Genomic DNA, 57,061 nt, shown 5'->3' on the forward strand with positions numbered 1-57,061 from the left:
AAAGGGAGCGCGGATGCCAAGAAGCAGCGCGCCGCCGTATTCGGCAGGGTCCAGACGTTTTTTCAGCTTGCGCAGCGCGGGCTTAATCAAAAGTCCGCCGATTTTAGCCAGCAGCCCGCCGCTTAAAATAGCTTCCTTGACCAGCGTCATAATAGCGCCCGCCAGGCCTTCGCCAAACTTCAACACGACGTTGCCCACAAAGCCGTCGCAGACCACTACGTCCACCGTGCCCTTATTGATATCGCGGCCCTCTACGTTGCCGATAAATTTTATCGTTTTGGCTTCCTTCAGCAAAGGGTAGGTTGCCAAAGCTTGTTCGTTACCTTTAGTTTCTTCTTCACCGATGTTCAAAAGTCCTACCCGCGGCGCAGAAATTTTTAAGATTTTTTCTGCATAAACCGTGCCCATGATGGCGCTCTGCACCATATGCTCCGGTTTGGCGTCCACCTTGGCGCCGCTGTCCAGCACTACGGTAGTACCGGTCAGGCTGGGAATCGGCGTAGCGATGGACGGACGTTCCACGCCCTTAATGCGACCCACGCCGAACAGCGCTGCGGCGACCGCCGCGCCCGTACTGCCTGAGGACACCAGCGCGTCGCATTCCTTATTGCGCAGCAGCTTAGCTGCCACCACAATAGAAGCGTCCTTTTTCGATTTAACCGCGATAGCAGGATGCTCGTCCATAGCGATCACTTCGCCGGCATGGCGAACAGTTATCTTCGGCTCGTTGGCCGCATGATACTGCTCCAGCAGCTCGCGAATGATCTTCTCATCGCCTACCAGCACCGTTTCACAGCCGTAGGCCTTAACCGCGTTGACTGCGCCTAAAACAAGCTCCTTGGGACCGTAATCGGTACCCATAACGTCTACTGCGATTTTCATGCTTCCTGCTCCCTTTCATGTTTATCCCGGTTGTCCAACGAAACAATAATAAATTTAGCACGAAAAACTTCTTCGTTATTGCTTTTTATGGATACAAAAATATAATACTTATCCAGGCGGCGGTGAGTCACAACGGCCTTCGCCACCAAAGTAGCTCCCGCGTTGACAGGAACCTTGTACTTGACGTTGCCGACGGCTGTCAGCGCCAGCTCTGCGTCCACCACGGCCAAAGCCAGGGTATTGGCCATAGCGAACATATAATAGCCCCGCGCCACGCCGGTCTTGTCCAGTACCATATCGGCTGATATCTTCAGCGTAGAAATGCCCGCCTTATTAAGCTCCAGATCCAGCAGCTCGCCCACAATATCCTTTTTATCGATAGCGCGAACCTTGGTCTGGGCCTCCTCGGCCATAGTACGGGTGCGGGCGCGCAGCTCCGGTATGCCCAGCGCCACGCGGTCCAAACGGATGGTCTGCACGCTGACGTTCAAAAGCTGCGCCAGCTGCTCGTCCGTGCTGAAGGGATTCTCCCGCAGCAGCTTCTTTAAGCTTTTATGACGTATTAACTTTTTTGAAGAGTTCATTACCTCACCCGCTTTTTAGTACCAGCTCATAATATCTGTTTTTATTATAAAAGCATCCGCAGTATTTGGCAACCCCTTTTTGTAACAGAACTATGAAAAAGCTTCGATTTTTTTACTTAGTCAATTAAAGCTCCTACGCAAAAAAACTGCGGGAAAAGTAAAAAGCCTCCGGATTTCTCCAGAGGCTTAAAGGTCTTGCTTATTCAGCGACAGCAATGACTTGCTTGCCGTTGTAGTAACCGCATTCAGGGCAAACGCGATGCGGCATTTTCAATTCATGACATTGCGGGCATTCAACCATGCCGGGAACGCTCAATTTCCAGTTAGCACGACGTCTATCGCGGCGGGCTTTGGACATTTTTCTCTTAGGTACTGCCATTTCTCAATACACCTCCTCAGTGCTATGAAGTGAAATTTAATTTTTGATGAATTGCTTTAATGCCGCCAGCCTGGGATCAACCGTCAGCCTGTCGCAGCCGCAGTCGCCTTCGTTAAGGTCGGCGCCGCACACCGGACAAAGTCCCCGGCAATCAGGCTTACACAGAGCCTGCATGGGCTCTGCAAGCAGCAGCCCTTCACGAAGCGGTTCCGTTATTTCAATAACGTCCGAATCGTAGACAAAAGCATCATTTTCAATATTTTCAGCACCGGCCGGATAAAATTTTTCCACCACCTCTGCCTCAGCGGCAGCCGTAAATTCCTTCAGGCAGCGTCCGCAAGTACGCTTAACCTGTCCCGACAGCCGCGCTTTCAGCAGCAGCACGTCGCCTACGTTGCTTATCGTTCCTTCCAGCCTCACGCTGCCCATAAGCGCCATTTCCTCAGGCGTTATTTCCAGCTCGGCAGGCTCCAGCTCGAAAGCAAGGTTCTTGGCTCCAACCAGTCTTTTCTTGATTTCTGCGACATTTATCTTTATCATATTTCACCAATCGTTACAATTATAGCGGTCTTAAAGCTCTTTGTCAAGGAAAACCTCTGGACAAAAGCTAAAAATCAGCGTTCAAATTTTGCCTACAGCTTAATGATGCGGCGGCAAATATTATAAGTATCGCGGGCGATTACCAGTTCCTCGTTAGTCGGAACCACAAAAATTTTCACGCGGGCGCGGCGCACGCTGATCTCCCGCTCCTTGCCGCGGATTTTATTCAGCTCCGGGTCCACGCGGGTGCCCAAATATTCCAAGCCGTTGCAAATTTTATCGCGCATAAAGGGAGAATTTTCGCCCAGGCCGGCCGTAAAAACGATAGCGTCCACGCCGCCCATAGCGGCCACGTACCCGCCGATATATTTCTTAACCTTGTACGCAAAAACGTCGATAGCCAGCTGGCTGCGGTCGTCGCCGCGGTTGGCCGCGCTTTCCAAATCGCGGAAATCGCTGGACAAGCCGCTGATGCCCAAAATGCCGCTGCGCCGGTTCAGATAATCGTCGATCTGCTGCGCCGTCATATTTTCCTTTTCCATCAAAAAGGGAATGATGGCCGGGTCAATCTCACCGCTGCGCGTCCCCATAATCAGGCCCTCCAAAGGAGTGTAGCCCATGCTGGTGTCGATGGATTTGCCGTATTTGATGGCCGTAATGCTGGCGCCGTTGCCCAAATGGCAGGTGATGATGCGCAAATCGTTCATATGCTCGCCCATCATTTCCGCCGCCCGCTGAGCCACATATTTATGGGAGGTGCCGTGGAAGCCGTACCGGCGCAGGCCGTACTTAACATACATTTCGTAGGGCAGGCCGTACAGATAGGCTACCTTGGGCATGGTCTGATGGAACGCCGTATCGAACACCGCTACCTGGGGCACGCCCTTCATAATCTCCATGCAGGCGTTAATGCCGTACAAATTAGGCGGATTATGCAGGGGAGCAATCTCGCTGCAAGCTTCGATGCCGGCCAGCACGTCCGAAGTAATCAGCACGCTGTCGGTAAAGCGCTCGCCGCCGTGTACTACGCGGTGGCCTACGGCGTCGATCTCCGACATATCGCCGATAACGCCGTAATCCTTATCGGTCAGCGCCCGCAAAGCGATTTTAATGCCCACAACATGATCGGGAATTTCCTCTTTAATATCGATAGTATATTTTCCTGACGGCGTGTGCTTGAGAGTGGAGCCTTCCATGCCGATGCGCTCGATCAGGCCCTTGGCCATTACCTTTTCGCCTTCCATATTTATCAGCTGATATTTAATGGAAGAGCTGCCGCAGTTTACTACAAAAACAATCATGATATGCCTCCCGGAAGGTCAGAAAATAAACGTAACGTCAAAGCTTCCTGTTAAGGCAAGCTGCTTCGCTTTAACCATAATATTAGTATACACTATTTCGGGCAAATTGAATAGTGAATATTTTGTGTATACATGCTATAATACCCTTAATCATGCTGTGAAAGGAGCGCACAGAAATATGCAGCCGCAGAACTTGCAAGCCACAGGCATAGTCGCCGAATACAATCCTTTTCATAACGGCCATTTATACCACGCGCAAAAAGCCAAAGAGCTTACCGGTCAGCCCGTCATCGCCGTCATGAGCGGCAGCTTTATGCAGCGCGGCGAGCCGGCCTGCTTAAATAAATGGCAGCGCGCCGCGCTGGCCTGCGCCAACGGCGTCGATTTAGTGCTGGAGCTGCCATGCGCCTTTTCCCTGCGCAGCGCCCAATATTTCGCTCAGGGCGCAGTGCAGGCGCTCAAAGCCACAGGCTGCGTAAGCGCGCTGGCCTGCGGCGCAGAAACGGCGTCCCGCGATTTTGCAGCCTTAGCCAGGCGTCTGAGCAGCAGCGATACGCAAAGCCAAATCAAGCGGCTCATCCAAAAAGGCAGCGGCTACGCGGCCGCCTGCTCCCAAGCCTTAGGCGATATCAGCCAGCCCAACGATATTCTGGCGCTGGAATACTGCAAGGCTTTGCAGGGCACGGATATCGTCCCATTATTTCTGCAAAGGCTGGACGCGGGCTACAACAGTACGGAAATAAGCGGCAGCATGGCCAGTGCCACCGCCATCCGCCGCTCCTTAAGCCAAGGCGACGGCTCCTGGCGGCAGGCTGTGCCCGAAAATGTCCGCGCCGCGCTTGCGTCAGCGCGTCCAGGCTATGACCGCCGGCTTTTCTGGCAGCTGCTAAGCTATCGCCTGCGCCTGCTCGCTCCCAGCCAAATAGCGGAACGCTGCCAGTGTGGCGAAGGGCTGGAAAATTTGCTCAAGCAGGCCGCCGATTGCTCTTCCTTAGACGACGCCCTGCGCCGCTGCGTCAACAAGCGCTACAGCGCCAGCCGTATCCGCCGTTTGTTTTGCCAGCTGCTGCTGGATAAACCCCGCAGCTTTTGGGAACAGCCGCAGCCGGCCTACCTGCGCGTGCTGGCCTTTAACGATACCGGCCGCCTTTTGCTGAAAACCATGAAGCAAACGGCGCTGCTGCCCCTCATCACCAAATTGGGACACGCTCCCACGCAAAACCGCAGCGAAGCCTTCGTCCGACAGCTTGAACTGGACCTAGCCGCCACCGACCTGTGGTCCCTTGTGCAATACGACGACAGTCTGAACAGAACGGGAAACGATTTTCTGCTGTCGCCGCGTTATGTAAAAATTTAATCCAACTTTCCCTTTTCCATCTGCTTTTGCCCCTCGTATCATAAACGCCGAAGGCAGAAAACTATACTGTACCGCAGCGAATTAAAGCGAACATGCTTTTCCCATCGCGTTTTGCGAGAGGAAACATAAATATCAAAAAAGGTAAAGAAAAAAGCAAGCGCCAAACGGCACCTGCCTTTTATTTTTGCAATTTGCTGTTTACTTTTATTCTTCTTCCTCAGGTTCTTCAGGCTGCGGCTCTGCAGCCTGCCCATTCAGCACGTTGCGCATCTCGTTGCTGATGTTTTCGCGGTTATCGGCCATGCCCTGCAAAGCGCTCTGTAAATTTTCGCCCAAATAGGCCAGCATATCGTCGGCATATTGCAGGGAATCGTGCTTCACCCGCAGCGCGTAATCGTCGGCGGCAGCCTTGGTTTCCTCCTGATAGCGCAGCGCGTTGTTTTTGATTTCCTCAGCCACAGCGTTAGCCTGCTTAACGATTTCCTCCTGCTGAATCTTCGCGTCGGCTTCGGCCTGAGCTGCGGCCACAATCCGCGCAGCCTCGTCCTTAGCCTGCTGCACGATACGGTCGGCGTCGGCGTAAGCCTTGTTGACAATGCTTTTCTGCTCCTCTAAAACCTGGGTAGCGCTCTTTATCTCGCGGGGAATCGCCTCTTTTAAATCCTCGATAAGATTAGCCAAGTCGCTTTCATCCAGCAGAATTTTTTCCGTAAACGGCACGTTCTTAGCTTCGGCAATCATATTATACAGTTCTTCAAAGAGTCTGTCCAAAGCTACGTTAGTATTATTGCGTTCAATCATTTCCGTCATCTCCGCACATCATTCAAACTTTTCACAAACATGCTTGCGCACGCGTTCTTCAATACATTCGGGCACCAAATCCTTCAGCTGTCCGCCAAAGGTTGCCAGCTCGCGCACACCGGAGGAGCTGACGAAGGAATACTTGGCGTTGGTCATAATAAACACCGTTTCCAAGCGGCAGTCTATTTTTTTCAGCAGCAGCGCCCGCTGAAATTCATATTCAAAATCAGTAAAAGCCCGCAGGCCCCTGACGATGAAATGAGCCTCCTCCTTGCGGCAAAACTCGTTCAGCAGCCCGGAAAAGCAGGTCACGCGCACATTGGGAATATGCTTGGTGGCCTCCTCCAGCATTTCCACGCGCTCCTGCATGGAAAACATGGCCTTATCCTTACCGGGATTATGAAAGACGCTGATAATCAGCTCGTCAAACATAGCGCTCGCTCTTTCAAAAATATCTATATGACCTTTAGTTACAGGGTCAAAGCTACCTGGACAAACTGCTCTGCGCATAAGCCAGACCTCCTACATTATCTCTGGCTCTTGCCCAAGGCTAAAAGCCACCTAATTTGTCTCTTATCTATTCGACACAAAACGCTAATATCCTTTTTTATTTTAACAAATTATCAAGCTATTCGGCAAATATCTTCCGAAAAGTTATCAGCCCCGCCATAAAATAAAATCCACCGCCGTTTCGCCGTAACGGCTGCCGCGCACCAGCTCGCATGTGGGCGGCAGCGGCGGCAAGGGGTCGTGAGCGGAACGCTCCACTATTAAATAACCGCCCGCGGCCAAAAAAGGACTTCGCTCCAGCACAGCCACAATCTGCTGCACCCAACCCTTGTTATAGGGCGGGTCGCAAAAGGCAAAGTCGAAGCGCTGCCCCTGCGCCGCCAGCCGTTCCGCAATCATCGGCGCGCTGCCCTTGATAACCGTGCAGTCCGCCTCGGCGCGGCATTTGGCAATATTGCTTTTTACCAGGCGCAGCGATTCCTTGCTTTCGTCGATAAAGGTAATGGCCGCTGCGCCGCGGCTCCAGCTTTCCAAGCCTAAATTGCCCGTTCCGGCGAACAAATCCAGCACCTTCGCGCCGATTATTTTGCTGCCGATAATATTAAAAAGCGATTCCTTAACGCGGTCCGCCGTGGGCCGCACATCATAGGTTTTGGGCACGGTCAGCGACAGCCCCCGCGCCCGGCCGGTAATAATCCGCATACTTCCTCCCGTAAATAAATCTATAATTTTACATAACCGATTTTTTCTATAATTTTCTGACCCTGCCAGCTTTGCAATTTTGCAAAACCAAAGCGGCTTCGCTCCGCGCCGCTGAAATTACAAACGCATTTGCCAAAGCAAGCGCGCGCTGCAAAAAATAAAATAATTTTACACAGCGATTCGCAAGCCAAAAGCGAAGCGAGAGCTGATGTACAACATATACCTGACACCCGGCGATTGGCGAGCTGAAAGCGACGACAGAGCCGCGGTAGAAATGGTATAATGTAAGCGATATAATTTGCGAAAGGAGCGCTACCATGAACAAGCTGAAATATATTTTGCTATTCTTCTCGCTCTGCGCGCTCGCTTGTTATTTTGCTTTTTGCAGCCTGCCCTCCGCCCGGCCTCTGGCTGTGCCAAAAACGCAGCCGAACGACCGCGTGCTGCTGCTGCCCCTGGACAGCCGCCCCGTGTGCGGCGCCATGGTGCAAAAGCTGGGACGCTTAGCCGCTATAGATGTAATTGTACCGCCAAAAGCTCTGCTTGACAACTACCAACAGCCTGCGGCTAAAGAAAAACTTTTAGTCTGGCTGGAAGCTAACGCTCCCGCCTACCCCTACGGCATTGTTTCCGCCGACCTTTTGCTCCACGGCGGCCTGCTGCAATCGCGGCAGCGCACCGCAAGCTTCCAGGAGCAAACGCGGCTGGCCGACGCTTTGCAGCAGCTCTGGCGCCGCAGCCAAAGCCCGCAGACAATTTTCAGCGTTATCCCCCGCCTGCTGGTCAGCGACGAGCTGCTGCCCGACCGCTGGTACCAGTACCATCTCATGCGTTATTCCCAGCTGCTGGACATGACGGAAATCAATAACGACCCTTACTTTACGCGCCGGCTTTTAGATTATCAACAGCGAATACCGTCCCCTGTTTTAGAAAAATATCTGAAGCTTTACGAGCAAAGCCAAAGCTTTAACAGCCTGCTGCTGGCTAAGCTCTGCGGCGCGGCTCCGTCAAACGGACTGCCCGCCGTCGTTATCGGCCAGGACGACGCTTCACCCTTAGGTCTGCCCCACCGCAACGCCCTGCGTTTAGAAAATCTCATCGAGCGGCACGGCTGGCAAAACCAAGCCCGGCTTACCTATGGCGCGGACGAAATCGCCGCGCTGCTTTTGGCGCGACGCTATTTGCAAACCGGCAACTGGCAGCCCAAAATCAATTTGCAGTACGCCGACCCGTCTTCGGAATTTAAATACATGCCCTACATGGCCGTCAGCGTCAACGCCGCTTTGCGCAGTCAGGCGCAGCTGCTCGGCGCGCAGCTGGTCGATGATTTACAGGACGCCGATATAATTTGCTACATTAACTGCGGCGACGATAACAGCCGTCCCGGCGCAGCGCAAGTGGAGAATTTGCAAAAGCTGCTGCGCAGCGGCAAGCCTGTGGCCTTAATCGACGCCAGCGCTAATTTTGCCGAAGAAGAACTGCTGCTGCCCCAGCTTCTGGCCCACGACGCGCCGCTGAACCGTTTGGCAGCCTACGCCGGGTGGAACACCTTCAGCAATTCCTCCGGCACGGCGCTGGCCCAGGCCGTAATTTTCAGCGGCCGCCTGCGCCAGCTGCGCAGCGCCCACGCCAGCGAACGGCAGCTGCTCGCCCTATACGCCGCAAACCTGCGCTTCAGCGCCGAACGCATTGTGGAAGATTATTTTTACCAAAAGCGGCTGCACCCATGGCTACGCCCTTATTTGGAAAGCTTCGGCGTTACGCCGACGGCCCTGACTTTAGAAAATAAACCGCAGGTGGAAGCGCGTATCCAAACGCGGCTCAGCCTGGACGCCTGGCTGCTGCTGCACCGTAATTTAGGACGCACGCCCTTTTTCCAAACCGGCAGCGCCGCCTATTATCTGCGCGATTTGACCGTAGGCGCACGCCTGCCCTGGAACCGCATTTTTGAAGTGGATTTAAACGTCGGCGTGCAAATAGGCAAAGGAGTTTCAACTTCTTAAAGAAAGAAAAATATTCCTATCACGTAACGCGATAGGAAGCAAAAGGGCTGCTTCCGCCGGAAAACGGAAGCAGCCGTAATAAGATGTCAGAAAAAATTAAACGCTATTTTTATTTTTTGCTTGAAGTAAGGCGCGCAAAAAGCCTTCGCAGCTTAGTGATGGAACAGGCGCAGGCCCGTAAAGGCCATAGCGATGCCGTATTTATCGCAGGTTTCGATAACATTATCGTCGCGGATAGAGCCGCCTGCCTGCGCGATATATTTTACGCCGCTGCGATGCGCGCGCTCGATATTATCGCCGAATGGGAAGAAGGCGTCGCTGCCCAAAGCCACGTCCTGCAGCTGAGCTATCCAGGCCTTTTTCTCCTCGCGGGTCAAAGGCTCCGGCTTTTCCGTAAAGAAGTTTTCCCAAACGCCGTCGGCCAGCACGTCCTCATAATCGTCGGAAATATACACGTCGATGGTGTTGTCGCGGTCGGGGCGGCGGATGCTGTCCTTAAAGGGCAGAGCCAAGACCTTGGGATTCTGGCGCAGCCACCAAATATCCGCCTTATTGCCCGCCAGACGGGTGCAGTGTACGCGGGACTGCTGTCCTGCGCCGATACCGATGGCCTGTCCGTCCTTCACATAGCAAACGGAATTGGATTGGGTATATTTCAGCACGATTAAAGAAATCAATAAATCGCGGGCGGCGTTGGCCGGAATTTCCTTATTCACGGTCGGGCGTTTTTCCAGCAAGGCTTCAGTAATCTTCGCTTCGTTGCGGTCCTGCTCAAAGGTAATGCCGAAAACCTGCTTGCTTTCCGTCAGCTCCGGTTTGTAATCCGGGTCGATTTTAATAATATTATACGTTCCCTTACGTTTGGTTTTCAAAATAGCCAGCGCTTCCTCGGTATAACCGGGCGCGATAACGCCGTCGGAAACCTCGCGGGCCAGCATAGCAGCCGTTTCCTTATCGCACACGTCGGACAGCGCTACAAAATCGCCGTAAGAGCTCATGCGGTCCGCGCCGCGGGCGCGGGCGTAAGCGTTGGCCAAGGGCGACAGCTCCAAATCGTCCACATAATAAATTTTTTTCAGCGTATCGCTCAAAGGCAGGCCCACGGCGGCTCCCGCAGGGCTGACATGCTTAAAGGATGCGGCGGCGGGCAGGCCGACGGCCTCCTTCAATTCCTTAACCAGCTGCCAGCTGTTAAAGGCGTCCAGAAAATTGATGTAACCCGGACGGCCGTTAAGCACCTCGATGGGCAGCTCCTGTCCGTTGGCCATGTAAATCCGCGCTTTGGCCTGATTGGGATTGCAGCCATATTTCAAAGCTAATTCCTTCATTAAATATTCCTCCTCATCGCTTCTAAATTACCGGCAAAAAAGAAAAACCGACGCACTGGTACAAAAATTTGCCCAGACGGTCGGCCGCACCGGTCATACTCCCCTGTGGTGAACCACTTCCGTCAGTTATATGACCTACTGATAAAATTATAAAATCTCACGATATTTTTGTCAATATTTTACACGCCCGTACCGTCAAAGCAAGGCACAAAATCCTCGCAGGCCGCCTCGCCCTCCTGCACAAAGCCGTCCTCGATGGAGCTGGCCATTAAATAAGCTTCCGCCTCCGCGTATTCCGCGTCCGTCACCTTGCGGTTGATTTCCGGATATTCGGCGGCGCGGCCGCAGGGAATATACTGGTGCATCAGGCTGAACATCACCTGCCCCGGCCTGAAGGTTTTGGCTACCCAATCGATAACCCGCCTGGTATTATCGAGCATCCCCGGCAGAAGCAAATGGCGGATCACCACGCCCTTGGTCAGCAGGCCGTCGCCGTCCAGTTGGTAATCGCCCACCTGCCGGTACATTTCCTTAATCGCTTCGGTAGCAATGCGGAAGTAATAAGGCGCGTTGCTGTAATTTATCGCCGCCAGATCGTCGGCATATTTCAAATCGGGCAGATAAATCTGCACCTTGCCCTGCAAACGGCGCAACGTATCCTGCGCTTCAAAGCCGCTGGTATTATACACCACCGGCACGGGCAGCGGCGTGTCCAGGCTTTGGATAATCGCTTCCGTAAAATGGGTGGGCGTGACCAGATTGATATTATGCGCGCCCCTGGCGATCAGCTCCTGATAAATTTCCCGCAGCCGCGCCACCGTTATTTCCTTGCCGAAGCCCTTGCAGCTGATATCGTAATTCTGGCAAAAAACGCAGTGCAGATTGCAGCCGCTGAAAAAAACCGTGCCGCTGCCGCGAGTGCCGCTGATGCAGGGCTCCTCCCACATATGCAGGCCGGCGCGGGCCACAATGGGCTGCATCCCGCAGCCGCAGCTGCCGAACATACCGTTGGTATCCGCCATATTTTCCGGTCGGTCAACGCCGCAGCGGTGCGGACAAACGTAACAATAGGTCATCGTAATCATCTCCCATAGTTATTGGCAAATCTTGCCAGCCCAAGTCAAAATTTCTTCGGCATACTTTATAGCCAAATCTGCATCTTCCGCTAACAATTCTAAGTCGTTGGGATAACGAACAGAAATTCCATAAGGTGTTAATGAAGCGGCGCAATCATAAATTCTATCAGATATCTCAACCATATTTTTTATCTGATGAAGCAAAAAAACAAGCTCATGTCTCCTCGGCAAACCACCCTGAGCACCTTTGTAGACAATTATAGCTTTTATTGCTTTTTCGGCACACTGTTCACAATGATAGCAAATAATCTCTACTGGCTGCGGCTTCATAGCTTGCAAAAATCTTGCTGCTTCTAAATCGCGGGCTGCATAATTCAGCCATTCTTGAAAATCATTTGCCATATACAAGTACTCCTTTTCTTGCAACCTCGTTTTCAACCGTAAGATTCAAATTTTTTCGGCTGTTAAAACGGTGTTCTTTATTCACTATTATGTCTACCGCGCGATTACCTATCCCCATAATTGCTTTATATGCTTTTGTAGTCAAAGATACCATTCGTTCATCAGTATTATCCTGCATAACGACATAAAAATCAAAATCGCTATCTTCTTTTTGCTTTCCTTCGGCAAAAGAGCCAAACAAATAAATTTTTGTGGGATTAAGAGCTTTCACTATACATTCTTTTAATTTTTCTATTTCCTGATTCTCTTGAAGATTTGTACGCACGCCAACACCTCCCACTAATTTTAAACTCCAGCTAAGTCAGCAAAATCATTTACAGCTTCTTTATACTAAAATTATATTATCTCCGTATTTTTTCGTCAACTTTTCTTTAATAGCCGCTATTTCTGCCGAATAGCTGCCATCAAACTCACAAGTCAGAAAATAAAAAGAACCGAACCCCGCTTATTTCAGGATTCAGTCCTCGTTAAAATTAAATAATATGATATTTCTCCAGCTCACGCCAGCATATAAATTGCAATGCCCACAGAAAACACGGCCACAAAAATTTTCAGCGCCTTGACGGGAACTATGCTGGCCATACGGCTGCCAACCAGCACCCCCAGCCCGTGGCTAATGCACACTAACAGCAACAGCCGCCACAGTTCCGCCGCATTCACGCGCGCCAGATAACCAACGCAGGACGGAACGGCAATGAACACCGAATTCAGCAGCGCAATGCCCACGGCCAAACGCGGCGAAACGCCCAACGTCACCAAAAGCGGCATCACAAGAATAGGCCCGCCTGCCCCCGAAAGAGAGCAGACTGCGCCGGTGCTTAATCCCAGCGCCAGCAAAAACCAGGTCTTGTCAACTAATCCGCCGTTATGCGCAGGCACGCCGTCGGCAGCGCAGCCTGGCTTTCGCTCCCGCCGCAAACGGTACAATATAGAAAGCCCCGATAGCAAAACCACCAGATATAAAATAGTTTTAGCGGCGGACTGGCTGATCAGCGCCTGCAAATAAACTCCCGCCACAGCGCCCGCTATACTGCCAACGCTAAGCTTTAAGGAAATATTTTTTTCGAGGTTGCCGGCGCGGTAATAATTATACGAGCCGATAACGCCGGAAACCAGAAACGCCAGAAAGCTGGCCGCCAGCGCCAACTCCACAGAATAGCCCAGCGCGGCCGTGTACAGCATGGGCAGCAGAAAGCCCGCAATACCGCAGATACCGATGCTCCAGCCAATTACGGCATTAGCCGCAGCGATAATTAACAAGGTCATGTCCATAATATTATCTGCCCTGCTCCTTCGCAAGATAGCGCTTGAGCTCATAGCAAACCTCTTCCTTATCCAAGGTCAGGAACTCCCTGCGGCGCAGCAAAAATTTACCGGCCACCATACTGTCGCAAACGTCGCCGCCGCCGGCGCATTCCAAAAGGCTGTTAAGCCGGTTCAAGGAAGAACGCAAATGAATCCCGCTCCAATCAAGGGCAATCATATCAGCAGGCGCGCCGATGGTCAAGCCCCCGGCGTTGCTGGCGCCCTCCTGCAAAAGCCTGCCGCCGCCAAAAGCCATACGCAAAATATTTTCGGCAGGCATAACGGCAGGCTCGGCCAGCCGCGTGCCCCAAAAAGCGTTCATCACGGAGCGGAAAATTTTCATCTCGTTCCACAGGCTCAAGCCGCCGTGAGCCGCGCCGTCGCTGCCCAGCGCCACATGTATCCCAGCCTCCAGCAGCGCGGGAGTATCGGGCACGCCCTTGCCGCAATTACTGAAGGGACAATGCGCGACTTTAACCTTCCTTGCGGCCAGCAGAGCGCGTTCTTTAGCCGACAGCATCAAGCAATGGGCTGCCAGAAAGTTTTCTCCCAGTGCGCCCAGCTTTTCCAGATATGCAAACGGACGCAGTTGGTAGCGCTCCAAGGTATAATTTACCTCGCCGGCGTATTCGTTCATATGCGCCTGCAAGTAGGTTTTGCGCTCCCTGGCCCGTGCCGCAGCGTTAGTAATGAGTTTTTCCGAGCAATTCATCAAAGCTCGCAGCGAATAAAAAACCTTTAAATTACTTTGATTATGAAATTCATCATATAAAGCGTCGGTCTTTGCCAGCGCTTCCTCGGTACTTTCTTTTATAAATGCGGGAAAATTCCCCTGATCCATCGTGGAATGGCTTAAAGCGCCGCGCAGGCCGGACTGCAGATATACGCGGCCCGCTTCCTCCATAAAATAGCCGCCTGCGTCCACAAAGCCGGTAGTGCCGGAAGCAATCATCTCCAAGGCCGCGACCTGAGCGCTCAGCCGCATTTTTTCAGCGGTCATGGCGCTTTCAAACGGCAGCATTATGCGCGTCCAGATCATGGGCAACTCGTCCAGCACCAGCCCTTTGAGCAGCTGCTGTCCGGTATGCATATGGCTGTCGACCAGACCGGGCAGCCACAATTTATCCTGCTCCTGAATTATTTCCCTGGCCTGATACTTATGCGCAGCCTCCTGCGGCAAAATATCCATAATTCTGCCATCCTTGACAGCTACGGACATATGGTCCTTAATTTTCAGACCGTCAGCCAGCACGGAGCAATCATGTATCAATGTATCGCAGATTAAATTTATTTCTCCCAAGGCTAATCACTCCCGTTATCTTAAATAACGCCAGTCCAGGACAGGACAACATTCGCAATGAAGGCAGAGCAAATAAAGGTACCGGTCATAACCAGACAGGCGATTAAAACCATCTTCCAGCCCTGCGCTACGAACTCCTTCAGCTTGTCGCTGATAGAAATACCCGCATAAGCGCCGACCATAGTCAAAGGCGCGGTGAAATTGATTTTGCCTGCCGCGGCAATAACGGTATCGCGCACCGGCGACAGCGGGCAGGCCAGCAGCAAGCCCAAAACGGAACAATAAGCGATAACCGGCAGCTTTAAGGGAATCACCTTGCTCAGCCACACGGAAGCCAAAGAAATAGCCAACAAAATCAGCACTCCGGGAAGAGACGCTAAAAAATCAACCTTAAAGCCCACAAAATTTGCCAAGCACATACCGAAGCCCGCCACTAAAAACATTACTGCCCATTCTAAATAACGCATTATTTCCCCTCCTCTGCATCTCTGGCTCCCTGCGGATTCAAAACCGGCTGCAATTTTTTGTACAGCCAATTACACAAAGGGATACCCACGAACAGCGCCATATAAATACCGTCAATGCCGGAAATAGTTTCGCTGGCGCTGGCCAAAGCGGAAATCTGCGTAGCCATATCCGGAAACATAGCGGTAAGGCTGGCGGTGGCAGAAGCCATCATAATGCCTGCGCCGACGCCTGCGGCCATACCCAAAGCATAGGGATGGAACCAGCCCAGCGCCGCCACAATGGTCGTCATAAAGCCGAAATAAATAGTTCCCACCATGCCGCCGATGATGTATATGGAAAGACTGCCTCTCGCCTCCGGTGATTCCGGTCCGAAAAGGTCCTGCACTAAAGCAAGATTCGTTTCACGATTAATGGAATGGCAGGCGCCGATAGCCTCGCGCTTCATCCCCAGCAAAATAGCCACCGGCAAGGACAGCAAAATAGTGCCCAGATTGCCAAACTCCTGCAAAAGCAGCGCCGGCCCAGCGGAAATTACGGTTGCAATATTAGCGCCCGCATTGATGCCCAATTTGGCGATAAACGGGCAAATGCAGACAATAACCAGCTTGGAAGCTGCCGCTACGTCCTTGCGGCTGAAAAATTTACCCAGCTGCGGACCTGACAAAATCCCCAAAAAAATAGAATAAAAAATCGGGAATAAAATCAATACGCCCGGCCCGACCGGAATACGAATCTGCCCGATAGCATCGGCAATAATAATAAATACGAAGGCGGCAAGATAAATCTTCCATTCGGAGCGCAGGCGCTCGCTGAGGCCACTATAAAGATAGTTCTCTTTTTTCATACAAACAACGTCCTCCTCATTTTCAGCATAATCAACTTAATAATTTGCTATAAAGGGATTGTAACAAATTTTTTCTGTACAAAAAAGGACAAAAGGGCCTTTTTATGATATGATTTTTCTAAAATAATAATTTTTTATCTATTTTGGGGAAAGCGAGTGGTGTGTAAATGAAGCTGGAAGAATTATTGGAAAAATATCCTGCCGCTAAAACTTATTTCGAGCATATGCCGAAGGAATTATTGCAGCGTTATAGCATCCGCACCTTCCCGCCGGGATATATAATTCATCAGAAGGATTATCCGCTGAATTATTTCGGCATCATTGTACACGGCGACCACCGCGTTATCAACGAATTTGAAAACGGCAATGTTTTCATGATTGAAAAAAATGAAGCCGTTGATTTCATCGGCGAGGTAGCCATTGTAGCGGGTATGGAAAAAACCTCCGTCACCATCGAAACCCTGACGGAATGCGTCGCTTTTATGATTTCCCGCGAGGATTTTGAAATGTGGCTGTCCAAGGATATGCATTTTTTGCGGCTGATCGCTAAGGAAATAGCCTTCAAGCTCTACCGCTCGTCCTACAACCGGGGCGCCAAGCTTTTTTATCCTCCCACCTATCTGTTTATCGATTACTTGCTCAAAAATGTGCAGAAAAGTGAAATTGAAGCGAAGGGCTTCTATAAGCTGAACAAAACGCGCGAAGAAATCCGCGAAGAGCTGGGCATGACAGTCAAGACGATCAACCGTACCATCGCCAAGCTCAAGGAGCAGCAGCAAATAGGCATTAAAAGCGGTAAGGTAACGCTGTCGCTGGCCCAATACCATGCGGCGCTGGAAAACAATAAATTAACCAATGATTTTATCAGCGAAAGACGATTATAAAGCAGCTGAAAGTAAAAAACAGCTACGCTTATGGTAGCATTGGCGTAATGTATCCAGATCCATTTCCAGCAAAACTTTCTTACACTATTTCTCCGTTAATATCGATGCTTATCAATGCGTAGTATCATTTTAGTATCACGAATTTTTCCAGCTCTGTTTTTCATTTGTCACAACAATAAAACAAGCCCTGAAACCACATGAGCCAGTGATTTCAGAGCTATATTTCAAAGTTATATTAATGCCCTGTTTTGGGCGCTAATTATTTAACTTCTACGGTAGCGCCAGCAGCTTCCAGTTTCTCTTTCAGAGCGTCAGCGTCAGCTTTGGAGATTTTTTCTTTAATAGCTTTCGGAGCGCCGTCAACCAGCTCTTTAGCTTCTTTCAGGCCCAGGCCGGTAGCTTCGCGAACAGCTTTGATAACTTGGATCTTGGAAGAACCAGCGGAAGCCAGGATTACGTCGAATTCAGTCTTTTCAGCAGCAGCTTCGCCAGCAGCAGCAACAGGAGCAGCAGCTACAGCAACAGGAGCAGCAGCGGATACGCCAAATTTTTCTTCCAGAGCTTTAACCAGTTCGGACAGTTCCAATACGGTCATGGATTCAATAGCTTCGATGATTTGATCTTTATTCATTATAGTTACCTCCAGTAATTAAGTAATTTTTTATTTTTAAGCTGCTCTAAGCAGCGCGCCGCCACGAATTAAGCGGACTCTTTTTGTTTGCGTACAGCGTCCAGCGCATATACGACATTGCGGATAGTACCTTGCAGTACGTTGACAAAGCCAGCGATAGGAGCGTTCATGCTGCCCAGCATCTTGGCGATAAGAACTTCTTTCGGCGGCAGAGAAGCCAAAGCCTTAATTTCGTCAGCGCTGATAATCTTGCCGTCAAGAACGCCAACCTTAACTTTCAGTTCTTTGTTTTCTTTTGCGAAATCGCAAATAATTTTTGCAACTGCAACAGGATCTTCCGGAGCAACAGCGATAGCGGTGTTTTTCTCCAGAGCGGGCTCCAAGCCCTCAATGCCAGCCTCTTGTGCAGCAATACGCAGCAGAGTGTTCTTTACTACATTGTAGTGAACGCCAGCCTCACGCATTTTGCGGCGCAGAGCGGTATCCTGAGCAACAGTCAAACCACAGAAGTCTACTAAAACTGTGCATTTGGAACTGGTCAACAGCTCTTTAATCTCAGCAACTTTAGCAACTTTTTCAGGTTTAATAACTGCCATTGGATTGCACCTCCTTCTTTTGATGTTTTTATTAAATCAAAAAGACCTCTCGGCCGCAGCCGGAGGTCGGAAGGTCTATATATCTTCACGCTCCAGCCTCGGCAGGCGTAACAAAAACTTACGCGGTTAGGCACCTGCTGTCTATGGCCCGATTATCTTCTGATTTAGTAAAATAGTAAAACTACAATTATTTGTCGCTGTTAGCCTTTAAAACGTCTAATTTAATACCAGGGCCCATGGTGGTGGACATGGTAACAGACTTAATGTATTGACCTTTAGCGCCGGAAGGTTTAACCTTAACCAGAGTGTCAGCCAAAGCGATGTAGTTTTGCAATAATTGCTCTTCAGTAAAGGAAGCTTTACCGATAGGAGCTTGTACGTTGCCGGCTTTATCGGTACGATACTCGATTTTACCAGCTTTAGATTCCTTAACGGCACGAGTTACGTCCATGGTAACGGTACCAACCTTCGGGTTAGGCATTAAACCGCGAGGGCCAAGGATTTTACCAAGGCGGCCAACCAGACCCATCATATCGGGGGTTGCGATGCAGACGTCAAAGTCCATCCAGCCTTGTTTAATTTTGTCAACGAATTCTTCGCCGCCAACAAAGTCAGCGCCTGCAGCTTCTGCCTCAGCAATCTTGGGGCCCTTAGCAAAAACCAAAACAGTTTTGGATTTACCGGTGCCGTTGGGCAGAACCAATGCGCCGCGAACCTGCTGATCAGGGTATTTAGGGTTAACGCCCAGACGGAAAGCAACTTCAACGGTGCTGTCGAATTTAGTGGTAGCGGTTTTCTTAACCAGCTCTACTGCTTCTTTCGGAGAGTAGAATTTGTCAGCTTCGATTAATTTCAAAGCGTCAGCATACTTTTTACCCATTGTTAAAATTCCTCCTATGTGGTACGAACGGCTTGTGCCTCCCACCAATTAAGAAAACTGCTTAAAATCAGTCTTCGATTACGATACCCATGCTGCGTGCAGTGCCTTCTACCATTCTCATAGCAGCTTCTACGCTTGCAGCATTGAGGTCAGCCATTTTGCTTTCTGCGATTTCGCGAACCTTATCGCGACCCAGCTTAGCAACTTTCTTTTTGTTTGGTTCACCAGAAGCCTTTTCCAGACCAGCAGCCTTTTTCAGCAGAACTGCAGCCGGAGGGGTTTTGGTTACGAAAGTAAAGGAACGATCCTCGAAAACAGTGATCTCAACAGGAATGATGAGACCAGCTTGTTTTTCAGTACGTGCGTTAAATTCCTTAACGAAGGCCATGATGTTAACACCAGCCTGGCCAAGCGCAGGACCTACAGGAGGAGCCGGGGTTGCTTTTGCAGCCGGTACCTGTAATTTTACCATTTTAACGACTTTCTTCGGCATTTAATTACACCTCCTTACTTATTCAGCTTCTTCTACTTGTGTAAAATCAATTTCAACAGGAGTTTCGCGCCCAAACATATCAACGAGAACCTTCAGCTTACCGCGTTCCTCGTTAATGTCGGAAATTCTTCCCACCTGGTCAACAAAGGGGCCAGTTTTGAGTCGCACCAGCTGCTGCAACTGAAAATCAATATGAGGCCGCTCCTCTGCCACGCCCATAGCGCGCATAATCTGCTGCACTTCAGAGTCAGTCAAAGGAATCGGCTTGGTTCCGGATCCGACAAAGCCTGTTACACCCGGAGTATTGCGAACGGCATACCAGCTGCGGTCGTTAACAATCATTTCCACCAGCACATAGCCGGGGAAAACCTTGCGCTCGACCAGCTTCTTTTTACCGTCTTTACTAAGCTCAACCTCTTTTTCCATGGGAATAATAACATTGAAAATTTCATTTTCCATGCCCAAGGATTGAACCTTGCGTTCCAGGTTAGTGCGTACTTTATTCTCATATCCAGAATAGGTATGAATTACATACCAATGTCTTTCTTGCTTTTCTTCTTCCATCAACAAGCGGAAAGCAACGCTTCCCCTACCCTCCTTACTTAAGTCCTATCGCTTTATTGCAGAAGCATTCTGAACAATACGCTGAAGCAGGTATCGATTACCCAAATCAACGCTGCGCACAAACAAACTGCAATCATAACCACAATGGTGTTAGCAATAAGCTCTTGCTTGGTAGGCCAGGTTACCTTTTTCAATTCTACTTTAGTTTCTCTGAGAAAGCTGGCAATGCTGAAGCCTTTTTCCTCAGAGCCCGTAGTTTCCGGAACGGCCATCTCGTCACATCCTTGCTATTACTACCCAATTAACACAAAAAATTATTTGGTTTCTTTGTGCAGAGTGTGCTTTTTGCAGAACTTGCAGTATTTATTCAGCTCGATACGATCAGGATCGTTCTTTTTGTTTTTGTTGGTTTGATAGTTTCTTTGTTTGCATTCAGTGCAAGCCAAAGTAATCAGGTTACGCATTTAGTTACACCTCGCTTACGTCATAAAATAAAACCAATCACAAATTGTCGCTAATATAGAGTACCACAGTTAACACTTTATGTCAACTATAATCCTTCACAGACTGTGAATTTTTTTATGCTTGGTAAAACAGCGGCAGGGCCTGCTGTAAACAGACAAGACCGGCCTTAACCGACCGGTCCTGTATGGTCTGTAAATTATACTTCTTCTACTTCGGAAACAACGCCGGCGCCAACGGTACGACCGCCTTCACGGATAGCGAAACGCAGGCCTTTTTCGATGGCGATCGGAGTGATCAGCTCTACTTCCATGGTTACGTTATCGCCAGGCATTACCATCTCTACGCCTTCCGGCAGCTCGGTTACGCCGGTTACGTCGGTAGTACGGAAATAGAATTGCGGACGGTAGCCGTTGAAGAACGGAGTATGACGGCCGCCTTCTTCTTTGGTCAGTACATATACTTCGCCTTTGAATTTGGTGTGCGGATGGATGCTGCCCGGTTTTGCCAGTACCTGGCCGCGCTCGATTTCCTTACGGTCCACGCCGCGCAGCAGGCAGCCGATGTTATCGCCGGCTACTGCTTCGTCCAACAGTTTGCGGAACATTTCTACGCCGGTTACTACGGTGGACTTCTTCTCGTCCTTCATGCCGACGATTTCTACGGTGTCGCCTACTTTTACGGTACCGCGCTCTACACGACCGGTTGCTACGGTGCCGCGACCGGTGATGGTGAATACGTCCTCGACGGGCATCAGGAACGGTTTGTCGGTTGCGCGCTCAGGCAGCGGAATGTAGCTGTCTACTGCGTCCATCAGTTCCATAATCTTTGCTTCGTATTTCGGGTCGCCTTCCAAAGCTTTCAGTGCGGAACCTGCTACTACAGGAATGTCGTCGCCGGGGAAGTCATAGGAGCTCAGCAGTTCGCGAACTTCCATTTCTACCAGTTCCAGCAGCTCTTCGTCGTCTACCATATCTACTTTGTTCAGGAATACTACCATTGCAGGTACGCCTACCTGGCGGGCCAGCAGGATGTGCTCACGGGTCTGGGGCATCGGGCCGTCGGCAGCGGATACTACCAGGATAGCGCCGTCCATCTGAGCTGCGCCGGTGATCATGTTCTTTACATAGTCGGCATGGCCCGGGCAGTCAACGTGTGCATAGTGGCGGGTTGCGGTTTCATATTCAACGTGTGCGGTGTTGATGGTGATGCCGCGCTCGCGCTCTTCCGGAGCCTTATCGATCATGGAATAGTCCATGAATTCTGCGCCGCCGCGTGCTGCCAGTACTTTGGTGATGGCTGCGGTCAGGGTGGTCTTGCCATGGTCAACGTGACCGATGGTGCCGATATTCAGATGCGGTTTAGTTCTTTCATATTTAGCTTTTGCCATTGTGAATTTCCTCCAATCAATACATCACAAAAATTTTTACGAAGGTCAAATTAACCTATCAATTTATATTCGCCCTGCAGCGGTAAAATCCTGCCGGCAGCAAAAGAAATATAAGAAAATCCAGTACGCCTTCGCTTCGCAAGCCTCGCTGTTCCTTGTTATCCAGCGCCTCTAATGCCTTTGTCGCCAACTGAGCATACAAAAAGACTCCCTTTTCTTCGGGAGCCTTGCTTTCTTTTTGGTGGCGGCGCACGGATTCGAACCGCGGATGACTGCGGGTATAAACCGCATGCTCTCAAAGTCATTATTGACGCTGTCTTCCTGCGTCGCAGCTTCGTTTGCTTGCTCGACGTACTTCCAGTACGCCTTCGCTTCGCAAGCCTCGCTGTTCCTTGTTATCCAGCGCCTCTAATGCCTTTGTCGCCAACTGAGCATACAAAAAGACTCCCTTTTCTTCGGGAGCCTTGCTTTCTTTTTGGTGGCGGCGCACGGATTCGAACCGCGGACACTGCGGGTATGAACCGCATGCTCTAGCCAACTGAGCTACGCCGCCGTAAAATATGGAGCTGATGACCAGGATTGAACTGGTGACCTTATCCTTACCAAGGATACGCTCTGCCGACTGAGCTACATCAGCATGTTTTGGTTGCGGGGGGCGGACTTGAACCACCGACCTTCGGGTTATGAGCCCGACGAGCTACCAACTGCTCCACCCCGCGATGAAATGTTGGTGGAGAGGGTTGGATTCGAACCAACGAAGCGAAACGCGGCAGATTTACAGTCTGCTCCCTTTAACCACTCGGGAACCTCTCCGTTTGCGACAAAAAGAATTATACAGGATTCCAGCCAATTTGTCAACAGGTTTGCGTAAAAACTTTTACACTTTTTCTTGTAATTTAAAAACCGCCGTAACCTAAAAATTATTCGCTTTTACTGCGCAGCTGCTCCAAAAAATCCACCAAAGCTTTAATTTGAAAATCCACAGCGGCGTCCGCAGCCTCCTCTACAAACAGCGGCAGCGCGGCAGGAATAGCCTGCCGTACTATAAATATCGACAAGCTTAAATTGATAATCACAGCTACCTGCTCGTCCGTAGCCTGAATTCCAAAAATTTCCAGAATATCTTTAAACAAGCGGGCTTGTTTCTGCCTGAACTGTTCATAGCTGGCAGCCGTTAATCGCCGGAACACCAGCTGCTGCTCCTCGATGCTCAATATAGCGACCCCGCCCTTTTCGCCATAGCAGCAGGCATACAACAGCTTCGTAAAAGCTTCTCGCCAGCTAAGCGAGTCATCGTGCACTAAGTTACGCGCGGCTTCTAAAATTTTAGGCTGCTGCAAATACAGAACCTCTAATATCAAATCTTCCTTCGTTGAAAAAAAGGTGTAGAAAAAGGTACGCGAAATTCCGACCCTTTTATAAATTTGTTCTACAGTAGTATGCTGTATACCCTGCTGTAAAAACAGCTCCAGACCTACCTTGGCCAATCTTCTCTTTACGTTTTCTCTATCAGCTTTGGAATAAGCTACTCTTGGCATGATCTTCCCTCTTTTAAGATTATTTTTCGCGTCTTTATTTTTTATTGTAACACTAAGCACCTTTGTACGCAAATAAAAATTCGCTGGTGCGAAGGCTTTGCGTTCTTCTGCTTTTTGTGATATATTGGTAGCGGAAGAAGCGACAACATCTCTATCACGACGCGTAAGTGTAGGCGTGGTAGCAGTAGACGCGGCTGAATCGAATCCTTCACCGTGTTCACTTGTTATCGCTTCTTTTGTATTTTCAAAGCCAGTCAAAATCCAAGTATTTTTGTTATCAGGCATAGACAACACCGCAGTATAACGATCATATCCAAGTTTCAACCTAGGCTCGCCGGTGTTGCCCACTCCATCTTGCCTTCCTACAATTTTCCCTTTAGCAATTACTTCTACTAATTTATTCGCGGTATTTTGCCCATTGCCATTTTCTGCATTACGCTTAGCAATAATATGCGCAATGCCATAACCGCCCTTGAATTTAGCTCCGCGACCTTCTGTTCCCCACACGAAATCAATATTGCCCATATCTTCGCGATACATGGCGTTCTCTACATCTTCGTGTGTTTCAATAACCTTTTGGATAGCTTTTTTGCCGTTAGCAATGTTTTCTTCAACGCTAACGGCTTTTTTATTTTCTACCCTTTCAGCTTCGCTGTTTTGGCTTTCGTTCGCCTGTCCGCTTTCTGCCTTTGCACTTTCGGCAGGTTCGGGTACTCTGCTTTTATTTTGCTGGTCATGTTCACTACGCGCACTCTGCCCGTTCTTACCAGTCGCATTGTCTGCTTCTCCTTCCTGCTTTACAGCATATTTCTTCAAAAACTCCTGCGGTGTGATGTAAAGCTTCTTTCTCACTTTTAGTACCAAGATTTTGCGTTCTTCTGCTTTTTGTGATATATTGGTAGCGGAAGAAGCAACGGTTTCCCCGTTACGACGAGAACGCGTAGGCGTAACGGTGGTAGCATTGGCAGAGTCGTAACCCTCGCCACTCGCATTAACCGTTGCTTTTTTAGTTACAGCAATTCAATGGACTTTGTATTCTTTGTCTGCTTATGCTATACTATCAATATAAATTGGGTTTAGCACTATTAGCTTACTGCGATATGCTCCCAGCATTTGAAGAGTTATCGCGATTTGTAAGGTGATTGTCGCTGGGGAAAATCGACATGATTGTGTTTTCGTCCTAACCCAATGTTTCTTTTATATTTATCCCTTTATAATTAAGCAGGTGTAATAGTAACTTTCGCTATCAAAAAGGAGTGTAACAAATATGCCGAACAATCAATATGCCTCCAATTCCACTTTTACAGCAAACCCATCTTCAAAACCGCCCAAATTTACTTGCTTAAAAGAGCTAGGACAAGCCCTTACAAACAATGACTATAAATTTACAATTACATGGGAACGTTGCAATTATAATAACAAAAACTACATTTTAATTACAAGGTTGCGAGAAGGATGCCATGATAAAGCTATTGGCATTCCTGTGCAATATGCAGGAGCAATTGGCAGCCTTTTGATACAAGCTTATCTTGAATATAAGTGTATTAGCGACGGCGGTAAAGCCCCTACAAAAATAGAAAATTTAAAATAGCCGAATCTCCCCTTGTTCGACTTCGGCTTATAAAAGCTTTTGCGTTGTGCCCACGTTGTGCCCACGAGTAACTGATTTTTGTGCCCATCAGGCATATAGAAAAGCCCCTAGACGCAGTCTAGGGGCGGTTTTTGCTTTGGAGCTGGCAATAGGAATCGAACCCACAACCTGCTGATTACAAATCAGCTGCTCTGCCTATTGAGCTATGCCAGCATCATCAATATAAAATTATACACGAATCATTATAATGGATACCTGCTGCTTTGTCAAGCCGGAATTATCTGCTCAGATTTTCGCCCTCTTACATATAAAAGTACCAATAGGTAACAAAGGCCAAGGCAATACGATACCAGGCAAAGCTCGTCAAATCGTATTTGTGCAAGAATTTAAGGAACCACAGCACGGACCAATATGCTACAAAGAAGGAAACTACAAAGCCTATGCCCAGGACAATTAAATCATCCTTATTCAGGTAAGCCAGATTCTTCAGTAAATCATAAGTGCAAGCCACAAACATTAAGGGAACCGCTATCAGGAAGGTATAGCTGGCCGCGGCCTGACGCGAAAGCCCCACGATTAAACCGCCTGCTATAGTACTGCCGCTGCGGGAAAAGCCGGGCCACAAGGACAGAAATTGGAACACGCCCACCCACAGCGCTTGTCTGATGCTTATTTTATCCACATCGTCGACCAGCTCCGTTTCGCGCCCTTTAGTCAGACGCTCTGCCAGCATCAGCAGCAGGCCGCCCAACACCAGGCCAATGGCCACGGTAAAAGGAGAAAAAAGATATTGCTTAATGTAAGAATATCCCACATAGGCCACTGCCATAACCGGCACGATACCGGCAGCGATATGCCACACGGACAGGCCCTTATGCATATCCCAGCCATCTTTAGTGAAGAAACGATAAAAGCGTTCTTTATAAATAAAGATAACGGATAAAATCGCGCCCAGCTGGACGAATACGTCAAAGACGTCCGCAACATGACCGTCAAAGCCCAATAAATGACCTACGATAATCATATGCCCGGTAGAAGAAACCGGCAAAAACTCCGTCAGGCCTTCTACTATACCAACTACAACCGCAACAAGGTATTGATCCATACTAACATCCTTTCAAAATTTGTTAATCTTATATATTATACTCTGAAACAGCAGGATCTGCAATTATCGGCCATACATATTACATATTTTTGGCTTTAAGCGCAGCAATTCTTTGTCAGAGCAAAAAATAAGAGACAGCCCGTCCGGACTGTCTCCTATGATATACTTTTTAAATGAATCAAAAATTAATTTTTCGTTCTTAATTTAATCGCCAAAGCAAATTCCCAGCTGGCGGCCCGTGCGGATAATTTCGCTGTCCACCGGCACCTGCTGCGGTTTGGAAGCCGCTTTTTGAATATAAACGGTTACGATTTTATCGTGATACAGGGAAACCATAACATTATATTCGCCGCGCAGGCACGCCTCGGCTGCCGCAACGCCATAGCGGGTAGACAATACTCTGTCAAAGGCTGTAGGCGAGCCGCCGCGCTGCAAATACCCCAGTACCGTACAACGTGCTTCTATTTCCGTACGCTCTTCAATTTCGCGCGCCACCTTATCGCCAATGCCGCCTAATCTGATAGGCTCAAAGCTACCCTTAACCACTCTGGCTACGGACATTTCGCCGCCCTCAGGCTTAGCGCCCTCCGCTACGACAACAATGCTGAAATTTTTGCCGGCCTGCTTCCGCTGCTGTATTTTTTCCAGCACCTTATCCAGCTTATAGGGAATTTCCGGCAGCAGAATAACGTCTGCGCCGCCGGCAATGCCGCTGTGCAAAGCAATCCAGCCGGCATAACGGCCCATAACCTCCAAAATCATAACCCGATGATGGGATTCCGCCGTAGTATGCAGCCTGTCCAAAGCTTCCGTCGCCATGGCCATAGCCGTATCAAAGCCAAATGTACGCTCGGTACACGGCAGGTCGTTATCGATAGTCTTAGGCACGCCTACTACCTTAACGCCGCACTCCCGTGCTAACTGAGCGCCAATATTCAGGCTGCCGTCGCCGCCGATGACAACTAGGGCTTCAATATCATACTTACGCAGGTTTTCCAGCACCTTGTCCCGCATATCCTCATAAACAATTTCGCCGTTCTCTTTTTCCACAGCGAAACGAAACGGATTATCGCGGTTGGTAGTGCCTAAAATAGTGCCGCCGCGGGGCAGAATGCCCGAAACGCTGGCATAATCCATTAACTGCAAATTATCATTGACCAGTCCGTTAAACCCGTTCAGAACTCCGTACACCTCGCAGTCATTCTGCAAAAAGGTTTTTACTACGGCTCTGATAACGGCGTTCAAGCCGGGGCAGTCGCCGCCGCCCGTCAGAACTGCAAAACGACGCTTTTTTTGAGCCATGCCTTGCCTCCGCTATATTACAGAATAAATTCTTCAGCTTATTCTACGTTCCAAATCTTGAAGCCGTCGGGACTGATGCGGATAGCTTCCGTGCCGTCGAATTTATCGTAGCACAGGTTGCCGTTTTCAATATAGCCGGGCCATGCGGTAATAATGGTAAATTTCTTGCTCAGCTTGCGCATGAGGCTGTCGGTGTTGATGTGGAATACGGGCACAAACAGAGTTTGCAGTCTGTCCAGAATGATAACGTCTGCATTGTAGCTTTCCAGGATTTCAGCAAACATATCAGGAGCGTATAAGCCTCTGTCGGCGGCAGGAATAGCCAAAAATTCCTCGCTGATCAGCATACGGCAGTCTACATAGGTCCATTTTTTAATTTCAGCCGCTTCGCGCAGCACCTTGCTCTTGCCGCTGCCCGGTTTGCCGGTAACGATAACTACGTTGCCCTTGTCGGCTTGAGCCTGCTCGACTACCTTTAACAATTCTTCTACTTGATTCATTTGAAAAACCTCCTATGACACCGAAGTGTTAATATTATCAAATCAAATTGTTACTTATTCTATTCGCTGAAAGCCGCTAAAATCCTTTAAAAAAAATACACCATTCTGAAAATTGCAAAATGATGTATGGTACTGTTACAGTTTTATCAGTAATCAGCTGTTTTTAGAGTCCTTGCCCTTAAAGCGGTCATAAGGGTCAATAGCCAGAAGCCCGCTGTAAACGGTTCGCAAATCGGTGATATCGCCCTTGCTGATAATATACTTTTCCAGCTTGCGTTTAACGCGCTGCAAAGCGTTGTCTATGGACTTGATGTGCCGGTCAAGCTCCACGGCAATTTCCTGATAGGATTTACCGTCCAAATAGCTCATCAGCACTTTCCATTCCAGATCGCTGAGAATATTATTCATTTTATTTTCAATATCGCTGAATTCCTCCCTGCTGATGACCATATCTTCGGGATTGGCTACGCGCACGCCGCTGATAATATCCAGCAGAGTACGGTCGCTGTCCTCCTCGTAAATAGGCTTATTAAGCGAAACGTAAGAGTTCAGCGGAATGTGCTTTTGCCGGGTTGCCGTTTTAATAGCGGTAATAATCTGCCTGGTCACGCACAGCTCCGCAAAGGCGCGGAAGGACGCCTGCTTATCTCCGCGGAAGTCGCGGATGGCCTTATAAAGGCCGATCATGCCCTCCTGAATAATATCCTCCCGCTCTGCGCCGATTAAAAAATAGCTGCGCGCCTTGGCTCTGACAAAGTTTCTGTATTTATGCAGCAAATACTCCTGCGCCAGTACATTATCGTTAAGCTGGGCATCTAAAACGATTTCCTCATCCTGCTTATCAGCAAAAGCTTCATAAGGATCGTTTTTCTTTTCCGTATCTGTGGTCATAAACTACATTTCCTCCGTATGGGTCTTCTAAAAAATAATACTTTTTTATTATATCCTGTATAGCCCGCGCCGTCAACTTTTGCGGCGGCGTAATTTTTCCAGATGCTCCAGCACATGTCCGTTAATGCGTCCGCCAAGCTCGTTGCGGTTCAGCGCGCGGTCCGGCACGCGCAAGCGGGCGGCTATTTCTTTTTTTGCCTTCAGATAATCCTCGTGGAATTCTCTGGAGGAAATGCGATACGCTCCGGCGCCCAAAATATTTATCTGCTCGGCATAATCGCTGGTCACGACAAAAACCTTGGCCTTGCCAACGCCCCGTCCCAGCTCGTAGGCCCGCCGTTCAATCCACGAATCCGCGGTTTCGCCCTCGCTGGTATAAACCACCTGAATGCCGTGTACCGTTTCCACAGCGGCAGCTCCGACAACCTCCTGCGCGTCGAAAACCACGATAGCACGATAGCCTTTAAAGGCCGCGTACTCCGATACTCCGGCGATTAACAGCTCGCGGGCATGCTCCAGGCTCGTTTGCCGCAGCCGGGCAAATTCCTTCCAGGCGTTGATTACATTATAACCGTCCACAATCAGGTATTCGCCCATGCTTCACACCTCACTGAAACAAACGGCGCTGGCGCACAACCTCGTACATCAGTACCGCGCCTGCATTGGAAGCGTTCAGAGAATTGACGCCGCCGTTCATAGGAATGCTGACGATATCGTCGCACTTTTGCTTAACCAGACGGCCAAGGCCCTTGCCCTCGGCGCCAATGACCAAAACAATCGGCCCCGTCATATTGGCGGCGTAAAAATCCACGCCGTCCATATCGGCGCCGACAACCCAACAGCCCCGCTGCTTCAATTCGTCGATAGCCTGGGCAATATTGCCGATTTGCACCACCGGCACATACTCCACCGCCCCGGCGGAAATCTTAGCCACCGCCGCGTTTAACGGACAGCTGCGGCGGCGCGGCAGCAAAACCCCATGCACTCCGGCAGCATCGGCAGTACGCAGCAGCGCGCCTACATTCTGCGGGTCCTGCAGCTCGTCCAGCAGCAGCAGAAATGGCGGCTCGTCCTTGGCCGCAGCCTTGGCGAAAACATCGTCCAGGCTTTGAAAGGCGATAGGAGCAGCCAAAGCGACGGCTCCCTGGTGCCGCAGTCCCGGCGCCAGCTTATCCAACCTTTCAGCCTTAACTATTTCCACGGGCACGCCCTTATTTTTCGCAGCGGCAACCAGCTCGCCCAGACTACCGCCGCGCGCGCCCTCCTGTATTAAAATTTTATTGATAGAACGCTGCCCCCGCAGCGCTTCGGACACAGCGTTACGGCCGGCAATCACGTCGCTTGCTTGCTGAGTCATAGCCTGTCCTCCCTTATTTCGCAGCCTGCGCTTTAGCCCGCTGCGCTAAAATAGCCTGCAATCTGCCGCAGGACATAGCGCCCTCGTGGCACACGCCCTCGGATACGCAGGTAGGCCCTGCGTTTTCAAAAATCACCGGCGCAACCTTCTGGCATTCGGCCAGCATTTTATTGGCCAACGCTCTTATTTCCCATTGAGCGCGGGTGCAGCAGCGCAGGCTGAAAAAGTTCAGCAAGGAACGGGCGTTAAAGGTGCAGACAATCTTGGTTTCCGTTGCGTTCGGCAGAATGTAACGAGCGTCCTCCGCCGGAATCCCTGCTTCGGTAAACTCATTGTACAAGGACTGGATTTCCTCCATCAGCGCGGCAAATTTAGCCTGCGCTTCAGCGTTAGCGGCAATAGAAGGCGGCAGAATAGTTTCAAAGGCATGCTCCTTCACATAGCGCTGGGATTGCTGGGAATAGGAGGCAATGCGGTGGCGCACCAGTTGGTGGGTCAGCACGCGGGACACGCCTTCAATCGCAAAGGTGAAGGTTACATGCTCCAGCGTGGATAAATGCCCCATGCTGACTAACTTGCGTACCAAATTAGCAGCCTGCTCGTCGCTGATGCGTTCCTCCAGCTGCGCAGCGCCAATAGGCGAATAACACAAACGAGCGCTCATGGCTACCGTGCGCTCCGGTTCCGGCGTATGACGTACCAATTTTACATGCATATTCATCTTCAAACCTCCTTCTTTGCAGCTGCCTGCATCTTTCCCGTAATGATAACGAAGGACTCGTCCAACAGCTCGTGCAGGCGCTGCTCCCGCTCCTCCAAAAACAAATAGCCAAGCAACGCCTCAAAGGCCGTAGCCATTCTGTATTCATAAACGGAAGCGCTTTTCGGCACCTGGGATTTAGCGTTGCGCCCACGGCGGAAAACAGCCTCCTCCTCCGGCGTCAGCCCGGCCTTCAGCTCCGTCATCGCCTGGCATTGATAAACAGCCGACACCATTTTAGCGCCCAGGTCATTTACGATACGCACATGACTGGACACAGGCAAAAGACGCAGCCGAATATACATAGAAAAAACCACGTCGCCGATATATGCCAACAAAATAGGGTTCAGCTGTTTGGCAGCAGGAAAGTCTGCGCCGGCCGCTTTACAAGCAGCCAGCGCATGTTCCTTTAATATTTGATATTGTGCAAATTTCATTGTTTAGACCATTTTACGCCTTGCGGAGTATCCTGCAAAACAATGCCGACAGCGCCCAGTTTATTGCGCAGCTCGTCGGCCAAAGCGTAATTCTTAGCCTTGCGGGCCTCCTGACGCATACTAATCAGCAGCTCTACCAGCTCGGCTTCCTTGCTGTCGTCCGCAGCGGCTTCCGCCGGAGCGGCAGTCTTTTCCAATACGCCGATGATGGAGCACATTTCGCTGAATACCTCGTCCAGCATAGCGACCAGCTTGCCGTCCGGCTTAGCGGCGGCGTCGGTAATCGCTTTATGATAGATATTGATTTCCTTAGCCAGCGCAAACATATGGCTGATAGCCAGCGCCGTGTTAAAGTCGTCGCGCATAGCCTCCATAAAGGCTTCGCGCAGCTCGCGGGCTTTAGCACGCAGCTCCAGACTTGCTTCCGTAGGCCCGGCGCTCATCATGGCTGCCAGCTCGCCCAGGGTTTCCTGAGCCTGACGCAGACGGGCCAGACTCTTCTGCGCTTCCGTCAGACGGGCGTCGCTGAAGTCCAGGGGGCTGCGATAGTGGGTCGATACGATGAAGAAGCGCAAGGTTTCCGGGTCGTAATGCTCTAAAATATCGATAACCATGAAGAAATTGCCAAGGGATTTGGACATTTTTTCTTCATTTACGGTAATAAAGCCGTTATGCAGCCAGTAATGCACAAAAGGATGGCAGCCGGTGCAGCCCTCGGATTGCGCGATTTCGTTTTCATGGTGCGGGAAGATAAGGTCGCTGCCGCCGCCATGGAAATCGAAGGATTCTCCCAAATACTTCATGCTCATGGTCGAGCATTCGATATGCCAGCCAGGACGGCCTTTGCCCCAGGGGCTGTCCCAGGAGGGTTCGCCCGGCTTAGCCGATTTCCACAAAGCGAAATCCATGGGATTACGCTTGCGGTCGTCCACATCTACGCGCGCGCCAGCCAGCATATCCTCCAGATTGCGTCCGGACAGCTGGCCGTAATATTTGAATTTTTCCACGCTGTAGAAAACGTCGCCGTCCACAACGTAGGCATAGCCGTTATCGATTAAGGTTTGTACTGTTTGAATAATATCCTCGATATGCTCGGATACGCGGGGATAAACGTGGGCGCGGCGCACGTTGAGCTTATCCATTACCTCAAAATAAGAATCGATGTAACGGTTGCAGATATCGTACCACTGCACGCCCTCTTTATTGGCAGTATTGATGATTTTGTCGTCTACATCGGTAAAGTTCTGCACATGCGTAACGTCGTAGCCCTCATGCTCCAAAAAACGGCGGATAACGTCCCAGGTAACAAAGGGACGGGCATTGCCGACATGGGGATGGTTATAGGGCGTTACGCCGCACACATAAATATTAGCCTTTCCCGGATGGATGGGGATAAATTCTTCTTTCTGCTTCGTCAATGTATTATAAACTTTAATAGACATTGTGCATCTCCTTCTGTCGCGCTCAGCTTACAGCGTTACGCCGGCCTTCGCCATGCTGGCTTTAATTCTCCCGGCAGTACGCTCTGCGCCCAGCAGCGGCACCATAGCCGCCAGCTCCGGGCCGTGCTGGTTGCCGGTCAAGGCCACGCGGATAGGCATGAATACGTCCTTGCCCTTAAGCTTGGTAGCCTTTTGAATCTGCTTAAACAGCGCCTTAACGCTGGCGTTATCCAAAGCTTCAACTTTAGGCAGCTCCTCCAGCAGCATATTGATGACTACCGGTACGTTTTCGCCCTTCAGAACAGCTTCCGCTTCTTCGTTTTCAAAAGCAAATTCGTCGTTAAAATACATTTCCACACAAGCGGGAATCTGAGCGGCATAGGAAACATGCTCCTGCGCCGTTGCCACTACCCTGCGCAGCCAGACCAGCTTCTCGCCCGTTTCTTCGCCCGTCATATAGCCTGCGGCTATCATATGGGGCTTAGCGCAGTCGAAGAAAGCGTCTGCGTCCAGCTGACGCATATAATGCTGATTGATCCAGTTCAGCTTGTCGATATCGAAAACTGCGGGGTTTTTAGCCACGCGGTCCATGGAAAATTCCTTGATCAGCTCATCCATGCTGAAAATTTCCTGCTCGCTGTTAGGAGCCCAGCCAAGCAGAGCCAGGAAATTATTGATAGCGGCCGGCAGATAACCCAGCTGCCGATATTGGTCCACGCTGGTAGCGCCGTGGCGCTTGCTCATCTTGGTATGGTCCTTGCCCAAAATCAGGGAAATATGCCCAAAGGTCGGCTGCTTAAAGCCCAGCGCGTCATAAATCAGGCATTGGCGCGGCGTATTGGATAAATGCTCCTCGGCGCGGATAACATGAGTAATGTGCATCAAAGCGTCGTCGATAACTACGGCGTAGTTATAAGTCGGGATACCGTCGGACTTTACAATAACGAAATCGCCGATATTATTGGAATCGAAAACTACGTCGCCGCGTACCATATCGCGTACTAAAATCTGCTTATCGGCAGGTACGCGAAAGCGCACCGTGGGCTTACGGCCCTCGGCCTCGTACTTAGCGACCTGCTCCGGCGTTAAATGGCGGCATTTGCCCATGTAACGCGGCATTTTGCCTTCTTTAATCAAGGACTGGCGTTCTTCCTCCAGCTCCTCGTCGGTACAATAGCAATAATAAGCCTTGCCTTCCGCCAGCAGCTTATCCGTATATTTTTTATACAGCTCCAGGCGCTCCATTTGATGGTAAGGGCCGTTGGGGCCGCCCACGTCGACGCCTTCATCCCAATCCATACCCAGCCATTTTAACGCAGCCTTAATATTTTCCTCGGATTCCGGCGTGGAACGCTCACGGTCAGTATCCTCGATACGCAAAATCAGCTTGCCGCCAGTCTTACGGGCCAGCAGCCAGTTAAACAGAGCGCTGCGGGCGCCGCCGATATGGAACGGACCCGTTGGGCTCGGTGCAAAGCGAACTCTTACTTCATCACTACACATCTTTAAATCTCCCTCCAAATTTATAGCTCACTGCTAACAGTTTACTTTATAAGCTTCAGTAGAATTATACCATACTATGGCTTCTTTAGCCAATTTATATCGAAAAAGTATCTTAAATTGCGCTGATAATAGAGGCCACCGCTTCGGCAGCCATGCCCTCGCCGCGTCCCGCAAAGCCCAGCTTTTCGGTAGTCGTGGCTTTGATATTCACCGCGGCCTCCTCCACCTCCAAAACCGCCGCCACATTGGCCCGCATCTGCGGGATATAGCCAGCCAGCTTGGGACGCTGGGCGATAATCGTCACGTCCACATTATTAACGCGCCAGCCCCGCTGCGTCAGCAGCTCCTTAACATGCGCCGTCAGCTTCATGCTGTCGGCCCCCTTGAAGCGCTCGTCCGTATCGGGAAAATGCTTGCCGATATCGCCTAAAGCGGCAGCTCCCAGCAGCGCGTCCATCAAAGCGTGCAAAGCCACGTCCGCATCGCTGTGGCCCAAAAGCCCCAGCTCGTAGGGAATTCCCACGCCGCATAAAATCAGCTTGCGTCCTTCCGTCAGTTTATGCACATCATAGCCGCAGCCTATACGCAGCTGCGGCAGGCTATTCTTCTTTTCCATACTCCCGCTCCTGTCGCGCCAGCAGATATTCGGCCAAAGCCAAATCCTCCGGCGTAGTTATTTTAATATTTTCGTAACGGCCCTCCGCTACTACCACCTTATGTCCCAGCAGCTCCACTACCGAAGCGTCGTCCGTTACGGCGGCAGGGTGAGCTGCCAGATAGGCATAAGCTCTTTTCAGCAGATTGGCTGCAAAAATCTGCGGCGTCTGCACTGCCTGCAGGGTACTGCGCGCCGGCGTAGCTATTACCTGCCCGTCGGCGTCGACCACTTTAATGGTGTTTTTCACGGGCACTGCAGCGATAGCCGCGCCATAAAGCATAGCTGCCGCTAAAGTACGGGCGAAAACCTCGCGCCCGGCAAAGGGACGCGCCCCGTCGTGAACGGCGATATAACCCGCGGTCTCCGGAACAACGGCCAAAGCGTTGGCTACGCTGTCCTGGCGTTCCTTTCCGCCTGCTACTACCTGGAACGGCAACTCAGGGAAATATTCCGCCCGGTACCTTGCCAGTAAAGAACGCCCTTCCTCGACCTCATCCGCTGCCAATACCACCACCGCCCGCTCTACCAGCCCGGTACGCTCCAGCATCCGCAGGCAATGTGCTAAAAGCGGCGCGCCCCGCAGCATAGCAAAGGCCTTATTAAACCCTAGGCCCAAACGCCTGCCCGCTCCTGCCGCAGGTACAATGGCAATTACTTTTTCCATCGCTTTCCTCCCATATTAAACTACAGACTGAGACAGGGCCTGCCTCAGTCTGTAAAATCAGCTATGCTATTAATATTTAGCCTTGGCAAAAATCATGCGCCCCGCAGCTGTTTGCAGCACAGAAGTCACTACTATGGCTATACTGCTGCCGATACCGCGGCGGCCGTTTTCCACTACGATCATAGTGCCGTCGTCCAAATAAGCCACGGCCTGATTAGGCTCCTTGCCTTCCTTAACCAAATAAACAGTCATTTCTTCACCGGCAATAACCACAGGCTTAATAGCGTTAGCCAGCTCGTTGATATTCAGCACCTTAATGCCCTGAATACCGGCGACCTTATTCAAATTGTAGTCATTAGTAATAATATCCGCGTTGGCCTGCTTGGCCAGGCGCACCAGCTTGGCGTCTACCTCGCTTAAATCATCATAATCGTTATCCACTACCAGCAGCTGGTCCTTATAGCTTATCTGTAAATCCTGCACCAAATCCAGGCCGCGCCGGCCCTTGGCGCGTTTGAGGCTGTCGGCAGAATCAGACAGCTTCTGCAGCTCCTCCAGCACAAAATTAGGCACGACTAGCTTACCGTCCAAAAAGCCTGCGGACATAATATCCATAATGCGCCCGTCGATAATTACGCTGGTATCCAGCAGCTTATTACTGCTGTACAGGCGGTCGCCCAGCGGGCCGTCCAAAACATTATCGTTTTTCGCCGCTTCCAGCTTAGCCGTCCTGCGGCTGGGAATGCGGTTAAAAAATTCAACTATATCGTTATGCTTGCGCAAAGCCAGCTTAGCGCCTACCACAGCCAATATCAGGCTAAGGAAAATCGGTATATACGGCCCTATAATAGGCAGACGGGAAAAGGGCCCGCCTATCAGATTGGCCAGAATCAGGCCGATGCCAATGCCAAAAATCATTACCAGGATATCGCTGGTAGGAATACGCGACAAGTTGACAGTTAAACGCTCGGCATAATTAAAAATGCCGTTAGTGACAAAGGGCGCCAGCACCAACGCCAGCCAGCCGAAAACAAAGAACCCCGGCAATACTAAAATGATGTTGGCAAAGGTTATACCAAAGACACCGTTGTCATGCAGATCGTAGCCCAAATATTCCGACATGAAGGGTAAAGAATAATCTGTAAGTATGAGTCCGGTAATAATAATAATCAAAGAAATAGTCAGGCTAACCAATTTTTTTAACATTACGCCACCTCCTTTCCTGCAAAAATAGATACAACACTGCTATTTAATATTGTACCAATTATATGATACAGCGAATAAAGTTAAAAAACAAGTAACTAATCCCACTAAATATGTCAGCTTTGTAAAATAGTTATAGCTATTCGGTAACAAAAAGCAGGCAGTCCATACCGGCACAATCCTGCATACGTCCGCTGCAGGACCGGCCAGCGCAAAACTGCCTGACACAAAACCGCTATGCTATTATCTAAAGTAAAACTTTACTGGCAGCAGGTTTCCAGCCAGCTTCCAGCATTTTGAGCGTCAATATTGCGTATCAGCATAACCTCGCTCTGCAAAATCTGTCTGGTGCTGTGCAGCAGCCGCCTCTCGCCCACAGATATTTTTTTACTGCGCTCCAACAAAATCAGCAGCTTAAAAATTTTCGCTACCTCCACAACGCTGCCGCTCTTAATTTTTTCCATATATAACTGAAAGCGACGATTCCAAGAAATACTTTTGACTGCCTGTACATCCGGAACCTCGCGCAGAACATCCTGAATCAGCGCCAAAGTCTTTTCGTCGCCAATTTTGCGCAGCCCCAGCTTTTGCGCGCTGCTTACCGGTATCGCTATCGTCATGCTTTCAAAAAGCATCTGCAAAATATAATAATCTATCCTCTTGCCATTTTGTTCCCGTTGCTCCACGCATTGAACAATAGCTCCGCCATGCAAAGGATACACCACACGGTCGCCCGCAGCAAACATTTTCCACCCTCCCATTTTAAAAAATTCCGTTGCTTATAAACCTTATGCATACATTTTATCACTGCCGTTTCAAATTGTCAAAAATTTATTATTTTATCACGCTCTTTTTTCTATGTCAATATATAAAAAGCCACTTTATTTAAATTCACATTTTTTGTACACTTCTTTAGCAGCTTTACTGCAAACGCCGCAGATTTAACAAAAAGTTTACTACTTGTACAAGCGGCGCTGCCACCAAGCCCTTGCAAAAAATAAGCTTTTCTTTCATAATAGAATTGTAGAATAAAGATATTGAACAAGCAAAGGATGATAAACATGACTGAACAGGAACAAAATCTGCGCCTTTTAGAAGAATTGCGCGGCAAGCAGGGCTATATCTGCGACATGGACGGCGTTATCTACCATGGCAACCGTCTGCTGCCGGGCGTTAAAGATTTTATCGACTGGCTTTATAAAAACGATAAACGCTTTCTATTTCTTACCAACTCCAGCGAACGCAGCCCCAAAGAATTGCAGCAAAAATTAGAGCGCATGGGCTTAGAGGTGGACGAAAGCCATTTCTACACCAGCTCTTTGGCCACCGCCAAATTCATCCACACGCAATCCCCCGGAAGCAGCGCCTATGTCATAGGAGCGCCGGGCCTTGTAAACGCCTTGTACGACGTCGGCATTACGATGAATGACGTTAATCCCGATTACGTAGTAGTAGGAGAAACAAATTCTTACAATTACAATATGATCATCAAAGCCTGCCAGCTGATCAACCAGGGCGCACGGCTGATCGGTACCAATTCCGACCTCACCGGTCCTTCGGAATTCGGCGTTATTCCCTCCTGCCGCGCGCTGGTAGCTCCTATCGAACTGGCAACCGGCTGCCACGCCTACTATGTAGGCAAGCCCAACCCCCTGATGATGCGTACAGGCCTGCGCCTGCTGGACGTGCATTCCGAGGATGCGGCTATGATCGGCGACCGCATGGACACGGATATCGTGGCCGGTATGGAAAGCGGCCTCATGACCTGCCTGGTGCTCAGCGGCGTCAGCACGAGGGAAAATATCAAAGAATTTTCCTATCGTCCCTCTATTATATTGGAAGGCGTAAATAAAATACCAGAATAATCCAGAACGGGCGCGGAGCGTATCTGCGCCCGTTTTTTCACGCAAATGTCAAACGCTACCCTTGACTTAAAGCGTGCTATAAGCTGTATAATATGTATGATATAAAATCAAAACTATTTGACAAGGAGTATTATACATATGCGCATTATCTTCCTTATTGGCTCCGTAGATTTACTGCTCAGCCTTATCGGCTATTTGTACTACCGCTTCAACCTGCCTTGGGGACACAGCGCCGCTTTTGGCGCGGCTTACCTGCTGCTAACGCTCAACGCTATTTTCAGCCGTCTGCTTTCGCCTTCCCTGCCCCATGCTCTGGTCAAAATATCCGCCTGGCTGGAAGGCCTGTGGCTGGCGTTCGGTTACTATACATTGCTATTGGCAGCGCTGCATTTGCTTTTATTGCTGGCAGGCAAAATAATCGGCTGGCAGCTGCCATCCGCCAAATTAGCCGCCGTCTGCTTCAGCGTCATCTGCCTGTTCGTAGCCTGGGGCAGCTACCGCGCTTTTCATCCTGTTGTACGTACCGAACGCATTGCGACGGATAAGCTTGCCAGCGGCGAGCATTATAAAATGCTATTTCTGACCGACCTGCATCTAGGACGTATCCTTGGCCGCAGCTACGCCGAACGCCTGACGGAAAGAATCAACGAACTGCAACCCGACGCGGTACTTATCGCCGGAGATTTAGTCGATGAAAAAATTGCCTACGTGCAGGAAGAGGATTCGCTTGCCGCCCTTAGCGGCGTCCGTGCGCCTAAAGGAGTTTACGTATCCTTCGGCAACCATGAATATATCGACGACCCCGAACTTTGGCAGCGTATGCTGGAGCAGCAAGGCTTTACCGTCCTGCGCGATGCCGACGCCATTGTAGACGGCAAAATAAAAATTACGGGTCTTACCGACTTCAGCCGCAGCCGCACTGCAGACAGCCTTAATTCACTGGCTGCCAACAACAATGCTTACTACAGCATTCTGCTAGACCACCAGCCCCGTAAAATGGCAGAAGCTGCCGCCGCAGGCTACGACCTGTACCTTTCCGGTCACACCCATACCGGCCAGCTCTTCCCCAATCGTTTAATTACGAAAAAAATGTATCAGCTGGATTACGGCCGCTGCGAACATAACGGTTTGACCGCTATCACCAGCGCGGGCTACGGCTTCTGGGGTCCGCCGGTGCGCACGGAAGCGGCGCCGGAAATAGTGGTAATTGAACTTACAGGAAAATAAAGATGGAGCTGTCACATCAAAAAGGTGTGGCAGCTCTTTTTTTATACAAAAAAGCCTGCCGCCGAAGCAACAGGCTTTAATTTTGTTGTCTTTTGAGACAGCGGAGAAAGTACCGGATGGCACTTTATATGCTGTCGAATTTTCCAAAATCGTGGAGAATGCGTCAGAGATTTTTAATTATTTGCCGGGGAAGAACGGCCATACCATCGGAATAACAACCAAGGATACTACGAAAGCTACGATTACCAGACCGGTACCAGCTTTTACATAGTCCATGAATTTGTATCCGCCAGGGCCAAGTACCAGCGTGTTCGGAGGAGTACCTACCGGAGTTGCGAATGCGCAGGATGCTGCAACGGCGATAGCCATCAGAACTGCTTTCGGGTCAGCGCCCAGTTGCTTGGAAATTGCAATACCGATCGGGCACAGCAGAGCTGCGGATGCGGTGTTGGACATGAACTGGGTCAGGCCGCAGGACAGGATGAACAGTACGCCGGTTACCAGAAGCGGAGAAGGAGAGCCGCCCATCAGGCCGACAGTCCATTCAGCGATCAATTTGCCAGCGCCGGTTTTATCCATTGCGGAAGATACAGGCATCATACCAGCGAACAGGAAAATGGTTACCCAGTCGATGGAAGCGTATGCTTGTTTTTCAGTTAAGCAGCCGGTCAGTACGCATACCAATGCGCCGATGATTGCTGCCATTTCCAAGGTTACGCCTTTGATATTCAGAGCCATTACCAATACTACTGCGAGCAGGATAACGCCGGAGATGATCATCTTGTTCTTGGAAGTTTCGTTAGCTTCAATCTCTTGCTCAACTTCCTGGTCAGCGTCCAGTTCTTTCTTCGGCAGCAGGTATTTGCCGACGAACATCATGTACAGCATGCCTGCTACGGATACGGGGATACCGATCCAAGCGAATTCGAAGAAGCCGAAAGCGGGCAGGCCGGCAGCGGTCAGAGCGCCGGTAGCGATGATGTTAGGAGGCGTACCTACCATGGTGATGATACCGCCCCAACCGCAAGCAAATGCCAAAGGCATCAACTGACGGGATGCGGGGATTTTAGCGGATGCGCAAATACCCAAAGCAACGGGCAGCAGGCAGGCTGCGGTACCGGTGTTGGACAATACTGCGGACAGTGCAGTACCAACAATCATCAAACCGAACATCAAGCTGTTTTCACCGGTACCCACCATTTTAACAACGGTGTTACCAATGGCTTGAGCCAAGCCGGTGTAGAACATTGCTGCACCAACTACGAACATGCCTGCGAACAATACTACAGTAGAGTTGGACAGGCCGCTGAATACCTGCTTAGCAGGAATCAGCCCTAAAAGGCCGCAACCAATGGCTGCGCCAGTAGCAGTAACTGCAAGAGGGATAAGTTCAGTTACGAAGAATAATGCAACTACTGCCAACAGAATTAAACATTTAATTGCTGGGGACATTTTTTGTTCCTCCTTATAAAATTTTACGGCCAAAATCAGTAATTACATACAGGCAAAATGCGTTTTTTATTTATATACATTTTACCGCAAAAGGCTCCGGAGCCCGGTAAGCAAATCTAGCACTTCCCTTGCTTAATTTAATTACTTAATAGCCCCTTTATGCTTTTTTTAGTTACTTAATTCTGGTCACCATCAATGATAGCATATTTCTTATCTAAATTCAAGTCTTTGTCACAATCCCCTTAGCGTCTTTACATATTACCAGGCGACAGCCTTATGATTAAATATACACAAACAAAGATTATTTATCCGCAGATGCACTTCTTAGCAAGCGAAAAAAAGCCTGCCGCCGAAGCGACAGGCTTTAGATTTGTTGTCTTTTGAGACAGCGGAGAAAGTGTCAGATGCAAGGAACGGCGACAACGGCGTACAATTAGTACTCCTAGGAGCCGTGACGCAGCAGATGGCGCTTTATATGCTGTCGAGCATTATTTGCCGGGGAAGAACGGCCATACCATCGGAATAACAACCAGGGATACTACGAAAGCTACGATTACCAGACCGGTACCAGCTTTTACATAGTCCATGAATTTGTATCCGCCAGGGCCAAGTACCAGCGTGTTCGGAGGAGTACCTACCGGAGTTGCGAATGCGCAGGATGCTGCAACGGCGATAGCCATCAGAACTGCTTTCGGGTCAGCGCCCAGTTGCTTGGAAATTGCAATACCGATCGGGCACAGCAGAGCTGCGGATGCGGTGTTGGACATGAACTGGGTCAGGCCGCAGGACAGGATGAACAGTACGCCGGTTACCAGAAGCGGAGAAGGAGAGCCGCCCATCAGGCCGACAGTCCATTCAGCGATCAATTTGCCAGCGCCGGTTTTATCCATTGCGGAAGATACAGGCATCATACCAGCGAACAGGAAAATGGTTACCCAGTCGATGGAAGCGTATGCTTGTTTTTCAGTTAAGCAGCCGGTCAGTACGCATACCAATGCGCCGATGATTGCTGCCATTTCCAAGGTTACGCCTTTGATATTCAGAGCCATTACCAATACTACTGCGAGCAGGATAACGCCGGAGATGATCATCTTGTTCTTGGAAGTTTCGTTAGCTTCAATCTCTTGCTCAACTTCCTGGTCAGCGTCCAGTTCTTTCTTCGGCAGCAGGTATTTGCCGACGAACATCATGTACAGCATGCCTGCTACGGATACGGGGATACCGATCCAAGCGAATTCGAAGAAGCCGAAAGCGGGCAGGCCGGCAGCGGTCAGAGCGCCGGTAGCGATGATGTTAGGAGGCGTACCTACCATGGTGATGATACCGCCCCAACCGCAAGCAAATGCCAAAGGCATCAACTGACGGGATGCGGGGATTTTAGCGGATGCGCAAATACCCAAAGCAACGGGCAGCAGGCAGGCTGCGGTACCGGTGTTGGACAATACTGCGGACAGTGCAGTACCAACAATCATCAAACCGAACATCAAGCTGTTTTCACCGGTACCCACCATTTTAACAACGGTGTTACCAATGGCTTGAGCCAAGCCGGTGTAGAACATTGCTGCACCAACTACGAACATGCCTGCGAACAATACTACAGTAGAGTTGGACAGGCCGCTGAATACCTGCTTAGCAGGAATCAGCCCTAAAAGACCGCAAGCGATAGCGCCGGCGGTAGCAGTAACTGCAAGAGGGATAAGTTCAGTTACGAAGAATAATGCAATTACTGCCAACAGAATTAAACATTTTACTGCTGGGGACATTTTCTGTTCCTCCTTATAAAATTTTTATATACGGCGCCTGACGGCGCTATATACCAAGAGCGTCAATGAAAGCGTGGCTGGCTTTGCAGCAGGCTTTCCTGTATATTTTTACATTTTTTCGCGGTGCTAACCGCTCTATATCTGCTTTTAAAAAGTTGTTTTCCAAATTTAATGCGTTAATCTGTACTATGGTATGGATATTATGTGTACTTATCAGGTACAATGATACCTCTGATAAAATACTGCATCTTTAATTACGCGCTTTGGGAGCCGCAACAAAAGTTCCAAGCGAGCGGCGCATAAAATTTTTCTTTAATTCCGTAAGTATCTTTCGCTAAAAGCGTTATGTTTATTACATTTTCAGAGGCCGCGACCAAGCGGCGCCGCCGACTAATCTATGAAGGAATAATCTAGTGTATAGCTTATAACTTTTCTTATAGTATAAATTGATGGAGGGTGCGTTTGCCGCACCCTCCCAGGGGAGTTGCTTAGCAAAGGATTATTTTGCTACAGGGCCAATCATAGCCAGCATGGTACCGGCTGCAACTGCGGTACCGATTACGCCTGCAACGTTCGGGCCCATAGCGTGCATCAGCAGGAAGTTTGCCGGATTGCACTTTTGACCAACCTTTTGAGATACGCGGGCTGCCATAGGTACAGCGGATACGCCTGCGGAACCAATCAACGGGTTGGTTTGGCCGCCGTCAACCATGCACATAATCTTACCGAAGATTACGCCTGCAGCAGTACCAGCTACGAAAGCAACCAGACCAAGGATAATGATCAGGATGGTTTGGTAGTTCAGGAAGGACTCTGCGCTCATGGTCAAGCCAGTACCGGTAGCCAGCATGATGGTTACGGTGTTCATCAAAGCGTTTTGCGCGGTATCGCTCAAACGATCCAGGCAGCCGGCTTCTTTGAACAGGTTGCCCAGCATCAGCATACCAATCAAAGCGGTTACGGAAGGTAACAGCAAGGAAATTACGATGGTGGTCATGATCGGGAATACGATCTTTTCAAATTTGGAAACCGGACGCAGCTGCTGCATAACAATCTTGCGGTCAGCTTCGGTGGTGAACAGGTGCATGATAGGAGGCTGAATCAGCGGAACCAGAGACATGTAGGAGTATGCGGCAACGGCGATAGCGCCCAACAGCTGCGGAGCCATCTTAGCAGCCAGATAAATGGAGGTCGGGCCGTCTGCGCCGCCGATGATACCGATAGCGGCAGCTTCCTGTACGGAGAAGCCCAGCAGCATAGCGCCCAGCAGCGCTACGAATACGCCTGCCTGAGCGGCAGCGCCCAGCAGCAAAGTCTTGGGGTTAGCGATCAGCGGACCGAAGTCGGTCATTGCGCCTACGCCTAAGAAAATCAACGGCGGGAATACTTCGTGGTTAATACCGTACATAATAACGGACATTACGCCAGGAGCCTCAAAGCCGTTTTTAGGAATGTTGGCCAGAATGCAGCCAAATGCGATAGGGGACAGCAGCAAGGGCTCAAAGCCTTTGCCAATAGCCATGTACAACAGAACCAGACCAACGCAAATCATGATTACATGACCGCCGGTCAAAGCGGAGAAGCCGCTGTCTGCCCATACGGAAGACAAAGCAACGATAAATGCTTCAAACATGTGATAATTTCCTCCTTGTTTCCCATCAACGGGATGTAATATAAGTGCGTATTGCCAAAGGCAATAAAATTGCTCCACTATACAGCAAAGCCTTTCGCCATCAAACTGCTCCTTCAGTCTCCCCTAGCCTGTCGGAATGAAGAACAAATTTCTTCAGCAGTTTAGTAAACACAACGACTGTACTGCGCGAAGCTGCTTAAAGCAGCAATGCTGCTTCTAAACCTGAATTATTTTGCTTTAGCTCTAGTCGGATCGACTACCTGGATAAGGCTCATCAATACGCCCAAAGCGATCAGCACACCGAAAACTATGGTCATGTTAATGAGGGCAATCAGCCACGGATTAGTTGTTACAGGACCCATACACTCACCTCTTCCTCAATAATTACAGGGAAAAACTCCGTAAGATCGCTTACTTATCTTACTTTAATAAGTATAAATTTAATTTTTTTAATCTTCTGTTGCCTAAGTCACACTTTGTTCAGCCGTCTTGCTTACATTATTTACATAAATCGCTTACTTTATCTTCTTTAAGCTTACTATATTTTTTTAATATATTTATGTTGCCTAAGTCACAGTTTTATGCTGGCATTTTGCTACAATAATAACGCAAAGCAACCATTTAATATCCTCTCAATCTTCAATTTGCGATTAGAAAGATTGGGAGACGTTGTTAAGGTAACTGCGAATTATCTTGACAAAAGAAAAATAACCAGCTGCGAACTGGTTATTTTTTTGCGCTTTTTTAGCTGCCAGCGATATCTTCCAAAGCTTTTCGATTATACTTTGCGTTCAGCAAACGCTTTCTTACATAGTGAAACGCCCGGCCAAACGGTCGGGCGTTTTACGTTTTAAACAATATACTGAAAATGTATCGGCGGGGAGAAGCAAATACTTTAATTATTTAGCAACAGGACCAATCATAGCCAGCATAGTACCGGCTGCAACTGCGGTACCGATAACGCCTGCAACGTTCGGGCCCATAGCGTGCATCAGCAGGAAGTTTGCCGGATTGCACTTTTGACCAACCTTTTGAGATACGCGGGCTGCCATAGGTACAGCGGATACGCCTGCGGAACCAATCAACGGGTTAGTCTTGCCGCCGTCGATAGCGCACATCAGCTTACCGAAGATTACGCCGGCAGCAGTACCGCCGATGAATGCAACCAGACCTAAGAAGATAATCAGGATGGTCTGATAGTTCAGGAAGGACTCTGCGCTCATGGTCAAGCCGGTACCGGTAGCCAGCATGATAGTTACGGTGTTCATCAAAGCGTTTTGCGCGGTATCGCTCAAACGATCCAGGCAGCCGGCTTCTTTGAACAGGTTGCCCAGCATCAGCATACCAATCAAAGCGGTTACGGAAGGTAACAGCAAGGAAATTACGATGGTGGTCATGATCGGGAATACGATCTTTTCAAATTTGGAAACCGGACGCAGCTGCTGCATAACAATCTTGCGGTCAGCTTCGGTGGTGAACAGGTGCATGATAGGAGGCTGAATCAGCGGAACCAGAGACATGTAGGAGTATGCGGCAACGGCGATAGCGCCCAACAGCTGCGGAGCCATCTTAGCAGCCAGATAAATGGAGGTCGGGCCGTCTGCGCCGCCGATGATACCGATAGCGGCAGCTTCCTGTACGGAGAAGCCCAGCAGCATAGCGCCCAGCAGCGCTACGAATACGCCTGCCTGAGCGGCAGCGCCCAGCAGCAAAGTCTTGGGGTTAGCGATCAGCGGACCGAAGTCGGTCATTGCGCCTACGCCTAAGAAAATCAACGGCGGGAATACTTCGTGGTTAATACCGTACATAATAACGGACATTACGCCAGGAGCCTCAAAGCCGTTTTTAGGAATGTTGGCCAGAATGCAGCCAAATGCGATAGGGGACAGCAGCAAGGGCTCAAAGCCTTTGCCAATAGCCATGTACAACAGAACCAGACCAACGCAAATCATGATTACATGACCGCCGGTCAAAGCGGAGAAGCCGCTGTCTGCCCATACGGAAGACAAAGCAACGATAAATGCTTCAAACATATGATAATTTCCTCCTTGTTTCCCATCAATGGGATGTAATATAAGTGCGTATTGCCAAAGGCAATAAAATTGCTTCATTGTGCAGCCAGACCCTAACCGTCAGCCTGCTTCCGCCAGTCTCCCCTAGCCTGTCGGGTGCTGACCTTGCGTCTGCAACAGGCGACGCCGTGCTTGCGCTGCGCGAAGCTGCTTAAAGCAGCAATGCTGCTTCTAAACCTGGATTATTTGGCTTTAGCCCTGGTCGGATCGACTACCTGAATCAGGCTCATCAAAACGCCCAAAGCGATAAGCACGCCGAAAACGATGGTCATGTTAATAAGGGCAATCAGCCACGGATTGGTTGTTACAGGACCCATACACTCACCTCTTCCTCAAAAATTACAGGGGTAAACTCCGTAAGATTCTTTTATCTTACTTTAATAAGTATAATTTTAAATTTTTTTACATTCTGTTGCTCACGTCACATCATATGGGCGTCATATAGTTAGATTAGTTACAAAAAGCGCTTATTTTATCTACCTTTCGCTTGCTATATTTTCTAAATTCAAAATCGCCCGCAAAGCAAATAAAAGGCCGCGTTTCGACGTTTTAGCGGCGTTTCTCAGCGTTTTCTAAAGCCGGAGGCAAAAAAATAAGACCCGGCAAGCAAAGCCGAGTCTTATTTTATAAGTAGGGTGCGCCCCCGCAGGGGCAACGCGCATATCAGAGGGGAGAAGCCAACGTTGGAATTATTTAGCAACAGGACCAATCATAGCCAGCATCGTACCGGCAGCAACTGCGGTACCGATAACGCCTGCAACGTTCGGGCCCATAGCGTGCATCAGCAGGAAGTTGGCAGGGTTTGCTTTTTGGCCGACGATCTGGGATACGCGCGCTGCCATAGGTACTGCGGATACGCCTGCGGAACCGATAAGCGGATTAGTCTTGCCGCCGTCAAGCTTGCACATAATCTTGCCGAACACAACGCCGCCCCAGGTGCCTGCTGCGAAAGCAACCAAGCCCAGGAAGATGATCAGGATGGTTTGGTAGTTCAGGAAAGCTTCTGCGCTCATGGTCAAGCCGGTACCGGTAGCCAGCATGATGGTTACGGTGTTCATCAAAGCGTTTTGCGCGGTATCGCTCAAACGATCCAGGCAGCCTGCTTCTTTGAACAAGTTACCCAGCATCAGCATACCGATCAAAGCGGTTACAGGGGGTAACAACAGGGAAATAACGATGGTGCAGACAATGGGGAATACGACCTTTTCAAATTTAGAAACAGGGCGCAGCTGCTGCATAACGATCTTACGCTCTGCTTCGCTGGTGAACAGTTTCATAATAGGAGGCTGAATCAGCGGAACCAAAGACATGTAGGAATATGCAGCAACGGCGATAGCGCCCAGCAGATTGGGAGCCATTTTAGCAGCCAGATAAATAGCGGTCGGGCCGTCCGCGCCGCCGATGATGCCGATAGCGGAAGCTTCCTGTACGGTGAAGCCCAAAGCCATAGCGCCCATCAGGGATACGAATACGCCGATTTGAGCGGCAGCGCCCAACAGCAGGGTTTTGGGGTTAGCGATCAGCGGACCGAAGTCGGTCATTGCGCCTACGCCCAAGAAAATCAACGGCGGGAATACTTCGTGTTGGATACCATACATAATAACGGACATTACGCCGGGAGCCTCGAAACCATTTTTAGGAATATTGGCCAGCAGGCAGCCAAAGGCGATAGGGGAAAGCAGCAAAGGCTCAAAGCCCTTACCGATAGCCATATACAACAGTACCAGGCCAACGCAGATCATAATAATGTTGCCGCTGGTCAAAGCGGAAAACCCGCTGTCGGCCCATACAGATGCTAAAGCAACAACAAATGCTTCAACCATGAGATAAATTCCTCCTCTTTTCCCGATATGGGATTTTAATATAAGTGCGTATTGCCAAAGGCAATAAAAACTTCATTTCGTTCAACGCTTACGAACTCTCAAGCCCCGCCGCCTCCCCTAGTCGGCTTGCCTTCGCGCCGCCGCGCCATGAACCAGAATCGCTTCTGCCATCCATGAAGTTGTTAAAGCAGAAAACTGCTTTGAAACCAAATACGACGGGCTTATTTCGCTTTAGCCTTCGTGGGATCGACTACCTGAATCAGACTCATCAATACGCCTAAAGCGATTAGCACGCCAAATACGATAGTCATATTGATAACGGCAATCAGCCAAGGATTAGTTGTTACAGGACCCATGCGCTCACCTCCACAACATAATCGCTCCGCCCTGAGCGAAGCAGGGGAAAATATTAGCAGCTCCTTGTGCTTGTTTAATTATAAGCGGCGCGCTTACCCCTAACTGTTGCCCCCGTCACCTTAACGACGCGGTTAAGTCTTTGTCTATTTACTTAAAAGAGCTAAAATCTTTTTTATGTTTTTTATGCTTTTTTATGCTAATGAAAGTTAATAATCTTTTTTAACGCGCAGCAAAAATAAAAAATGGTTTAGGGCAAAACAGCGTTTTAAGCTATTTCGCTCTAAACCATAAAATTTATGAAAGCCAAAGTTTAGTTGCATTTGGCCCGGCGTTCCTTTCGCCACAAGCGTTACAAAAATGCTTGACCACAACAAAGGATATTTTTGACTTTTATCAGCTATTTCGTTGCTAATGTATACTACTGCCCTTTCTTCTCTACCATTTGCGTAACCGCAATACCTATGGCTATACAAACCAGGCTCAACCAAATGATATGCACATGTAAAAAGCTTTTCAAGATAAAAGCGGCGCCAGCAGCCAGAATAATAGTAATAAAGCCCGCCTTAAGATGCTTCAGACAAAGCTGCATATAAACGGCTCCAAATAAGGATGGCATCAGATAGCGGAAGCCGTTCTTTATAAAGGGAGGCAGATTGTTAATTACTTCGCCTCCAAGATAAGTAAAAAGAGAAATAATAAAAATAGAAACAAACGTAGAAACAGCAACTCCGATTGTAGCCATCACATCGCCCTCAGGAGTAGCGGCTTCATAGCCGGAAGCCTTTTGAGCCATAGTAATTGCCGGAATACGGATATCGGCACAATTACCGCTGAGCCAGCCGATATAGCTGCCTGCTACTCCCATCATTGTGTAGAAAGCTGTAGGCTGTACAATGTAGGTTATGCCAAAGCCAGCCAAAGCCACACCCCAGATCTTCAGTAAATCGCTGAAAGGAGGGATGATACCATAAGCAAAATATACATACACTGCAGGAATAAAGTTCGCAATAATACCGCAGCTTAAAAAGGTAACGCCAATGCGTACGGATTTCTTTTCAAAAGCGCTCATTTTTTAACCTCCTTAGCCCATAATTGCGGCAGTAACATACATGCCAATAACAATCGATAAGCCCAAGCCAACCTCTTGCAGACGAGGATAGTTTTTAAATACAGTAGAAATTACTACCATGGAGCCTGCTCCTACAAAAGCTGCAATCCACGTACTAGTTTTATAGGGCACTAAAGCGGGAGCCAGCAGGAATGCGAACAAGCCAATGCCAGAGCCAGCGATAAGCAGCTTAACTGTATTAGCGTCATACTTAGAATTCAGAGAAGCTACAACCTTGCTCATACGATGGGTTAAAAGCAAAGCCGCCAGCATCCACCCCACATTGTTTAATGCCATTCCCCACAGAGCGTAAGCAAAGCCCTTCAGGCCCCAGCTTGCAGTGTTAGGCTCGACGCCAGCAACCTTGGCCGCCAACGTAATCATGGCCATCTCTGAACGAGCAGCGCCAATGTCATTCATACGCATCCATGTCGTGGGGGTACCCATAACAGCTAACAAAGCCATCATTATGATAACCGGTGCAAAGGAAGGCCCTACGGCTGTAATAGCAGCTGAGCGTATGCCAGCCATCCATCTTTCCTTAGGAATACCCATACGCCTGGCTTCATCGATACCCGCCTTCAGGAAAACAGCGCTTTCAACAATAATTGTGATTATCATGATGGAGGAAGCTATCCACATCCCCGGACTGTTAATTATTTCCTTAAATTCCATTTTCTGCTCCTTATTTCATAATCCAATGCGCTACCGTCATAGCATCGATAGCTTTTTCATCTACATCATACTTAATACCATTGGTTTCATCGGGAACGATGATGGTACATCTATCAGTAATATCAACCATTGGCAGAGTAATATCCTGGTTAAAATAACGATTTGCTGCAGCCACATCATGCGCTAATTCCGTAAAACCAGGCAAAGAAGCAAAGGATACGTTTTGAGCACGGCCAATGCCTAATTCCGTCATACCGCCGCACCATAGTGGAATGTTGTTGGCAACGCACAAATCGTGAATACGCTTTCCTTCATACATTCCTCCAACACGGCTAGACTTAATATTAACTACACGGCAGGCCTTAAGCTTAATAGCGGCTACGCAGGCGTCATAAGAATCAATAGATTCATCTAAGCAGATAGGAGTAGAAATCTGAGATTGCAGCTCCGCATGGTCTACCAAATCACATTCTCCCAAAGGCTGCTCAATATATTGCAGCTTGTATTCGTCCAAAGCCTTAAAAAGCTCCACATCCTTTAAACTATAAGCAGAGTTAGCGTCAACCGTCAAGGTAATATCGCCAAATTCCTTACGAATTCCCTTGATAACATCTATATCCTTCCCGGGATGAATTTTAATCTTAGTACGATGATAGCCTTGCTTCAGGTATTTTTCAATCATGCGATACAAATCATCTAAGGATTTTTCGCTGCCCAGGGATACGCCTACCTTAATTTCGTCTTGAGTGCCTCCTAACAGAGTTTTAATAGACTTACCTGTTCTTTGACTCAGCAGCTCCCATAAAGCATTTTCAATAGCAGCCTTAGCCAAACGATTACCCTTGATATACTTAAACCTTTCAATAAACTCTGCAGGTCCTGCAATATCCTCGTGTAAAATAGCAGGAATGATAATATTCTTTAACACATGCAAAACAGTACCGTTATCCTCAGGATTGTAAAAGGGACCATAAAAGGCTTTGCATTCACCCCACCCGACTAAGCCTTCAGAATAAACCTTGATTAACAGTGCATCACGATTTACAAAGCTTGTAAAACTAGTAGTAAAGGGGTGATTAAACGGGTTGTGTACATTAATAATATCCACGCGGTCAATTTTCATACTTTTCAGCTCCTCACTTAAAAATCATCAGGTAAATTTATAATGGTTAAAACGATTTTGGCAGCCTGCTCTAAAATGCTGCTTTCATAAGCATATTCTTCCAAGGTATGGTTATGGTCGCCAATGATACCTGTACCGCATAAGGTAGGCACACCCACATGCGACACAAAAGCCGCATCACTGCAGCCGCCGACAAATATACCTGTAGGCCGCTTATAGCCTAATTCCTCAGCAGCGTTGGCAAACCGCTCCATCAAAGCGTCTGTCTTAGCTACCTTTTCCAAGGCTCTGAACAGACCTACAGCCTCTAATTCTGCATGAATCAACGGATTAGGATTGTCCTCAACTATTTTGCGAATGTTGTTTAGAGCGCTATCGTAGGCTTCATTAGTCTTAAAGCGAATATCATTGACAAATTCACAGTAGTCCGGGACAATATTGCTCTTGGTCCCGCCTTTGATTACGCCTGTGCCAAAATAAGCATCATCATAATCGCTTAATTTGGCTATAGCAGATATTTTCTCCGCCGCCGCCAGGATTGCATTAGCCCCGTCCCAAGGAGCATTACCCGCGTGAGCGGCCTTACCGTAGACCTTAACCTTCAAGATGCCGCCGCCATTACGCTCTAGTACAATCTGGTCATGCAAACGGCCGCTGTCACAGTTAAAGCAGCAGCAGGCTCCACAGGCTTCCTGCTCAATAATAACCGCGCTAGCCCCGTTGCTAAGGGTATGAGCCACCTCTTCATCACTCACTAAAACCAGCTTCAGCTGGCGTTTGTTATAACCTAAGGCCTGCAAAGCCTTCAGGACAAATATAGCAATAACTATGCCGCCTTTAGTATCGTAAACGCCTGGACCACGCACAATATCCGGATTCACAGCGTCCCGCACAAACACATCCTCGCCAAAAGCGCCTACAGGATGCACGGTATCCATATGGCTGCACAGCAGAATCGGCGCCAGCTCCGTAGCCTGGCTTTCTGCTACTAAAGTGGGGCCAGCAGTCTCAAAGCAGTGCTTTTGCACCTTTAAGCCCATAGCATTCAAATAAGTATCTAAATGAGCCGCCAGCTTTTCTAAGGCCGGCTTATCTGCAGAAGGAGTTTCGATACGGACTATATTTTCATATAAGTAGCTAATCTGCTGCTTCTGCTGGTTTAAATATTCAACAAGTTTATTGTTTTCCATACATTCCACCTAAATAATTGCTAAATTTCTTCTCTAAGAATACAACTAGACAAAGGACTTTAATAGGCGTATAATTAGGTCTATAATTATAAACTACGTCTAAAAAAGAGGTAACAGACATGAAGCTGGGAATTATAGGCGCTAAAAGTATCATAGATATTCTAATAAAGGTAATAAGAGAAGAAACAATCGACATTGATATTGTCTCTGTAGAAACAGACGTTATTACAGAGACTCCGAAAAAAACTCGTATTTTAGAAAAGCAGGTTGACGCCATTCTTTTTACAGGCGTCTATAATTACTACTTTACCCTTGCACATTTAAAGAAGGCCTCAATTCCCTGGAGCTTTTTACCACATAATCGTATTTCAGCAATGCAAGCGCTTTTACAGGCAAGTATTAATTTTCACAGCGATTTAAAGCATATCAGCTTGGACACCTATGATCCGCAGATTATTCGGGAAGCTCTGCAAACTGTCGGGATAAACGACGCTAAAATTTATACTGCGACCATAGACCCTAATGCCGAAAATTTAAATGAAAAGCTCTTCCATGCGCATAGTAAACGCTATCAGCAAAACAATGAGGTTATCTGCCTTACCAGTCACCAGGTATGCCACGAACTACTAACCAAAGCCGGCATTCCCTGCCTGCGCATTTATCCTGCCAGAGAAATCATCAAGGAGCAAATATACTACCTCCAGCTTCAGCATTTAAATGTTTCTGAAAAGCAGGGCAACTATGCCGTTGTAGCGATTCACTATAACTATATTTTTGACAATGAAAAAGACCCCGCCGTGCGCGACTGGGAAAAGCTACGCTATCAACACGAAATCAGAGAATATGTATATACCATAGCTCACAAGCTTCAGGCAGCGGTTTTCTCAGACGATATTGTACCTTTATTTATTGTAACCTCCAAAAATATGCTCAATAATGTTTTCTTAAAGCAGCAGGATCATATTAAACTGCTGCAATTCGGACAACAGCTGCAGCGCTTCCGCGTCTGCTTAGGTATCGGTCTTGGCAACAGCATGTTAGAAGCGAAAGCTCATTCAACAATGGCCTTGAACCATGCCTTCAAGGATATCGACGTGCGAGCCTATATCGCCAGGGACAGTTCTGAAAATGTAGCGCCTGCAGTAACCACAGAACTACTAGAGAAAACCCCTCTTAAGGTCATGGCCGAGCACTGCGGTTTTACCGTAGCTACGTTGCAAAAGCTTAACAATGCGTTAGAAAAAATCGGCAATCCTATTACGGCAGAACAGTTGGCTGAGGAGATGCACATGAATGTCCGCAGCATAAACCGCATTCTCGTCAAACTTGAGGATGCAGGCTGCGTCAATGTAGTGGCTAAGCAGGGACATGGCAGAGGTAGGCCGACGCGAGTTTTAAAAATAATTATATAGGCAAAAAGCTCCGCCCGACCCGATAAGGGACGAGCGGAGCTTCGTTTTAAAACGATGTTAACTTACCGCGCTTCTTACAGCTGTTCAGTAACGTCTTCTTTCTTCTTACGGCTGAAGAAATGTTCTACAACCACGAAGAGCGTAGGAATGAGGAAGATGCCGAAAGCGGTAGCAATGGCCATGCCGCCTACTACGGCGTTACCCATGGACACGCGCGCGCCGGCGCCCGGGCCGGTAGCGATAGCCAGCGGCAAGCAGCCCAGAATAAACGCAAAGGACGTCATCAAAATAGGACGCAGGCGGACATGAGCGGCTTCAATGGCAGCCTGCACAGCATCCATACCTTGCTCCATGTACATCTTGGCATATTCGACAATCAAAATGGCGTTCTTCGCAGACAAGCCGATAAGGGTAATCAGAGCAATCTGCATATAAACGTCGTTGTTCTGCCCGCGCAGGTACTGCGACAGGAAGCAGCCGAATATTGCGGAGGGCACGGACAGCAGTACGGCCAGAGGAATGGTCCAGCTTTCGTACAGCGCCGCCAAAAGCAGGAAGACGAAAATCATGGAAATGATATAGATTTGCGTAGAACGGCTGCCTGCTTCGATTTCGTCGCGGCTCTGGTCAACCCATTCGTAGGTGTACGTATTGGGCAGCGTTTCCGCGGCTACTTCTTCCAAAGCTGCCATAGCCTGACCGGTGGAATAACCGTCGGCAGGGTCGCCCGCAATCTTAATCGCGCGCGCGCCGTTAAAGCGCGTCATAATCAGGGAACTGTTTTTCTCTTGCGGCGTTACCAAGGTGTTCAGCGGCACCAGCTGCCCGTCGTTACTGCGCACAAAGAAGTAACGCATATCGTTGACGCCGGTACGGTATTTGGAATCGGCCTGCATCACTACCTTCCAGGTACGGCCGAAGTTATTGATATCGTTGATTTCGTAGCCGCCCAAGAAAGTCTGCAAAGCATTGTACACGCTGGATACGGGCACGTTCAGGGATTGTGCCTTTTCGCGATCGACTTCAAAATTATACATGGGCGTCGTGGTATTCAGCGTCGTATAAACCATAGCGATTTCCGGCCGTTGGTTAGCCTTCGCCAAAAATTCGTTGGCGCGCTGGCCCATAACTTCTACATCCTCGCCGCCCAGGTTCATCAAGTACAGGCTCAAAGTACCGGTATTGGACGCGCCCGGCAAAGAGGGCGGCTGGAAGGCCATAATCTGAGCGTCGGGGAAATCGGCGCTCATGCCGTACATCATCGGGATAATATCCTGCACCGAATTATCGCGGTTCTGGTAATCGTCCATAGCAATTACCAGCAAAGCGGAATTAGCCTTTTGCGCGTTACTCAGAATATCTACGCCGCTAACCGTCAGGACATTTTTTACGCCCGGCAGCTTTCCTGCTCTTTCGCCAATCTCGCTCAGTAACTGAATTGTGCGGTTACTGGAAGCGGCTTCAGGCAGGGAAATAGATACGGCGCTCATGCCCTGGTCCTCGTTCGGCACGAAGCCGGTGGGCGTTACCTTCGCCAAAGCGCCGATGCAGATGACGATAACAACTAAGCAGGTCAGCATCAGCTTGGACCTGCGGATGCACACCTCGACGTTTTTCACGTATTTTGCCAGCATACGGGCGTACCAATTATTAAATCCCGCTACCATTTTACCGATAAAGCCTTTAGGAGCCGTCTCCTCGTCCTTCTTAACCAAAATCAGGGCGCACAGCGCCGGCGTCAGGGACAAAGCGACGATGGCCGAAAGCAGCATGGATACGGAAATAGTAATCGCAAACTGCTTATACAATTCGCCGACGGTACCGCCGGTAAAGGCTGTAGGAATGAATACCGCCGCCAGCACGAAGGCGATGGCCACAACAGGGCCGGATACTTCGTTCATAGCGCGGTAGGTGGCTTCCTTAGGCGACATACCGTTTTCCTGAATATGATGCTCTACCGCCTCTACTACGACGATGGCGTCGTCGACAACCAGACCGATTGCCAGAATCATGGCGAACGCCGTCAGCGTATTAATGGTAAAGCCTAAAATTACGAAGGAAGCGAAGGTGCCTACCAAAGATACCGGCACGGCCAGCATAGGAATAAGCGTGGCGCGCCAGCTGCCCAGGAACATGAATACTACGAAGATAACCAAAGCCAACGCTTCGAAAAATGTATGGGCAACCTTGTTCAGGGATTCCGTAATGAACTGGGTATTATCCTGAACGATAATCAGCTTCATATCGTCCGGGAAACGCGATTCTGCATCCGCCAATACTTCTTTAATATTGCCGACGGTTTCCAAAGAGTTGGCGTCGGACGTCAAAGATACAGGGAATACAACGGAGTCGCCGCCGTTTATCCGGCTGACGGTCATATCGTTACGCGGCCCTTCTTTAATCGTAGCGATATCACGCAGCTTCAAATTATCGCCTTTTTGCGTGCGGACGATAACGTTGCCAAATTCTTCCGGCGTTTTTAAACGGCCCTGGGCGCTGGCGGAATAAGTACGCTCCTGCATAGCGTCGGTAGGACGGTCGCCGATGGAGCCTACGGCCGCCTGGATATTCTGCGTTTGGATAGCGTTAGTAACATCGTCCACCGTCACGCCCAGCTGCGCCATCTTTTCCGGGTTCAGCCACAGGCGCATGGAATATTCCGGACCGT

56 protein-coding genes, 5 tRNA genes, 3 pseudogenes, 1 riboswitch and 1 other annotated feature (2 of these 66 only partly in view) are annotated in these 57,061 nt (G+C 49.3%); of the genes and pseudogenes, 7 read left to right on the forward strand and 57 right to left on the reverse strand.

All coding sequences use genetic code 11. The features are described 5' to 3' along the window. The 5 genes from plsX to Q4E64_RS02995 all read right to left on the reverse strand — a co-directional run. A protein-coding gene (plsX, locus tag Q4E64_RS02975; protein WP_303166168.1) for a phosphate acyltransferase PlsX crosses the window boundary here: on the reverse strand, positions 1-882 show its 5' portion. 126 nt of this gene lie to the left of the window's left edge; only the first 882 of its 1,008 coding nucleotides appear in the window; the start codon lies at positions 880-882; its stop codon lies off the left edge, out of view. Further along, positions 879-1,466, reverse strand: a complete 588-nt coding sequence (gene fapR / locus Q4E64_RS02980) for a transcription factor FapR (protein ID WP_303166170.1) — start codon at positions 1,464-1,466, stop codon at positions 879-881. Before fapR ends, plsX begins: the two co-directional genes overlap by 4 nt. Before the next feature lie 199 nt (positions 1,467-1,665). After that, positions 1,666-1,845: a 50S ribosomal protein L32 gene (gene rpmF / locus Q4E64_RS02985; RefSeq protein ID WP_303166171.1), complete on the reverse strand. Its 180-nt coding sequence runs from the start codon at positions 1,843-1,845 to the stop codon at positions 1,666-1,668. Between the two features lie 36 nt (positions 1,846-1,881). Further along, positions 1,882-2,385 (reverse strand): DUF177 domain-containing protein, encoded by a 504-nt coding sequence (locus Q4E64_RS02990; protein ID WP_303166172.1) that lies wholly within the window; start codon positions 2,383-2,385, stop codon positions 1,882-1,884. Positions 2,386-2,477: 92 nt separating this feature from the next. Next, the gene (locus Q4E64_RS02995) at positions 2,478-3,686 is read right to left on the reverse strand and encodes an acetate/propionate family kinase (RefSeq protein ID WP_303166173.1); all 1,209 of its coding nucleotides are present in this window, start codon (positions 3,684-3,686) and stop codon (positions 2,478-2,480) included. Positions 3,687-3,864: 178 nt separating this feature from the next. Here Q4E64_RS02995 and Q4E64_RS03000 point away from each other — a divergent pair, with 178 nt between their 5' ends. Then, positions 3,865-5,043, forward strand: coding sequence for a nucleotidyltransferase family protein (locus tag Q4E64_RS03000; protein ID WP_303166174.1), 1,179 nt, complete (start codon positions 3,865-3,867; stop codon positions 5,041-5,043). Positions 5,044-5,247: 204 nt separating this feature from the next. Here Q4E64_RS03000 and Q4E64_RS03005 read toward each other — a convergent pair whose 3' ends face one another. The 3 genes from Q4E64_RS03005 to rsmD all read right to left on the reverse strand — a co-directional run bounded on the left by Q4E64_RS03005 (position 5,248) and on the right by rsmD (position 7,056). Further along, positions 5,248-5,844, reverse strand: coding sequence for a hypothetical protein (locus tag Q4E64_RS03005; protein ID WP_303166175.1), 597 nt, complete (start codon positions 5,842-5,844; stop codon positions 5,248-5,250). Positions 5,845-5,862: 18 nt separating this feature from the next. After that, on the reverse strand, positions 5,863-6,354 hold the full coding sequence (coaD, locus tag Q4E64_RS03010) for a pantetheine-phosphate adenylyltransferase (RefSeq protein ID WP_293727803.1): 492 nt from the start codon (positions 6,352-6,354) through the stop codon (positions 5,863-5,865). Between the two features lie 147 nt (positions 6,355-6,501). Further along, complete coding sequence (rsmD, locus tag Q4E64_RS03015; protein ID WP_303166176.1) at positions 6,502-7,056, reverse strand: 16S rRNA (guanine(966)-N(2))-methyltransferase RsmD; 555 nt, start codon at positions 7,054-7,056, stop codon at positions 6,502-6,504. Between the two features lie 413 nt (positions 7,057-7,469). Here rsmD and Q4E64_RS03020 point away from each other — a divergent pair, with 413 nt between their 5' ends. Beyond that, positions 7,470-9,059: a DUF4127 family protein gene (locus tag Q4E64_RS03020; protein WP_303166177.1), complete on the forward strand. Its 1,590-nt coding sequence runs from the start codon at positions 7,470-7,472 to the stop codon at positions 9,057-9,059. A 152-nt stretch (positions 9,060-9,211) separates the two neighbouring features. Here Q4E64_RS03020 and Q4E64_RS03025 read toward each other — a convergent pair whose 3' ends face one another. From Q4E64_RS03025 to Q4E64_RS03060, 8 genes are all read right to left on the reverse strand, one after another. Then, positions 9,212-10,387, reverse strand: a complete 1,176-nt coding sequence (locus Q4E64_RS03025) for a phosphoribosylaminoimidazolecarboxamide formyltransferase (RefSeq protein ID WP_303166178.1) — start codon at positions 10,385-10,387, stop codon at positions 9,212-9,214. A 63-nt stretch (positions 10,388-10,450) separates the two neighbouring features. After that, a riboswitch (ZMP/ZTP riboswitch) is annotated at positions 10,451-10,527 on the reverse strand. A gap of 39 nt (positions 10,528-10,566) precedes the next feature. Next, positions 10,567-11,463 carry a 4Fe-4S cluster-binding domain-containing protein gene (locus tag Q4E64_RS03030; RefSeq protein ID WP_303166180.1) on the reverse strand — a complete coding sequence of 299 codons (897 nt, stop codon included), beginning with the start codon at positions 11,461-11,463 and terminating at the stop codon, positions 10,567-10,569. Between the two features lie 18 nt (positions 11,464-11,481). Next, on the reverse strand, positions 11,482-11,865 hold the full coding sequence (locus tag Q4E64_RS03035; RefSeq protein WP_303166182.1) for a HEPN domain-containing protein: 384 nt from the start codon (positions 11,863-11,865) through the stop codon (positions 11,482-11,484). Continuing rightward, on the reverse strand, positions 11,855-12,190 hold the full coding sequence (locus Q4E64_RS03040; protein ID WP_303166183.1) for a nucleotidyltransferase domain-containing protein: 336 nt from the start codon (positions 12,188-12,190) through the stop codon (positions 11,855-11,857). Before Q4E64_RS03040 ends, Q4E64_RS03035 begins: the two co-directional genes overlap by 11 nt. Before the next feature lie 233 nt (positions 12,191-12,423). Further along, complete coding sequence (locus Q4E64_RS03045) at positions 12,424-13,191, reverse strand: sulfite exporter TauE/SafE family protein (protein WP_368501493.1); 768 nt, start codon at positions 13,189-13,191, stop codon at positions 12,424-12,426. Positions 13,192-13,201: 10 nt separating this feature from the next. Next, positions 13,202-14,530 (reverse strand): amidohydrolase family protein, encoded by a 1,329-nt coding sequence (locus Q4E64_RS03050; protein ID WP_303166186.1) that lies wholly within the window; start codon positions 14,528-14,530, stop codon positions 13,202-13,204. Positions 14,531-14,550: 20 nt separating this feature from the next. Next, positions 14,551-14,997, reverse strand: coding sequence for a DUF340 domain-containing protein (locus tag Q4E64_RS03055; protein ID WP_303166188.1), 447 nt, complete (start codon positions 14,995-14,997; stop codon positions 14,551-14,553). Next, on the reverse strand, positions 14,997-15,842 hold the full coding sequence (locus Q4E64_RS03060) for a DUF3100 domain-containing protein (protein ID WP_303166189.1): 846 nt from the start codon (positions 15,840-15,842) through the stop codon (positions 14,997-14,999). The genes Q4E64_RS03055 and Q4E64_RS03060 overlap by 1 nt, the downstream gene beginning before the upstream one ends. A 167-nt stretch (positions 15,843-16,009) precedes the next feature. On the opposite strand from Q4E64_RS03060, the gene Q4E64_RS03065 reads away from it, so the two are divergent. Next, positions 16,010-16,726: a Crp/Fnr family transcriptional regulator gene (locus Q4E64_RS03065; protein ID WP_303166191.1), complete on the forward strand. Its 717-nt coding sequence runs from the start codon at positions 16,010-16,012 to the stop codon at positions 16,724-16,726. A 259-nt stretch (positions 16,727-16,985) separates the two neighbouring features. Here the strand turns inward: Q4E64_RS03065 and rplL are convergent, their stop codons facing one another. The 13 genes from rplL to Q4E64_RS03130 form a co-directional block, all read right to left on the reverse strand. Then, positions 16,986-17,357, reverse strand: a complete 372-nt coding sequence (rplL, locus tag Q4E64_RS03070; protein ID WP_303166192.1) for a 50S ribosomal protein L7/L12 — start codon at positions 17,355-17,357, stop codon at positions 16,986-16,988. 68 nt (positions 17,358-17,425) lie between these two features. Continuing rightward, entirely contained in the window at positions 17,426-17,953 is a 528-nt protein-coding gene (gene rplJ / locus Q4E64_RS03075) for a 50S ribosomal protein L10 (protein WP_303166193.1), read from the reverse strand. A gap of 29 nt (positions 17,954-17,982) precedes the next feature. Continuing rightward, positions 17,983-18,118 (reverse strand) — a sequence feature (ribosomal protein L10 leader region). Between the two features lie 22 nt (positions 18,119-18,140). Further along, a complete protein-coding gene (rplA, locus tag Q4E64_RS03080) occupies positions 18,141-18,842 on the reverse strand; it encodes a 50S ribosomal protein L1 (RefSeq protein ID WP_366936047.1) in 702 nt (233 codons plus the stop codon). 58 nt (positions 18,843-18,900) lie between these two features. Further along, positions 18,901-19,326 carry a 50S ribosomal protein L11 gene (rplK, locus tag Q4E64_RS03085; RefSeq protein WP_293729807.1) on the reverse strand — a complete coding sequence of 142 codons (426 nt, stop codon included), beginning with the start codon at positions 19,324-19,326 and terminating at the stop codon, positions 18,901-18,903. 18 nt (positions 19,327-19,344) lie between these two features. Further along, a complete protein-coding gene (nusG, locus tag Q4E64_RS03090; RefSeq protein WP_303166194.1) occupies positions 19,345-19,890 on the reverse strand; it encodes a transcription termination/antitermination protein NusG in 546 nt (181 codons plus the stop codon). 53 nt (positions 19,891-19,943) lie between these two features. After that, complete coding sequence (gene secE, locus Q4E64_RS03095) at positions 19,944-20,162, reverse strand: preprotein translocase subunit SecE (protein WP_303166195.1); 219 nt, start codon at positions 20,160-20,162, stop codon at positions 19,944-19,946. Positions 20,163-20,204: 42 nt separating this feature from the next. Continuing rightward, on the reverse strand, positions 20,205-20,354 hold the full coding sequence (rpmG, locus tag Q4E64_RS03100) for a 50S ribosomal protein L33 (protein ID WP_009145199.1): 150 nt from the start codon (positions 20,352-20,354) through the stop codon (positions 20,205-20,207). A gap of 197 nt (positions 20,355-20,551) precedes the next feature. Then, positions 20,552-21,742, reverse strand: coding sequence for an elongation factor Tu (gene tuf, locus Q4E64_RS03105; RefSeq protein WP_303166111.1), 1,191 nt, complete (start codon positions 21,740-21,742; stop codon positions 20,552-20,554). 476 nt (positions 21,743-22,218) lie between these two features. Next, positions 22,219-22,295, reverse strand: a tRNA-Met gene (locus tag Q4E64_RS03110). A gap of 8 nt (positions 22,296-22,303) precedes the next feature. Next, positions 22,304-22,379, reverse strand: a tRNA-Thr gene (locus Q4E64_RS03115). Positions 22,380-22,385: 6 nt separating this feature from the next. Beyond that, a tRNA-Met gene (locus Q4E64_RS03120) sits at positions 22,386-22,461 on the reverse strand. Positions 22,462-22,470: 9 nt separating this feature from the next. After that, positions 22,471-22,555: transfer RNA gene (locus Q4E64_RS03125), tRNA-Tyr, on the reverse strand. 107 nt (positions 22,556-22,662) lie between these two features. Next, positions 22,663-24,132, reverse strand: a complete 1,470-nt coding sequence (locus Q4E64_RS03130; protein WP_303166196.1) for a TetR family transcriptional regulator — start codon at positions 24,130-24,132, stop codon at positions 22,663-22,665. A 415-nt stretch (positions 24,133-24,547) separates the two neighbouring features. Here Q4E64_RS03130 and Q4E64_RS03135 point away from each other — a divergent pair, with 415 nt between their 5' ends. Next, positions 24,548-24,871: a hypothetical protein gene (locus tag Q4E64_RS03135; RefSeq protein ID WP_303166197.1), complete on the forward strand. Its 324-nt coding sequence runs from the start codon at positions 24,548-24,550 to the stop codon at positions 24,869-24,871. Positions 24,872-25,008: 137 nt separating this feature from the next. Here Q4E64_RS03135 and Q4E64_RS03140 read toward each other — a convergent pair. The 15 genes from Q4E64_RS03140 to Q4E64_RS03210 form a co-directional block, all read right to left on the reverse strand. Continuing rightward, positions 25,009-25,084 (reverse strand) — tRNA-Thr (locus Q4E64_RS03140). An 88-nt stretch (positions 25,085-25,172) separates the two neighbouring features. Beyond that, the gene (locus Q4E64_RS03145) at positions 25,173-25,976 is read right to left on the reverse strand and encodes an undecaprenyl-diphosphate phosphatase (RefSeq protein WP_303166198.1); all 804 of its coding nucleotides are present in this window, start codon (positions 25,974-25,976) and stop codon (positions 25,173-25,175) included. 204 nt (positions 25,977-26,180) lie between these two features. After that, a complete protein-coding gene (locus tag Q4E64_RS03150) occupies positions 26,181-27,278 on the reverse strand; it encodes a 6-phosphofructokinase (protein ID WP_303166199.1) in 1,098 nt (365 codons plus the stop codon). Positions 27,279-27,316: 38 nt separating this feature from the next. Further along, positions 27,317-27,778 carry a BREX-3 system P-loop-containing protein BrxF gene (brxF, locus tag Q4E64_RS03155; protein WP_303166200.1) on the reverse strand — a complete coding sequence of 154 codons (462 nt, stop codon included), beginning with the start codon at positions 27,776-27,778 and terminating at the stop codon, positions 27,317-27,319. Between the two features lie 153 nt (positions 27,779-27,931). Further along, complete coding sequence (sigH, locus tag Q4E64_RS03160; protein ID WP_303166201.1) at positions 27,932-28,669, reverse strand: RNA polymerase sporulation sigma factor SigH; 738 nt, start codon at positions 28,667-28,669, stop codon at positions 27,932-27,934. A 72-nt stretch (positions 28,670-28,741) separates the two neighbouring features. Then, entirely contained in the window at positions 28,742-29,266 is a 525-nt protein-coding gene (locus Q4E64_RS03165) for an NYN domain-containing protein (RefSeq protein WP_303166202.1), read from the reverse strand. Positions 29,267-29,276: 10 nt separating this feature from the next. Beyond that, a complete protein-coding gene (gene rlmB / locus Q4E64_RS03170) occupies positions 29,277-30,026 on the reverse strand; it encodes a 23S rRNA (guanosine(2251)-2'-O)-methyltransferase RlmB (RefSeq protein ID WP_303166203.1) in 750 nt (249 codons plus the stop codon). Between the two features lie 13 nt (positions 30,027-30,039). Continuing rightward, complete coding sequence (gene thyX / locus Q4E64_RS03175; RefSeq protein ID WP_368501494.1) at positions 30,040-30,741, reverse strand: FAD-dependent thymidylate synthase; 702 nt, start codon at positions 30,739-30,741, stop codon at positions 30,040-30,042. A gap of 8 nt (positions 30,742-30,749) precedes the next feature. Then, positions 30,750-31,223 carry a Mini-ribonuclease 3 gene (locus Q4E64_RS03180; protein WP_303166205.1) on the reverse strand — a complete coding sequence of 158 codons (474 nt, stop codon included), beginning with the start codon at positions 31,221-31,223 and terminating at the stop codon, positions 30,750-30,752. Further along, complete coding sequence (gene cysS, locus Q4E64_RS03185; protein ID WP_303166207.1) at positions 31,220-32,665, reverse strand: cysteine--tRNA ligase; 1,446 nt, start codon at positions 32,663-32,665, stop codon at positions 31,220-31,222. Before cysS ends, Q4E64_RS03180 begins: the two co-directional genes overlap by 4 nt. A gap of 27 nt (positions 32,666-32,692) precedes the next feature. Then, entirely contained in the window at positions 32,693-34,168 is a 1,476-nt protein-coding gene (gene gltX / locus Q4E64_RS03190; RefSeq protein ID WP_303166209.1) for a glutamate--tRNA ligase, read from the reverse strand. 112 nt (positions 34,169-34,280) lie between these two features. After that, on the reverse strand, positions 34,281-34,757 hold the full coding sequence (ispF, locus tag Q4E64_RS03195; protein ID WP_368501495.1) for a 2-C-methyl-D-erythritol 2,4-cyclodiphosphate synthase: 477 nt from the start codon (positions 34,755-34,757) through the stop codon (positions 34,281-34,283). 10 nt (positions 34,758-34,767) lie between these two features. Then, on the reverse strand, positions 34,768-35,490 hold the full coding sequence (gene ispD / locus Q4E64_RS03200) for a 2-C-methyl-D-erythritol 4-phosphate cytidylyltransferase (protein ID WP_303166211.1): 723 nt from the start codon (positions 35,488-35,490) through the stop codon (positions 34,768-34,770). 69 nt (positions 35,491-35,559) lie between these two features. Further along, positions 35,560-36,696, reverse strand: a complete 1,137-nt coding sequence (locus Q4E64_RS03205; protein WP_303166213.1) for a PIN/TRAM domain-containing protein — start codon at positions 36,694-36,696, stop codon at positions 35,560-35,562. Between the two features lie 257 nt (positions 36,697-36,953). Continuing rightward, a complete protein-coding gene (locus Q4E64_RS03210) occupies positions 36,954-37,454 on the reverse strand; it encodes a CarD family transcriptional regulator (RefSeq protein WP_303166214.1) in 501 nt (166 codons plus the stop codon). Positions 37,455-37,754: 300 nt separating this feature from the next. On the opposite strand from Q4E64_RS03210, the gene Q4E64_RS03215 reads away from it, so the two are divergent. Together Q4E64_RS03215 and Q4E64_RS03220 are read left to right on the forward strand one after the other, a co-directional pair. Next, entirely contained in the window at positions 37,755-38,558 is an 804-nt protein-coding gene (locus Q4E64_RS03215; RefSeq protein WP_303166216.1) for an HAD-IIA family hydrolase, read from the forward strand. 138 nt (positions 38,559-38,696) lie between these two features. After that, positions 38,697-39,785, forward strand: coding sequence for a metallophosphoesterase (locus Q4E64_RS03220; protein WP_303166218.1), 1,089 nt, complete (start codon positions 38,697-38,699; stop codon positions 39,783-39,785). A gap of 177 nt (positions 39,786-39,962) precedes the next feature. Here Q4E64_RS03220 and Q4E64_RS03225 read toward each other — a convergent pair whose 3' ends face one another. The 12 genes and pseudogenes from Q4E64_RS03225 to Q4E64_RS03280 form a co-directional block, all read right to left on the reverse strand. Then, on the reverse strand, positions 39,963-41,237 hold the full coding sequence (locus Q4E64_RS03225; protein WP_303166220.1) for an SLC13 family permease: 1,275 nt from the start codon (positions 41,235-41,237) through the stop codon (positions 39,963-39,965). A gap of 488 nt (positions 41,238-41,725) precedes the next feature. Beyond that, positions 41,726-43,000 (reverse strand): SLC13 family permease, encoded by a 1,275-nt coding sequence (locus Q4E64_RS03230; protein WP_303166222.1) that lies wholly within the window; start codon positions 42,998-43,000, stop codon positions 41,726-41,728. Positions 43,001-43,499: 499 nt separating this feature from the next. Beyond that, positions 43,500-44,633, reverse strand: a complete 1,134-nt coding sequence (locus tag Q4E64_RS03235) for a sodium ion-translocating decarboxylase subunit beta (protein WP_303166224.1) — start codon at positions 44,631-44,633, stop codon at positions 43,500-43,502. Between the two features lie 236 nt (positions 44,634-44,869). Beyond that, a pseudogene (locus tag Q4E64_RS03240) lies at positions 44,870-44,995 on the reverse strand (sodium pump decarboxylase); the annotation flags it as partial. 537 nt (positions 44,996-45,532) lie between these two features. After that, positions 45,533-46,666 (reverse strand): sodium ion-translocating decarboxylase subunit beta, encoded by a 1,134-nt coding sequence (locus Q4E64_RS03245; protein WP_303166226.1) that lies wholly within the window; start codon positions 46,664-46,666, stop codon positions 45,533-45,535. A gap of 230 nt (positions 46,667-46,896) precedes the next feature. Then, positions 46,897-47,022, reverse strand: a pseudogene (locus Q4E64_RS03250) (sodium pump decarboxylase); the annotation flags it as partial. Positions 47,023-47,394: 372 nt separating this feature from the next. Further along, positions 47,395-48,528, reverse strand: coding sequence for a sodium ion-translocating decarboxylase subunit beta (locus Q4E64_RS03255; protein ID WP_303166227.1), 1,134 nt, complete (start codon positions 48,526-48,528; stop codon positions 47,395-47,397). Positions 48,529-48,752: 224 nt separating this feature from the next. After that, a pseudogene (locus tag Q4E64_RS03260) lies at positions 48,753-48,884 on the reverse strand (OadG family transporter subunit); the annotation flags it as partial. Positions 48,885-49,303: 419 nt separating this feature from the next. After that, positions 49,304-49,954: a hypothetical protein gene (locus tag Q4E64_RS03265; protein ID WP_303166229.1), complete on the reverse strand. Its 651-nt coding sequence runs from the start codon at positions 49,952-49,954 to the stop codon at positions 49,304-49,306. A 12-nt stretch (positions 49,955-49,966) separates the two neighbouring features. Next, the gene (locus Q4E64_RS03270; RefSeq protein WP_303166230.1) at positions 49,967-50,668 is read right to left on the reverse strand and encodes a DUF5058 family protein; all 702 of its coding nucleotides are present in this window, start codon (positions 50,666-50,668) and stop codon (positions 49,967-49,969) included. A 10-nt stretch (positions 50,669-50,678) separates the two neighbouring features. After that, a complete protein-coding gene (gene menC / locus Q4E64_RS03275) occupies positions 50,679-51,791 on the reverse strand; it encodes an o-succinylbenzoate synthase (protein ID WP_303166231.1) in 1,113 nt (370 codons plus the stop codon). A gap of 17 nt (positions 51,792-51,808) precedes the next feature. Beyond that, positions 51,809-52,981 carry a M20/M25/M40 family metallo-hydrolase gene (locus Q4E64_RS03280; RefSeq protein ID WP_303166232.1) on the reverse strand — a complete coding sequence of 391 codons (1,173 nt, stop codon included), beginning with the start codon at positions 52,979-52,981 and terminating at the stop codon, positions 51,809-51,811. Between the two features lie 119 nt (positions 52,982-53,100). On the opposite strand from Q4E64_RS03280, the gene Q4E64_RS03285 reads away from it, so the two are divergent. Beyond that, positions 53,101-54,393: an HTH domain-containing protein gene (locus Q4E64_RS03285; RefSeq protein WP_303166234.1), complete on the forward strand. Its 1,293-nt coding sequence runs from the start codon at positions 53,101-53,103 to the stop codon at positions 54,391-54,393. Positions 54,394-54,467: 74 nt separating this feature from the next. Here the strand turns inward: Q4E64_RS03285 and Q4E64_RS03290 are convergent, their stop codons facing one another. Further along, positions 54,468-57,061: the 3' portion of an efflux RND transporter permease subunit gene (locus Q4E64_RS03290; RefSeq protein WP_303166235.1), read on the reverse strand. It continues 532 nt past the right edge of the window; 2,594 of the gene's 3,126 nt are visible here — the last part of the coding sequence; its start codon lies off the right edge, out of view — the gene reads right to left on this strand; it ends in the stop codon at positions 54,468-54,470.

Source organism: Phascolarctobacterium sp. (assembly GCF_030531065.1).
GTDB lineage: Bacteria > Bacillota > Negativicutes > Acidaminococcales > Acidaminococcaceae > Phascolarctobacterium_A.

Bases quoted from the DNA above. Each gene is read 5' to 3' on its own strand.
- gltX (WP_303166209.1), bottom strand. From the start codon at position 34,168: ATGTGTAGTGATGAAGTAAGAGTTCGCTTTGCACCGAGCCCAACGGGT.
- Q4E64_RS03285 (WP_303166234.1), top strand. From the start codon at position 53,101: ATGAAGCTGGGAATTATAGGCGCTAAAAGTATCATAGATATTCTAATA.
- Q4E64_RS03135 (WP_303166197.1), top strand. From the start codon at position 24,548: ATGCCGAACAATCAATATGCCTCCAATTCCACTTTTACAGCAAACCCA.
- Q4E64_RS03180 (WP_303166205.1), bottom strand. From the start codon at position 31,223: ATGAAATTTGCACAATATCAAATATTAAAGGAACATGCGCTGGCTGCT.
- Q4E64_RS03150 (WP_303166199.1), bottom strand. From the start codon at position 27,278: ATGGCTCAAAAAAAGCGTCGTTTTGCAGTTCTGACGGGCGGCGGCGAC.
- Q4E64_RS03205 (WP_303166213.1), bottom strand. From the start codon at position 36,696: ATGTTAAAAAAATTGGTTAGCCTGACTATTTCTTTGATTATTATTATT.
- Q4E64_RS02995 (WP_303166173.1), bottom strand. From the start codon at position 3,686: ATGATTGTTTTTGTAGTAAACTGCGGCAGCTCTTCCATTAAATATCAG.
- Q4E64_RS03210 (WP_303166214.1), bottom strand. From the start codon at position 37,454: ATGGGAGGGTGGAAAATGTTTGCTGCGGGCGACCGTGTGGTGTATCCT.
- rplK (WP_293729807.1), bottom strand. From the start codon at position 19,326: ATGCCGAAGAAAGTCGTTAAAATGGTAAAATTACAGGTACCGGCTGCA.
- Q4E64_RS03045 (WP_368501493.1), bottom strand. From the start codon at position 13,191: ATGACCTTGTTAATTATCGCTGCGGCTAATGCCGTAATTGGCTGGAGC.
- thyX (WP_368501494.1), bottom strand. From the start codon at position 30,741: ATGCATGTAAAATTGGTACGTCATACGCCGGAACCGGAGCGCACGGTA.
- Q4E64_RS03035 (WP_303166182.1), bottom strand. From the start codon at position 11,865: ATGGCAAATGATTTTCAAGAATGGCTGAATTATGCAGCCCGCGATTTA.
- Q4E64_RS03005 (WP_303166175.1), bottom strand. From the start codon at position 5,844: ATGATTGAACGCAATAATACTAACGTAGCTTTGGACAGACTCTTTGAA.
- secE (WP_303166195.1), bottom strand. From the start codon at position 20,162: ATGGCCGTTCCGGAAACTACGGGCTCTGAGGAAAAAGGCTTCAGCATT.
- Q4E64_RS03055 (WP_303166188.1), bottom strand. From the start codon at position 14,997: ATGCGTTATTTAGAATGGGCAGTAATGTTTTTAGTGGCGGGCTTCGGT.
- rpmG (WP_009145199.1), bottom strand. From the start codon at position 20,354: ATGCGTAACCTGATTACTTTGGCTTGCACTGAATGCAAACAAAGAAAC.
- Q4E64_RS03220 (WP_303166218.1), top strand. From the start codon at position 38,697: ATGCGCATTATCTTCCTTATTGGCTCCGTAGATTTACTGCTCAGCCTT.
- menC (WP_303166231.1), bottom strand. From the start codon at position 51,791: ATGAAAATTGACCGCGTGGATATTATTAATGTACACAACCCGTTTAAT.
- coaD (WP_293727803.1), bottom strand. From the start codon at position 6,354: ATGCGCAGAGCAGTTTGTCCAGGTAGCTTTGACCCTGTAACTAAAGGT.
- Q4E64_RS03060 (WP_303166189.1), bottom strand. From the start codon at position 15,842: ATGAAAAAAGAGAACTATCTTTATAGTGGCCTCAGCGAGCGCCTGCGC.
- fapR (WP_303166170.1), bottom strand. From the start codon at position 1,466: ATGAACTCTTCAAAAAAGTTAATACGTCATAAAAGCTTAAAGAAGCTG.
- tuf (WP_303166111.1), bottom strand. From the start codon at position 21,742: ATGGCAAAAGCTAAATATGAAAGAACTAAACCGCATCTGAATATCGGC.
- brxF (WP_303166200.1), bottom strand. From the start codon at position 27,778: ATGAATCAAGTAGAAGAATTGTTAAAGGTAGTCGAGCAGGCTCAAGCC.
- nusG (WP_303166194.1), bottom strand. From the start codon at position 19,890: ATGGAAGAAGAAAAGCAAGAAAGACATTGGTATGTAATTCATACCTAT.
- rplL (WP_303166192.1), bottom strand. From the start codon at position 17,357: ATGAATAAAGATCAAATCATCGAAGCTATTGAATCCATGACCGTATTG.
- Q4E64_RS03245 (WP_303166226.1), bottom strand. From the start codon at position 46,666: ATGTTTGAAGCATTTATCGTTGCTTTGTCTTCCGTATGGGCAGACAGC.
- Q4E64_RS03280 (WP_303166232.1), bottom strand. From the start codon at position 52,981: ATGGAAAACAATAAACTTGTTGAATATTTAAACCAGCAGAAGCAGCAG.
- Q4E64_RS03255 (WP_303166227.1), bottom strand. From the start codon at position 48,528: ATGGTTGAAGCATTTGTTGTTGCTTTAGCATCTGTATGGGCCGACAGC.
- Q4E64_RS02990 (WP_303166172.1), bottom strand. From the start codon at position 2,385: ATGATAAAGATAAATGTCGCAGAAATCAAGAAAAGACTGGTTGGAGCC.
- Q4E64_RS03000 (WP_303166174.1), top strand. From the start codon at position 3,865: ATGCAGCCGCAGAACTTGCAAGCCACAGGCATAGTCGCCGAATACAAT.
- rlmB (WP_303166203.1), bottom strand. From the start codon at position 30,026: ATGACTCAGCAAGCAAGCGACGTGATTGCCGGCCGTAACGCTGTGTCC.
- Q4E64_RS03225 (WP_303166220.1), bottom strand. From the start codon at position 41,237: ATGTCCCCAGCAATTAAATGTTTAATTCTGTTGGCAGTAGTTGCATTA.
- Q4E64_RS03065 (WP_303166191.1), top strand. From the start codon at position 16,010: ATGAAGCTGGAAGAATTATTGGAAAAATATCCTGCCGCTAAAACTTAT.
- rplJ (WP_303166193.1), bottom strand. From the start codon at position 17,953: ATGGCAGTTATTAAACCTGAAAAAGTTGCTAAAGTTGCTGAGATTAAA.
- Q4E64_RS03030 (WP_303166180.1), bottom strand. From the start codon at position 11,463: ATGACCTATTGTTACGTTTGTCCGCACCGCTGCGGCGTTGACCGACCG.
- Q4E64_RS03215 (WP_303166216.1), top strand. From the start codon at position 37,755: ATGACTGAACAGGAACAAAATCTGCGCCTTTTAGAAGAATTGCGCGGC.
- cysS (WP_303166207.1), bottom strand. From the start codon at position 32,665: ATGTCTATTAAAGTTTATAATACATTGACGAAGCAGAAAGAAGAATTT.
- sigH (WP_303166201.1), bottom strand. From the start codon at position 28,669: ATGACCACAGATACGGAAAAGAAAAACGATCCTTATGAAGCTTTTGCT.
- Q4E64_RS03230 (WP_303166222.1), bottom strand. From the start codon at position 43,000: ATGTCCCCAGCAGTAAAATGTTTAATTCTGTTGGCAGTAATTGCATTA.
- rpmF (WP_303166171.1), bottom strand. From the start codon at position 1,845: ATGGCAGTACCTAAGAGAAAAATGTCCAAAGCCCGCCGCGATAGACGT.
- Q4E64_RS03145 (WP_303166198.1), bottom strand. From the start codon at position 25,976: ATGGATCAATACCTTGTTGCGGTTGTAGTTGGTATAGTAGAAGGCCTG.
- Q4E64_RS03165 (WP_303166202.1), bottom strand. From the start codon at position 29,266: ATGGGCGAATACCTGATTGTGGACGGTTATAATGTAATCAACGCCTGG.
- Q4E64_RS03270 (WP_303166230.1), bottom strand. From the start codon at position 50,668: ATGGAATTTAAGGAAATAATTAACAGTCCGGGGATGTGGATAGCTTCC.
- Q4E64_RS03025 (WP_303166178.1), bottom strand. From the start codon at position 10,387: ATGAAGGAATTAGCTTTGAAATATGGCTGCAATCCCAATCAGGCCAAA.
- ispD (WP_303166211.1), bottom strand. From the start codon at position 35,490: ATGGAAAAAGTAATTGCCATTGTACCTGCGGCAGGAGCGGGCAGGCGT.
- Q4E64_RS03235 (WP_303166224.1), bottom strand. From the start codon at position 44,633: ATGTTTGAAGCATTTATCGTTGCTTTGTCTTCCGTATGGGCAGACAGC.
- Q4E64_RS03265 (WP_303166229.1), bottom strand. From the start codon at position 49,954: ATGAGCGCTTTTGAAAAGAAATCCGTACGCATTGGCGTTACCTTTTTA.
- rsmD (WP_303166176.1), bottom strand. From the start codon at position 7,056: ATGCGGATTATTACCGGCCGGGCGCGGGGGCTGTCGCTGACCGTGCCC.